This window comes from Pseudomonas sp. MF09150 (genome assembly GCF_059862355.1).
This window is the reverse complement of record NZ_JCBCUS010000012.1, coordinates 1-56,636: the sequence shown is the minus strand read 5'-3', so window position 1 is coordinate 56,636 and position 56,636 is coordinate 1. Positions and strand designations below refer to the sequence as shown.

The 56,636-nt window shown below is 57.8% G+C and carries 61 protein-coding genes, 4 tRNA genes and 1 rRNA gene (1 of these 66 running past the window's edge); 13 read left to right on the top strand and 53 right to left on the bottom strand.

Features of this window, described 5'->3' with window-relative positions; all coding sequences use genetic code 11:
* From AC19YX_RS30685 to AC19YX_RS30630, 12 genes are all read left to right on the top strand, one after another.
* On the top strand, positions 1-680 hold the end of the coding sequence (locus tag AC19YX_RS30685) for a 3-dehydroquinate synthase (RefSeq protein WP_500607730.1). Its footprint begins 1,192 nt before the window's first position; only the last 680 of its 1,872 coding nucleotides appear in the window; the start codon falls outside the window, past its left edge; the stop codon is at positions 678-680.
* On the top strand, positions 677-1,567 hold the full coding sequence (locus tag AC19YX_RS30680) for a UbiA family prenyltransferase (protein ID WP_078471578.1): 891 nt from the start codon (positions 677-679) through the stop codon (positions 1,565-1,567). Before AC19YX_RS30685 ends, AC19YX_RS30680 begins: the two co-directional genes overlap by 4 nt.
* Positions 1,564-2,331, top strand: coding sequence for an EboA domain-containing protein (locus tag AC19YX_RS30675; RefSeq protein ID WP_500607729.1), 768 nt, complete (start codon positions 1,564-1,566; stop codon positions 2,329-2,331). Before AC19YX_RS30680 ends, AC19YX_RS30675 begins: the two co-directional genes overlap by 4 nt.
* A gap of 42 nt (positions 2,332-2,373) precedes the next feature.
* A complete protein-coding gene (locus tag AC19YX_RS30670; protein ID WP_020297869.1) occupies positions 2,374-3,258 on the top strand; it encodes a TatD family hydrolase in 885 nt (294 codons plus the stop codon).
* Complete coding sequence (gene eboE, locus AC19YX_RS30665) at positions 3,255-4,490, top strand: metabolite traffic protein EboE (protein ID WP_500607728.1); 1,236 nt, start codon at positions 3,255-3,257, stop codon at positions 4,488-4,490. Before AC19YX_RS30670 ends, eboE begins: the two co-directional genes overlap by 4 nt.
* The gene (locus AC19YX_RS30660) at positions 4,480-5,925 is read left to right on the top strand and encodes an alkaline phosphatase family protein (protein ID WP_500607727.1); all 1,446 of its coding nucleotides are present in this window, start codon (positions 4,480-4,482) and stop codon (positions 5,923-5,925) included. The genes eboE and AC19YX_RS30660 overlap by 11 nt, the downstream gene beginning before the upstream one ends.
* Complete coding sequence (locus tag AC19YX_RS30655; protein WP_500607726.1) at positions 5,904-7,043, top strand: hypothetical protein; 1,140 nt, start codon at positions 5,904-5,906, stop codon at positions 7,041-7,043. The genes AC19YX_RS30660 and AC19YX_RS30655 overlap by 22 nt, the downstream gene beginning before the upstream one ends.
* 10 nt (positions 7,044-7,053) lie before the next feature.
* Entirely contained in the window at positions 7,054-9,447 is a 2,394-nt protein-coding gene (locus tag AC19YX_RS30650) for a hypothetical protein (RefSeq protein WP_500607725.1), read from the top strand.
* A gap of 64 nt (positions 9,448-9,511) precedes the next feature.
* Complete coding sequence (locus tag AC19YX_RS30645; RefSeq protein WP_500607724.1) at positions 9,512-10,432, top strand: hypothetical protein; 921 nt, start codon at positions 9,512-9,514, stop codon at positions 10,430-10,432.
* An 18-nt stretch (positions 10,433-10,450) separates the two neighbouring features.
* Positions 10,451-11,743 (top strand): hypothetical protein, encoded by a 1,293-nt coding sequence (locus AC19YX_RS30640; RefSeq protein ID WP_500607723.1) that lies wholly within the window; start codon positions 10,451-10,453, stop codon positions 11,741-11,743.
* A gap of 3 nt (positions 11,744-11,746) precedes the next feature.
* A complete protein-coding gene (locus tag AC19YX_RS30635; RefSeq protein ID WP_500607722.1) occupies positions 11,747-13,567 on the top strand; it encodes a hypothetical protein in 1,821 nt (606 codons plus the stop codon).
* A 34-nt stretch (positions 13,568-13,601) separates the two neighbouring features.
* The gene (locus tag AC19YX_RS30630; RefSeq protein WP_500607721.1) at positions 13,602-14,660 is read left to right on the top strand and encodes a hypothetical protein; all 1,059 of its coding nucleotides are present in this window, start codon (positions 13,602-13,604) and stop codon (positions 14,658-14,660) included.
* A gap of 81 nt (positions 14,661-14,741) precedes the next feature.
* On the opposite strand, the gene AC19YX_RS30625 is transcribed toward AC19YX_RS30630, so the two are convergent.
* Both AC19YX_RS30625 and AC19YX_RS30620 read right to left on the bottom strand, forming a co-directional pair.
* Entirely contained in the window at positions 14,742-15,254 is a 513-nt protein-coding gene (locus tag AC19YX_RS30625) for a single-stranded DNA-binding protein (protein ID WP_020297860.1), read from the bottom strand.
* A gap of 9 nt (positions 15,255-15,263) precedes the next feature.
* Positions 15,264-16,658 carry an MFS transporter gene (locus AC19YX_RS30620; protein WP_078471568.1) on the bottom strand — a complete coding sequence of 465 codons (1,395 nt, stop codon included), beginning with the start codon at positions 16,656-16,658 and terminating at the stop codon, positions 15,264-15,266.
* A gap of 205 nt (positions 16,659-16,863) precedes the next feature.
* Between AC19YX_RS30620 and uvrA the strand changes: the two genes are divergently transcribed.
* A complete protein-coding gene (uvrA, locus tag AC19YX_RS30615; protein ID WP_020297858.1) occupies positions 16,864-19,698 on the top strand; it encodes an excinuclease ABC subunit UvrA in 2,835 nt (944 codons plus the stop codon).
* A 97-nt stretch (positions 19,699-19,795) separates the two neighbouring features.
* Here the strand turns inward: uvrA and bfr are convergent, their stop codons facing one another.
* The 51 genes from bfr to rrf all read right to left on the bottom strand — a co-directional run.
* Positions 19,796-20,260, bottom strand: coding sequence for a bacterioferritin (bfr, locus tag AC19YX_RS30610; RefSeq protein ID WP_020297857.1), 465 nt, complete (start codon positions 20,258-20,260; stop codon positions 19,796-19,798).
* A gap of 155 nt (positions 20,261-20,415) precedes the next feature.
* Positions 20,416-21,864, bottom strand: a complete 1,449-nt coding sequence (locus AC19YX_RS30605; protein ID WP_500607720.1) for a catalase — start codon at positions 21,862-21,864, stop codon at positions 20,416-20,418.
* A gap of 238 nt (positions 21,865-22,102) precedes the next feature.
* A complete protein-coding gene (gene rplQ, locus AC19YX_RS30600) occupies positions 22,103-22,489 on the bottom strand; it encodes a 50S ribosomal protein L17 (protein WP_020297855.1) in 387 nt (128 codons plus the stop codon).
* 42 nt (positions 22,490-22,531) lie between these two features.
* Positions 22,532-23,533, bottom strand: coding sequence for a DNA-directed RNA polymerase subunit alpha (locus tag AC19YX_RS30595; RefSeq protein ID WP_003176403.1), 1,002 nt, complete (start codon positions 23,531-23,533; stop codon positions 22,532-22,534).
* 22 nt (positions 23,534-23,555) lie between these two features.
* Positions 23,556-24,176 carry a 30S ribosomal protein S4 gene (rpsD, locus tag AC19YX_RS30590; protein ID WP_003210056.1) on the bottom strand — a complete coding sequence of 207 codons (621 nt, stop codon included), beginning with the start codon at positions 24,174-24,176 and terminating at the stop codon, positions 23,556-23,558.
* Between the two features lie 18 nt (positions 24,177-24,194).
* Positions 24,195-24,584: a 30S ribosomal protein S11 gene (gene rpsK / locus AC19YX_RS30585; protein ID WP_007924177.1), complete on the bottom strand. Its 390-nt coding sequence runs from the start codon at positions 24,582-24,584 to the stop codon at positions 24,195-24,197.
* Between the two features lie 30 nt (positions 24,585-24,614).
* Positions 24,615-24,971 carry a 30S ribosomal protein S13 gene (rpsM, locus tag AC19YX_RS30580; protein WP_020297854.1) on the bottom strand — a complete coding sequence of 119 codons (357 nt, stop codon included), beginning with the start codon at positions 24,969-24,971 and terminating at the stop codon, positions 24,615-24,617.
* A 130-nt stretch (positions 24,972-25,101) separates the two neighbouring features.
* Entirely contained in the window at positions 25,102-25,218 is a 117-nt protein-coding gene (gene rpmJ, locus AC19YX_RS30575) for a 50S ribosomal protein L36 (RefSeq protein ID WP_002555468.1), read from the bottom strand.
* 24 nt (positions 25,219-25,242) lie between these two features.
* A complete protein-coding gene (gene secY, locus AC19YX_RS30570) occupies positions 25,243-26,571 on the bottom strand; it encodes a preprotein translocase subunit SecY (RefSeq protein ID WP_007924182.1) in 1,329 nt (442 codons plus the stop codon).
* Positions 26,572-27,009, bottom strand: a complete 438-nt coding sequence (gene rplO / locus AC19YX_RS30565) for a 50S ribosomal protein L15 (protein ID WP_020297853.1) — start codon at positions 27,007-27,009, stop codon at positions 26,572-26,574. It abuts the gene before it with no gap.
* Between the two features lie 3 nt (positions 27,010-27,012).
* Positions 27,013-27,189, bottom strand: coding sequence for a 50S ribosomal protein L30 (gene rpmD, locus AC19YX_RS30560; protein WP_003176408.1), 177 nt, complete (start codon positions 27,187-27,189; stop codon positions 27,013-27,015).
* A 2-nt stretch (positions 27,190-27,191) separates the two neighbouring features.
* Complete coding sequence (gene rpsE / locus AC19YX_RS30555; RefSeq protein ID WP_003186035.1) at positions 27,192-27,692, bottom strand: 30S ribosomal protein S5; 501 nt, start codon at positions 27,690-27,692, stop codon at positions 27,192-27,194.
* Positions 27,693-27,695: 3 nt separating this feature from the next.
* Complete coding sequence (gene rplR / locus AC19YX_RS30550; RefSeq protein ID WP_003186037.1) at positions 27,696-28,046, bottom strand: 50S ribosomal protein L18; 351 nt, start codon at positions 28,044-28,046, stop codon at positions 27,696-27,698.
* 10 nt (positions 28,047-28,056) lie between these two features.
* Entirely contained in the window at positions 28,057-28,590 is a 534-nt protein-coding gene (gene rplF / locus AC19YX_RS30545) for a 50S ribosomal protein L6 (protein ID WP_007896774.1), read from the bottom strand.
* A gap of 12 nt (positions 28,591-28,602) precedes the next feature.
* Positions 28,603-28,995, bottom strand: coding sequence for a 30S ribosomal protein S8 (rpsH, locus tag AC19YX_RS30540; RefSeq protein WP_017848802.1), 393 nt, complete (start codon positions 28,993-28,995; stop codon positions 28,603-28,605).
* Positions 28,996-29,204: 209 nt separating this feature from the next.
* Complete coding sequence (gene rpsN, locus AC19YX_RS30535) at positions 29,205-29,510, bottom strand: 30S ribosomal protein S14 (protein ID WP_020297852.1); 306 nt, start codon at positions 29,508-29,510, stop codon at positions 29,205-29,207.
* Between the two features lie 13 nt (positions 29,511-29,523).
* A complete protein-coding gene (gene rplE, locus AC19YX_RS30530) occupies positions 29,524-30,063 on the bottom strand; it encodes a 50S ribosomal protein L5 (protein WP_003210069.1) in 540 nt (179 codons plus the stop codon).
* Positions 30,064-30,083: 20 nt separating this feature from the next.
* Positions 30,084-30,398: a 50S ribosomal protein L24 gene (gene rplX, locus AC19YX_RS30525; protein ID WP_007896770.1), complete on the bottom strand. Its 315-nt coding sequence runs from the start codon at positions 30,396-30,398 to the stop codon at positions 30,084-30,086.
* Between the two features lie 11 nt (positions 30,399-30,409).
* Positions 30,410-30,778, bottom strand: coding sequence for a 50S ribosomal protein L14 (rplN, locus tag AC19YX_RS30520; protein WP_002555479.1), 369 nt, complete (start codon positions 30,776-30,778; stop codon positions 30,410-30,412).
* Between the two features lie 23 nt (positions 30,779-30,801).
* Positions 30,802-31,068 (bottom strand): 30S ribosomal protein S17, encoded by a 267-nt coding sequence (rpsQ, locus tag AC19YX_RS30515; RefSeq protein WP_003176419.1) that lies wholly within the window; start codon positions 31,066-31,068, stop codon positions 30,802-30,804.
* A 2-nt stretch (positions 31,069-31,070) separates the two neighbouring features.
* Entirely contained in the window at positions 31,071-31,262 is a 192-nt protein-coding gene (rpmC, locus tag AC19YX_RS30510) for a 50S ribosomal protein L29 (protein WP_002555481.1), read from the bottom strand.
* Positions 31,262-31,675, bottom strand: coding sequence for a 50S ribosomal protein L16 (gene rplP / locus AC19YX_RS30505; protein WP_019409905.1), 414 nt, complete (start codon positions 31,673-31,675; stop codon positions 31,262-31,264). Before rplP ends, rpmC begins: the two co-directional genes overlap by 1 nt.
* A 12-nt stretch (positions 31,676-31,687) precedes the next feature.
* Positions 31,688-32,374 carry a 30S ribosomal protein S3 gene (gene rpsC, locus AC19YX_RS30500; protein ID WP_003176422.1) on the bottom strand — a complete coding sequence of 229 codons (687 nt, stop codon included), beginning with the start codon at positions 32,372-32,374 and terminating at the stop codon, positions 31,688-31,690.
* Positions 32,375-32,387: 13 nt separating this feature from the next.
* Positions 32,388-32,720 carry a 50S ribosomal protein L22 gene (gene rplV / locus AC19YX_RS30495; protein ID WP_003103908.1) on the bottom strand — a complete coding sequence of 111 codons (333 nt, stop codon included), beginning with the start codon at positions 32,718-32,720 and terminating at the stop codon, positions 32,388-32,390.
* Positions 32,721-32,733: 13 nt separating this feature from the next.
* Positions 32,734-33,009 carry a 30S ribosomal protein S19 gene (rpsS, locus tag AC19YX_RS30490; protein WP_002555486.1) on the bottom strand — a complete coding sequence of 92 codons (276 nt, stop codon included), beginning with the start codon at positions 33,007-33,009 and terminating at the stop codon, positions 32,734-32,736.
* Positions 33,010-33,025: 16 nt separating this feature from the next.
* Positions 33,026-33,850, bottom strand: a complete 825-nt coding sequence (rplB, locus tag AC19YX_RS30485) for a 50S ribosomal protein L2 (RefSeq protein WP_003176423.1) — start codon at positions 33,848-33,850, stop codon at positions 33,026-33,028.
* Between the two features lie 14 nt (positions 33,851-33,864).
* Positions 33,865-34,164 carry a 50S ribosomal protein L23 gene (gene rplW / locus AC19YX_RS30480; protein ID WP_002555488.1) on the bottom strand — a complete coding sequence of 100 codons (300 nt, stop codon included), beginning with the start codon at positions 34,162-34,164 and terminating at the stop codon, positions 33,865-33,867.
* A complete protein-coding gene (gene rplD / locus AC19YX_RS30475) occupies positions 34,161-34,763 on the bottom strand; it encodes a 50S ribosomal protein L4 (RefSeq protein WP_020297850.1) in 603 nt (200 codons plus the stop codon). The genes rplW and rplD overlap by 4 nt, the downstream gene beginning before the upstream one ends.
* Before the next feature lie 12 nt (positions 34,764-34,775).
* Positions 34,776-35,411, bottom strand: a complete 636-nt coding sequence (gene rplC / locus AC19YX_RS30470) for a 50S ribosomal protein L3 (RefSeq protein WP_007253310.1) — start codon at positions 35,409-35,411, stop codon at positions 34,776-34,778.
* Between the two features lie 80 nt (positions 35,412-35,491).
* Positions 35,492-35,803: a 30S ribosomal protein S10 gene (gene rpsJ / locus AC19YX_RS30465; RefSeq protein ID WP_003186070.1), complete on the bottom strand. Its 312-nt coding sequence runs from the start codon at positions 35,801-35,803 to the stop codon at positions 35,492-35,494.
* Positions 35,804-35,954: 151 nt separating this feature from the next.
* The gene (tuf, locus tag AC19YX_RS30460; RefSeq protein WP_008145495.1) at positions 35,955-37,148 is read right to left on the bottom strand and encodes an elongation factor Tu; all 1,194 of its coding nucleotides are present in this window, start codon (positions 37,146-37,148) and stop codon (positions 35,955-35,957) included.
* A gap of 30 nt (positions 37,149-37,178) precedes the next feature.
* Positions 37,179-39,281 (bottom strand): elongation factor G, encoded by a 2,103-nt coding sequence (gene fusA, locus AC19YX_RS30455; RefSeq protein ID WP_020297849.1) that lies wholly within the window; start codon positions 39,279-39,281, stop codon positions 37,179-37,181.
* Between the two features lie 30 nt (positions 39,282-39,311).
* Positions 39,312-39,782: a 30S ribosomal protein S7 gene (rpsG, locus tag AC19YX_RS30450; protein ID WP_002555493.1), complete on the bottom strand. Its 471-nt coding sequence runs from the start codon at positions 39,780-39,782 to the stop codon at positions 39,312-39,314.
* Positions 39,783-39,901: 119 nt separating this feature from the next.
* Complete coding sequence (gene rpsL, locus AC19YX_RS30445; RefSeq protein ID WP_002555494.1) at positions 39,902-40,273, bottom strand: 30S ribosomal protein S12; 372 nt, start codon at positions 40,271-40,273, stop codon at positions 39,902-39,904.
* 202 nt (positions 40,274-40,475) lie between these two features.
* Complete coding sequence (rpoC, locus tag AC19YX_RS30440) at positions 40,476-44,675, bottom strand: DNA-directed RNA polymerase subunit beta' (protein WP_020297848.1); 4,200 nt, start codon at positions 44,673-44,675, stop codon at positions 40,476-40,478.
* A 64-nt stretch (positions 44,676-44,739) separates the two neighbouring features.
* On the bottom strand, positions 44,740-48,813 hold the full coding sequence (gene rpoB, locus AC19YX_RS30435; protein WP_020297847.1) for a DNA-directed RNA polymerase subunit beta: 4,074 nt from the start codon (positions 48,811-48,813) through the stop codon (positions 44,740-44,742).
* 220 nt (positions 48,814-49,033) lie between these two features.
* Positions 49,034-49,399, bottom strand: a complete 366-nt coding sequence (gene rplL / locus AC19YX_RS30430; RefSeq protein ID WP_020297846.1) for a 50S ribosomal protein L7/L12 — start codon at positions 49,397-49,399, stop codon at positions 49,034-49,036.
* A 79-nt stretch (positions 49,400-49,478) separates the two neighbouring features.
* Positions 49,479-49,979, bottom strand: coding sequence for a 50S ribosomal protein L10 (gene rplJ, locus AC19YX_RS30425; protein ID WP_020297845.1), 501 nt, complete (start codon positions 49,977-49,979; stop codon positions 49,479-49,481).
* A 199-nt stretch (positions 49,980-50,178) separates the two neighbouring features.
* A complete protein-coding gene (rplA, locus tag AC19YX_RS30420) occupies positions 50,179-50,874 on the bottom strand; it encodes a 50S ribosomal protein L1 (RefSeq protein ID WP_003176434.1) in 696 nt (231 codons plus the stop codon).
* A complete protein-coding gene (gene rplK / locus AC19YX_RS30415) occupies positions 50,874-51,305 on the bottom strand; it encodes a 50S ribosomal protein L11 (protein WP_003210097.1) in 432 nt (143 codons plus the stop codon). Before rplK ends, rplA begins: the two co-directional genes overlap by 1 nt.
* Positions 51,306-51,423: 118 nt before the next feature.
* Entirely contained in the window at positions 51,424-51,957 is a 534-nt protein-coding gene (nusG, locus tag AC19YX_RS30410; protein ID WP_003317113.1) for a transcription termination/antitermination protein NusG, read from the bottom strand.
* A 9-nt stretch (positions 51,958-51,966) separates the two neighbouring features.
* Positions 51,967-52,335: a preprotein translocase subunit SecE gene (gene secE / locus AC19YX_RS30405; RefSeq protein ID WP_500607719.1), complete on the bottom strand. Its 369-nt coding sequence runs from the start codon at positions 52,333-52,335 to the stop codon at positions 51,967-51,969.
* Between the two features lie 45 nt (positions 52,336-52,380).
* Positions 52,381-52,456, bottom strand: a tRNA-Trp gene (locus AC19YX_RS30400).
* A 54-nt stretch (positions 52,457-52,510) separates the two neighbouring features.
* Positions 52,511-53,704, bottom strand: coding sequence for an elongation factor Tu (gene tuf / locus AC19YX_RS30395; RefSeq protein WP_010467251.1), 1,194 nt, complete (start codon positions 53,702-53,704; stop codon positions 52,511-52,513).
* Positions 53,705-53,789: 85 nt separating this feature from the next.
* Positions 53,790-53,865: transfer RNA gene (locus tag AC19YX_RS30390), tRNA-Thr, on the bottom strand.
* Positions 53,866-53,891: 26 nt separating this feature from the next.
* Positions 53,892-53,965 (bottom strand) — tRNA-Gly (locus AC19YX_RS30385).
* A gap of 25 nt (positions 53,966-53,990) precedes the next feature.
* Positions 53,991-54,075: transfer RNA gene (locus tag AC19YX_RS30380), tRNA-Tyr, on the bottom strand.
* A 142-nt stretch (positions 54,076-54,217) separates the two neighbouring features.
* On the bottom strand, positions 54,218-54,664 hold the full coding sequence (locus tag AC19YX_RS30375) for a hypothetical protein (RefSeq protein WP_500607718.1): 447 nt from the start codon (positions 54,662-54,664) through the stop codon (positions 54,218-54,220).
* Between the two features lie 7 nt (positions 54,665-54,671).
* The gene (locus tag AC19YX_RS30370) at positions 54,672-55,421 is read right to left on the bottom strand and encodes a pantothenate kinase (protein ID WP_500607717.1); all 750 of its coding nucleotides are present in this window, start codon (positions 55,419-55,421) and stop codon (positions 54,672-54,674) included.
* Positions 55,411-56,370 (bottom strand): bifunctional biotin--[acetyl-CoA-carboxylase] ligase/biotin operon repressor BirA, encoded by a 960-nt coding sequence (gene birA / locus AC19YX_RS30365; protein WP_201128255.1) that lies wholly within the window; start codon positions 56,368-56,370, stop codon positions 55,411-55,413. Before birA ends, AC19YX_RS30370 begins: the two co-directional genes overlap by 11 nt.
* A 186-nt stretch (positions 56,371-56,556) precedes the next feature.
* Positions 56,557-56,636: ribosomal RNA gene (gene rrf, locus AC19YX_RS30360) — 5S ribosomal RNA — on the bottom strand; the annotation flags it as partial.

Genomic DNA, 56,636 nt, shown 5'->3' with positions numbered 1-56,636 from the left:
CCTTCTACCCCGCCACGGCGGTGATCAACGACTTCCAGCTGCTCACTAGCCTGACCCGCCGCGACCAGATCGCCGGCCTGGCCGAAGCGGTCAAGGTGGCGCTGATCAAGGACCAGGCGTTTTTCCAGTGGATGGAACAACACGCCGAAGCCCTGGCCACCTTCGAACACAGCGCTAGCCGCTACGCCATCCGCCGCTGCGCCGAGCTGCACCTGGGGCACATCACCGGCGCCGGCGATCCGTTCGAGCGCGGCAATGGCCGACCGCTGGATTACGGGCACTGGGCCGCGCACAAACTGGAAAACCTCAGCCACCACCGGCTGCGCCATGGCGAGGCCGTGGCGGTGGGCATGGCCCTCGACGGTCTGTACGCCAATGCCCTGGGCCTGTTGAGCGATGCCGACAGCGAACGGGTGCTGCGGCTGCTGGTCCAGCTCGGCTTCAACCTGTGCCCGGCGGAGCTGCTGCTCAAGGATGCCCAGGGCCGCGCCCAGGTGCTGATCGGCCTGGAGGAGTTCCGCCAGCACCTGGGCGGGCAACTGTCGATCCCCATGCTCAACCGCATCGGGGGGTCGGTGGACCTGCATGAAATCGACGCGCCGCTGATGGAACAGGCGCTGCTACGGCTGGCTACCGGCAGCGGCCCATTGTTGAGCTTGAGCGAGGGCTGCGCGCAATGAACCTGGCGCCGCACAACCTCAAGACCTGGATGACCCTGGGCCGGGTGTCCAACCTGCCGACGGTGTGGACCAACACCTTGGCCGCCGCCCTGCTGGCCAGCAGCACCAGCGCCCTCGCCCCGCCCTCGTCGCTGGTGTGGATTCTGCTGTTGGCGGCCCTATCCCTGCTGTACCTGGCCGGCATGCTGCTCAACGACCTGCTGGACGCCAACTGGGACCAGCAGCACCACAACCCGCGCCCGATCACCCTGGGGCTGGTGAGCCGCCAGCAAGTGGGCCTGGCCACTGCGTTGCTGCTGGCCCTGGCTGCGGCATCGGTGCTGGGCCTGAGCCAGTTGATCGACGAGCCGCACTGGCTGCTGGGCAGCGCCACCCTGCTGGTGGGCTGCATCCTGGGCTACAACCTGCTGCACAAAAAATACGCCCACAGCGTGTGGCTGATGGGCGCATGCCGCTCGGCCCTGTACCTCACCGCTGCGGCCAGCCTCGCGGTGCCGCCGGAGCCGATCTGGCTGTGTGCGGTGTTGCTTGGCGTGTACATCAGCGGCCTGACCTACCTGGCCCGCCAGGAGCATCGCAACCAACTGATCAGCCGCCTGCCGCTGCTGTTGATGCTGAGCCCCCTGGCACTGGCGATATACGCGGTCAACGCCTGGTTCTGGGCGGTGCTGCTGCTCTGGCTCGGCTGGTTGGGCTGGCATTACTGGCGCCACCTGGCCAACCCCCGGCAACGCCAGGTCCGGGCTTTTATCGGGGCTGGCCTCGCCGCTCTGCCCCTGTTCGATGCGCTGGTGCTGGCGGTGGCCAACCAGCCCATGGGCAGCCTGTTATGCGTCCTGGTGTTTTTCCTGCTCCCACACTTCCAGCGCTGGATCAAACCCACATGAACACCGACCTGAAACCACAGCCATCGGCGGCCCTGGACATGCGCCAGGACTGCCTCGACACCCAGCGCCAACTACTCACCCAGCAGCTTGATGACAACGAGCGGCACTGGTGGCGCCAGGCCCTGGAGCAACTGGCGCAAGGTGCCGATGCCAGCACGGCGGCGCTGTTGAGCAGCCAGTGCAAGCGCCACCTCAAGGAGCGGGCCCTGCCCGGCAGCGGCTGGAGCCTGGTCCAGCTGGCGCGCGCGCTGCTGCTGGCCCAGGCCCTGGAGCAGCAGCCGGCCAGCGAGCAACTGTCCGTTCTGCGCCAGCTGTTTCTGTGGGGGGACGATCAGGAAAAAATCGCCACCCTCAAAGCCCTGGACTGGCTCGACCGCCAGGGGCTCGGCCTGGAGCTGGCGTTGCAGGCCGGGCGCACCAGCAACAGCCAGGTCTTCGCTGCCCTGGCCCTGGACACCCCCTACCCGGCCCGCCACTACAGCGAACGGGCCTTCCACCAATTGCTCTTGAAGGCCCTGGGCATGGGGCTCGACGTGCGCCGCCTGCAAGGCCTCGCGCAACGCCACAGCGTCAGCCTCAACCAGTTGGCCCTGGACCTGCTGGACGAGCAGCTCGCCGCCGGACGCCCGGTGTCTCCCGGGCTGCCCCTGGCGATCGCCTTCGAGCTGCTGAGCCCGGCGCAACGCCAACGCCTGCTGGGCCTGAGCCAGCAGCAACGCTTGCCGGACGAATGGCGCGAGCACCTGCCGCCGCCGGTTTCCTGATCGAACCCACGCCTACCGACTCCCCCTCGACGAGGATTCACCATGCTCAAGTACTTCGACCCGCACATCCATATGGTCAGCCGCACCACCGACGACTATCAGAACATGGCCGCCGCCGGCATCACCGGGGTCATCGAGCCGGCCTTCTGGCAGGGCCAGGCCCGGACCAGCGTCGGCAGCTTCATCGATTATTTCGACACCCTGCTGGGTTGGGAGCGCTTTCGCGCCAGCATGTTCGGCATCCATCACTTCTGCACCATCGGCCTCAACCCCAAGGAGGCCAATGACCTCTCAGTGGCCAACGAGGTGCTGGAGATCCTGCCGCGCTACCTGCTCAAGGACGGCGTGGTGGCCGTCGGCGAGATCGGCTACGACGACATCACCCCCGAGGAAGACCGCTTTCTCGCCGCCCAGCTGCAACTGGCCAAGGAGTTCAACCTGCCTGTGCTGGTGCACACCCCGCACCGCGACAAGATCGGCGGCACCAAGCGCACCCTGGCGGTGATCCGCGAGGTGGGCATCGCCGAGAACCTGGTGATCATCGACCACCTCAACGAACTGACCCTGCCCCTGGTGCTCGACAGCGATTGCTGGCGCGGCCATTCGATCTACCCCAACACCAAGATGTCGGAGCAGCGCATGGTCGCCCTGCTGCAGGAGTACGGCACCGAGAAAATGGTGGTCAACAGCGCCGCCGACTGGGGCATCAGCGACCCGCTGAAAGTGCCGAAAACCGGCCAGGCCATGCTCGCCGCCGGCTTCAGCGAAGCCCAGGTGGAACAGGTGCTGTTTCACAACCCGGTGGATTTCTTCGCCCAGAGCGGGCAGCTGGACAAGGCACTGGTCAGCACCCCGCTGCCCATCGACCAGCGCAAGCAGTGGCAGGAAAACTCGGCCCTGCGCGGCCAGGAGCCGGTGATCAAATGAGCCAGCCCAGGGAATGGACGCCCACCCAGATCGGCTATTGCGGCAACGTGCACCCCACCCCGGAACTGGCCGGGCTGCGGGCCTCGATCGAGTCCGACTTCCAGGGAGTGCGCCGCCTGCGCGGGCTGAGCCAGCAGGACAGCGGTCTGTGGATCAGCGCGCGGGCAGTCGCCGAGCTGCAACAGCCGACGGCACGCCGGCAATTTTTCGAACTGTTGCAACGCAGCGGCCTGTGCCTGACCTCGCTCAATGGCTTCCCCTATGGCCGGTTCCATGAGGGGGCGGTAAAGGCCGAGGTCTACCGCCCGCACTGGGCCGATCCGCAGCGCCTCGACTACAGCCTGCAACTGGCACGGCTGCTGGCCGATGCCCTGCCGCCAGATTGCACCCAGGGGGTGATTTCCAGCGTACCCCTGGGGTATGCCGCGCACTGGAATCAGGCCTTGCAGCACAGTGCCGAACAGCAACTGCGCCAGCTCACGGCGGGCCTGGCCAGGCTGTATCAGGAGAGCGGCAAGAAGATCCGCCTGTGCCTGGAAATGGAGCCCGATTGCGTGCTGGAAAACACCGGCCAGGCCATTGCCTTTTTCCAGCATTGGCAGGCCACCGATCCGCATCAGGAGTACCTGGCGCTGTGCTTCGACGTCTGCCATCAGGCGGTGCTGTTCGAGGATTGCTACCAGTCCCTGCACCGCCTGCAACAGGCCGGCGTCCCGGTGGGCAAGATCCAGCTGTCCAGCGCCATGGTCTGCCAGTTGCCCGCGGCGGAGCATCCACGTCGGGCGGCGGTGGTCCAGGCCCTCGGCGACTTTGCCGAAGTGGTGTACCTGCATCAGGTCAAGGCGCGCGACGTGCAGGGGCGGCTGCGGTCCTGGCCCGACCTGCCCGCCGTATTGCAGGACATCGCCCAGGGCCGGGTCCTGGAAGCCGAACTGCGTATCCACTTCCACGTGCCGCTGTTCAGTGAGCAATTGCTGTTGCCGGAGCTCAGCGGCAGCCAGGACGCGCTGGCCCAGACCTTCGATTACCTGGCCGAGCATCCAGCGCTGCGCCCAGTGCTTGAGGTCGAGACCTACAGCTGGGGCGTGCTGCCGCAGCCGCTGCGCCCGGACAGCGCCGCGGCGCAGTTGCAGGGCATCGCCCGCGAGCTGCAATGGGTCGAGGAGCAACTGCGGGCCAGGCAACTGCTGCAAACCCACCCACGCCCGCTGGAGGTGGCCCATGGCCGCTGAAGCTCCGCGCCAACCGCTGCTGCTGATCAACGTGGTCGGGCTGACCCCGGGGTTGCTCGGGGCTGCCACGCCACGCATCAATCAACTGCTGCAGCGCGGGCAGATGACCCGTTTGCAGCCGGTGTTCCCGGCCGTGACCTCGACGGTGCAAGCCTCGATCCTCACCGGGACAACGCCATCGGAGCACGGGATTGTCGGCAACGGCTGGTACTTTCGCGACCAGGCCGAGGTGCGTTTCTGGCTGCAGCCCAACGGGCTGATCCAGGGGGAAAAAGTCTGGCAGGTGCTGCAACGGGAGATCCCCGGGTTTCGCTGCAGCCAGCTGTTCTGGTGGTTCAATATGTACGCCGAGGTTTCGGCCGCCATCACCCCGCGCCCGCACTACCCGGCCGACGGGCGCAAGGTGTTCGGCCTGTACTCCGATCCGCCCGGGCTGCACGAGGCCATCGAACAGCAGATCGGCGAGTTCCCGTTCCATGGCTTCTGGGGGCCGGCGGCGGGCATTGCCTCCAGCCGCTGGATCGTCGACTGCGCCATGGCCGAGTTCCAGATCAACCGTCCGGACCTGCAACTGGTCTACCTGCCCCACCTGGATTACGGCCTGCAACGCCTGGGGCCGGAGCACCCGGCCATGGCCGATGAATTGTGCGCCATCGACCACGAAGTCGGGCGCCTGCTGGACTTTGCCGAGCAACAGGGCGCGTCGGTGATGCTGTTGTCCGAGTACGGCATCGAGCCGGTGCAGCAATCGGTCTCGCTGAACCGGCTGCTGCGCTCGGAAGGCTTGCTCCAGGTCCGCCAGTCGCTGTCCTGGGAACTGCTCGACCCCGGCGCCAGCGCGGCCTTTGCCGTGGCCGACCATCAGGTCGCGCATATCTACATCCGCCGCGCCCAGGACGTGGCCCGGGTCAAGGCCCTGTTGCAGCGCCAGCCCGGCGTCGAGCAGGTGCTGGATAAAACCGAACAAAGGGCCTGGCACCTGGACCACCCGCGCAGCGGCGAGCTGGTGGTGGTGGCCGCTGCCGGCTACTGGTTCGATTACTACTACTGGCTGGACGACCGTAAGGCGCCGGACTTCGCCCGTACCGTGGACATCCACCGCAAGCCCGGCTACGACCCGCTGGAGATGTTCATCGACCCGGCCATCCGCTGGCCCAAGCTGAAAATCGCCCGCCGCCTGCTGCAGAAGAAACTCGGCTTTCGCTACTACATGGACCTGATCCCACTGGACACGCGGATGGTCCGCGGCAGCCATGGCCGCCTGCCCGACAGCCCACAGAGCAGCCCGCTGCTCATCACCGATTGCGACCTGGCGCTACCGGAGCAACTTCCGGTCACGGCAGTCAAGCAACTGCTCCTGCAGTACTTCCTGGGGCGCCCATACCACGACAAGGCCAATGCCAAGGAGCTTCCATGCGGCGAGCCATCTCCATAACCGTTCTCAGTGCACTCGCCGGGTTGGCGCAGGCACAGAACGCCACTCCCTATGACTGCGGTAATTTCCTCACGTACGGAGCCAACCCCAGCCAGACCAAGGCCAACTTTTTGCAAAGTCCGGAAACCCAGGCCTGGAACTGGTTTGTCTGCCTCAACCAGCCTTCGGCCCAGGGCAGCCCGAACCGGGTCTGGGAAGGGTTCAAGCCGTCGGACCAGGTGTACCTGGCCAACGGCGCCCAGCCCAAACCCTATCTGCCGCAGCAGCCGACGCCCATGGCGATCCAGGCCCAGGCGCAAAAACTGGGGATGAACCCCAACCGGGTGTTCCAGAACCTGGACAGCACACAACAGGTGGACGGCCTGATCCTGCAAATGGGCAACCAGGTGCCGGCAGCACAACGCGGCCAGCCGGTGCGCTTTCACATCCTCATGGGCCAGGACACGTTCAACTACATCCTCAATAAAAAGATCTACAACGTGAACGGCCAGGCCGCCCTGACCGGCAACCTGGACTTCCCGAGCACCGCCTGGGAGCTGAAAACCTCGTGGATCTGGATCGGCACCGATGCCGCCTTCAAGCAGAAGCTGGAGAACGATGGCTACTACATCATCCAGGCCTACTACCCGGACAAGAACCAGTACCAGGTCGGGTACGCCGCCCTCAGCGGCATGCACGTCATCAACAAGCTGAGCGCCAACTGGGTGTGGACCACCTTCGAAAACGTCAACAACAGCAAGTACACCGTGACCAATGCCGTACCGGCCACGCCGATGACCAACACCACCGGCCCGACCCCGGCGGCCAAGCCGGTGAACCTGAGTTTCCAGGCCACCTACCCCGGGCTGTCGAAGTACGAACTGATCGGCGTCGAGTTCCAGCCGGTGACCCAGGTGCTGGCCAACTCGCAGTTGGAGTCGGCGTTCCAGAGCACCTCGTCGTGCCTGGCCTGCCACAGCACCGCCGCCTACTCGAACCAGAAGGGTTACTTCAATTTCGCCCTGAAAGAACAGGGTGGCATCGTTTACCCGACCACTCCGCTGCCGGACTCGGCGTATGCCGGTTACAAAAAACTGGATTTTGTCTGGTCGCTCAAACGCGCCCAGTGGCAACGCTAAGGAGCATGACATGAGCGTATTGAACTTCCCCCGCATCTACCTCAACGGCCACATGTTCTGGAACCCGCCAACGGCCAACAACAACGACGTGTTCCCGCTGTACGACGCGGTGAAGATGGACATGAACTGGCCGTTCCTGAAGTACTACGACGTCACCCCGCAAAACGCCCCGACCGCGCTGATGCCGTGGTCGATCCGGCCGCTGGCGTACAACCAGGTCCCGGATTACGTGCTGCAGGTGCCGACCAACGCCAACCCGAAAACCTACCCCTTCATGCCCGCCGAATGGGACCTGTTCGGCGACAACGCCTGCGGCACCGTGACCCACAAGGACACGCGCTCGGTGGTGGTGGGCGGCGAGTTGCAGGCCAACAATTACATCCTCCAGGACGCCCTGGTCAGCAAGAACTACCAGTTGCAGGGCAACCCCTTTGGCGGCAGCGAGCCCAGTGCCGCGCGTTTTGTCGATGTCAGCCCCTGGCAAAACACCTTCACCGCGCTGTATTTCGACAAGCTGGTGCTGGGCGACGCCCAATGCGGCCTGACGCTCAACCGCCAGTACCGGATGCTCGATCGCTTCCTCAACTTCAACTGGGGCGCGTTCGGTGGCTTGAGTACCGTGACCACCACCTGGCAGACCTGCTTTCCCAAGGAAAACCTGCAATGGGTCATCGGCAACTCGGTACTGCTGAAAAACCTCCAGCAGCAAATGACCCAGCAGGGCGCCAAGGGCCTGATGTTCCGCTTCTCGACCTACCTGACCTTCTACGACAAAAACGGCGTCTTCAACGACTTCCCGCCGATCAACACCCACTCCCATGCTCCTGCGGACATGGAAAAGGTGCGGGTGATGTATGAGAAAGGGCTGAACAACGTCGCCGATATTTTCTTCAACCCGGCCTACAGCCGCACCGCCGGCACCCTTGGGCTGTGGTTTGCCGACGAGTTCCCCACGGCCCCCGGCGGCCGGCGCCTGATGCCCGCCAGCGCAGTGCCGGTGTACAAGAAAACCCCAGGTGACACCCAGCCGTCGAGCACCCAGCTGGGGGTGATTTCAGCCCAGATCAACCCGGGAGTGTTGTCCCTGGACCTGTCCAACGGCTTCCCGTTCTACCCGGTCGACCCCAGCGCCCCGATCGCCAAGGCGGAACGCTTCAACGCCGGCAACTACACAGTGGGGGTGCAGTTGAACGGCAAGTACCAGCCCCTGGCCCAGTTCGGCTTCGAGCAGTACAACCAGGCCGCCTTCGATAAACGCTCGGGCCTGCTTGACCTGCCAATCAACAGCGGGCAACAGAGCGCCCTGGAGAACGGCTCGCTGCTGTTGCAACTGCAAGGCGCCACGCCCGTGGTCGCCGCCGCTCAGCGCAAGTGGACCGCCGAGGTCATCGAGAGCGGCAGTTTCATTGATGTGGGCGATCACAAAACCCTGCAGATCATGGTGCAGCAGGATGGCGTCCCGGCCCCGGCCGGCACCGTGTTGTGGGTCGCCGAGTACGGCAACGCCTACATGATCACCACCAGCAACTACTACCTGGCGTTCAGCAACCCGGCCAACTTCACCCTGTTCTATGACAACCCGAGCAATCGCAACCTGAACCAGCCCAACCTGCCACAGTTCACCGACACGCCACCGATTGCCAATCAGTTGGCCACCGGCAGCGGGCGACGCCTGACCGCACTGCTCAAGGCAGACGCCAGCAGCAACGCGGTGCCACCTGGCACCCCCATCAGCTATCAGCAGTACCTGAGCAAGCCGACCGCGATCAATCTGCGTCCGTGCCTGGCCTTCGATGAGCCGTTTGCCAGGAGTGGCAACCTGCGCGACACCCCCGGTGGCGGGCTGATCAACTACTCCATCACTAAAATCCGCACTGACGCCAGAGGCATCGCGCAACTGGGAATGCGCGCCGTGGCACCGGGGTTTCCGACCCTGCGTTTCTTCCTGCAAGAAGGCGCGAGCGCGCCACAGGTGCCCTTCAGCTTCGACTACACCGGGGGCTACGCCGACTTCCTCGCGCCCTTGCGCGTGCTGCCGATGGAGCCGCAATTGCAGCAAAACTTCATCAACTACTGGAACTCCATCTACAAGAGCGAAAACGCCAGCCAGCTGCTGTGGAACAACTTCATCTACGCGCAGATCCTGCAGCCCTTCTATTACCTGTACCCGATCATGAACAAGTTCATGCCGCTCAACTCCCAGACCCGGGTCGAAGGCGCCATCGACCAATTGATCGTGCTGATCAGCAAGCCGTATCAGGAAGAAAGCACGCTCTCGATGCCCATCACCCGCGACATGTCGCAAAGCCGGCGGGCGATTCTCGAGCTGTGGGCCCAGGCCCTGGTCAAGCGCAACTACCCGCCCATCCCCCTGAGCATGAGTGACTTCAACACCCTCAACTGACAGCCAACGCATCACGCAGGAACGCCGGGTGACACCCTCACCCGGCACTTCAAGGGAGTGTCTTATGAACGCCAGCTTCTTTACCCGGCTGCTGTTGCCGACCCTGCTTATCAGCTCGCCGCTGTTCGCCCAGGACGATAGCCCCGCCGTGTACTTCACCAACGGGGTGCACAACACCCTGGGGTGCAATGCCAAAAACGGCAACTGCGTCGCCCCCCGTGCGCCCACCGATCCCAGCGATCCGTTCTTCCCGGCCTATTGGATCAGCGACTGGACCATGTACCGGGTGATGACCAACTACCAGAACAACCCGCCGCCCTACAGCTCGCCGCCCAGCACCCTGAAACCTTCGGACTACACCGTGTCCAAGGGCACCAGCTACTACGACACCGGCTACCTGCCGCCCGATGGCGACGGTTACGGCGCGATGTTCGAGCACTACGAGAAGTACTGCCTGCCGATCTTCCCGATCAAGAACAACAACTACAGCTGCACCTTCGTCTCCCTGGGCAACAAGGCGTATTTCCTGACCTACGACGATCGCCCCAAGGACATGCCGGCCTGTTGCAGTTTTTCGCCGATGAACCACCCGCCGCGCCAGGACTTCGTGCAGCACCTGCCCTACAGCCCCAGCCGCAGCCAGAACCTCAAGGGCAGCGTGCAGGCCTACGCCCTGGACCTGGATTCGCCCCAGGGACCGATCCTGTTCGGCTATGCCTTCAACAAGGCGCAGACCGGCACGCCGCCCTACCGCAAGCCGCAGTCGTTCTTTTTCTCCGGGGACGCCAGCGTCGCCAACGCCCCCATCGTCAGCCAGAACTACGTCAACTTTCGCATAGAGAAACCCAACCCGGCCAAGACCTGGGACCAGGTCGCAGCCATGTGCCCAAGCAACCCGCCACCCTGCCAATTGTTCGAGCCGCCTACCGGCCAGAGCAACGGCAAATCGGCGCAGTGGAACAAGTTGATGCAACGCCAACCCTGACAATGACGAAGGATCGCCATGAACACTTTTCCGCGCTTTAGCCTGATCTTGCTCGGCCTGCTCAGCCTGCCCGCCGTTGCCCGGGAGCAGCCGGCCCAGACCACCTCGGGCATCGACCTCTCATGCCAGCCACCCAGCGTCGTGCCCATCGCCGACGCCAGCCAGGATGCGTTCGATCGCTACAGCTGGCAGATGTTTGTCGCCCTGAGCTGGCCCGCCAAGGCCGGAGCCCGGGGCCAGCCCGATTGCTCGGCGGCCCTGGGCGCCCCTGGCCCGACCGTGTGGCAAACCTACAAAAACGTCGATGAAATCTTCCTCCCCGGCGCCAAGCCGCCCGGACCGTGGAACTCGGCGTTGCAGGCCAAGCGCCTGCGGCTGATCAACATTGCCGCGCTGAAGAACAACACCGTCGTGCACTCTGACAATCAAGCGGTCGGCGGCTGGCTGATCGACCAGAACGGCAAACCCACCTATTACGAACTGGCCGCCAACGAGGCCTCCTACAACTACATCGTCGCCAACGACTTCTACAACGCCGACATCGTGTCCAAGGCCAGCAACATCAAGTTTCCCAGTGCGACCAGCGAGATCAAATCCAGCTGGCGCATCCTGACCGCCCAGGACGATGCCAGCCGCTACCTGCAAATGCCCGCCATGGTCACCCAGTTCAACGACCAGGGCGTCCCGGACGGTACCACCCAGGTCAACCTGGGACTGGTCGGCCTGCACATCATCACCAAGGCGCCGGGTTATCCGCAGTGGATCTGGTCGACCTTCGAGCAGGTCGACAACGTTCCCCCCAAGGTCCTGGTCGAGGGCAAATGGGTCAATCAGCCGGCGCCGGGGGTCAAGTACTCCTATTTCAACGCCGGCGCCCCCGCCGACAGCCTCAACCAGTCGCCTTGCAACTGGACCCTGCAGGATGGCCACCAGGTGTGCCAGCCCAAACCCGGAACCAGCTTCACCACGCCCAATCCGCTGGACCGGTTCACGCCCCTGACCCCGGCTACCGTAACCCTCAACAGTCAGTTCCAGGCCGCTGCGCAAGTGCAATCGACGGTGTTCAAGTATTACCAGCTGGTGACCACCCAATGGCCCAGCGACCCGAGCAACCCCAGCAATCCCCAGGGTTCGCCGACGCCGGCCCTGGCCGCCAACGTGACCATGGAAAGCTATATCCAGCCCAACAGCAGCTGCACCGATTGCCACTCCAAGGCCACCCCGATCAACAGCCGCTTCAAGGCGGACTTCTCCTACCTGTTCAAATTCGCCAAGGCACCCGCAGGCACTTCCATCAAGGATGAGGAATAGACCATGAGTATTCTGAATGGCCCACGGCTGAATTTCTGGGGCGGCATCCGCACCAACGTCAGCGTGCCGAACAACGCCGCCACCCTCCCCATCGACAACGGCCAGACCCTGGCCCTGTTCGACCTGACCACCTCGACCGTGTCGCCCCCGGCCCAGGCCTACAGCGATGATCAACTGAACCAATTCATCAACGCCCCCACCGGGGTCAAGTACACCGCCGGCGGCTGGAACCACTATGGCCAGCACTCCGTCGACATGCAGAACGTGCTGATCAGCTCCCAGGGCCAGCCGGGAGACATCAGCACCCATGGCGACCTGATCGGCCAGCCGTTGTACCTGATGGGTTCGGTGGACCCGGTCACCCAGAACCCGCCGGTCACCGGGCCGATGATGGTCGACCTTGACCCGACCGGGACCATCAGCACGCAGATTTTCGTCGGTGGCCTGCAGATCGGCAGCAGTGACAGCCCTCAATTGCTGATCCGCGGCAATACGGTGTGCAGCAGCTTCGACGTGGCCCTGCGGATCCTCGAAGGTGAGCCCGATGCGCCCGGGTCGAACCGGATCAGCGGCACCTTCCAGCTGACCTTCCCGCTCAAGGACATCGTCAGTTACAACCAGGACAGCGCGATTCTGAAGTCCATCATCGAAGCGCCGGGTGCCAGCGGGATTGTGGTGCGCTTCGTCATGTTCGAAATGTGTCCGAGCATGACCACCGCCGAGCTCGACGCCGACTACGCCGCCAAGCTCTTCACCGCCAACCCGAGCATCGGGCGCATGGTCGGCACCCTGGCCCCGGCGTTCCCCGGGGAGCCGCTGATCGTTCCGGCTGGCCGCCAGTTGATCAACCAGACCAGCGGCGGCACCGGTTACGCCACCTTGACCAGCGATGAACTGCTGAGCATCGACATGCTCAACATCATTCCCAAGCAGGCCTTTCGCAGTGTGCGCACCGATATCACCAGCCCCATCGGGCCCAATGCGGACTACGGCCCGGTGTCCATCACCGCTGGATCGACCAGGCTGACCACCCTCAGCCCCTTCGGCAAAGACCTGCAGTACTACTACCTCTACGGCGGCATCGTCGATTTGCCCCTGAGCGCCGAGCAGCAACAGTTGGTCGCCAGCCAGCCACTGGGCATCAAGGCCCCACTGACCCTCGCCAAGACCATGGTGAACGCCCCCGAGCAGGCTTATCGCCTGAGCGCCGACCAGCGCAATATCTACCTGGACGACCACCCGGACGGGGTCCAGATCACCCTGAACGTGACCCAACTGGGCGGGCCCGTAACGCAAGACACACTGATCAAGATCACCCCCGGTCCTTCCAACGACGACGAGCACGCCCCGTACCTGGCCCCTGAATATTGGGACTTCCTGGTATTCGAACCGCAACTGACCGTGAGCCAAGGCAGTACCAGCGTCAGCTTCAAGGTCACCCTCAAGCCAGGTTCAGAACCCCAGGCCGGGTTTGCCACCTTGAATTTCAGCGTCGTCGGCAGCGACGACGGGGCGTACTTCATCAACTTTCGCAAGTTCGCCCAGACCAGTTTCGGCATCGCCCCGGGCACCAGCATTACCTGGGATCAGGTCTACGAACACGTGCTGCGTTTTCACTACCTGGCGTTCCCGGCCATGTCGCGCTACATCCCGCTCAACCAGCAGGATGCGGTGTGGAACGCGCGGCAGATGATTCTGGCGCGTACCTCCCAGGTCTATAACGGCACCACGCTGTACATGCCGGTGGTGCACTCGATGTCACCGAGCCAGCGGGCGCTGCTCAAGGCCTGGCTCACCAGCGAGCCCTGGCAGCCCCAGTTGTGATGACGCCCTGCCCCCTTTGCCCTGGAGAGCCGCCATGCCGATGCCGATCCTGATTCCCGCCCACCCGGCGCCAAACCTGCGCCCCAGCAGCATCGTCGCCCAAGGGCTGCTGAACCCGCGAGGCCTGTGCCTGCAAAGCGACGGCAGCCTGCTGATGGCCGAAGCCGGTTCAGGCCTGCCCGACCAAAGCTTCAGCGGGCGCATCAGCCGCCTGCGCCCCGATCCCGATGTGCCGGGGGCGTACCTGCCGCCGGAAATCGTGGCCGAGGGCTTTCGCTCCATGAACCTGCAGGCGCGCATGTTGCGCGATGAAATCATGGGGCTGTCGGATATCGCCTGTGGCGACGGACGCTGCCTGGTCAGCCAGACCAACTATGTCGAAGGCTCGAAAATCCTCGACCTGCAATACCGGCCGCCCGAGCCGGTATTCAACAGCCGCGGCAACCTGAACTCGCTGTGCTATCACCCGGTGCGCCGCAGCTGGCTGGCGGTCAAGCCCGATACCAATCAACTGGTCGAGTTCAAGGGCGACAAGGAAGAGCGCGTGCTGTTCGACTTGCCGGACCTGGGCCAGGGTCAGGAAGCGGTGCCGGTGACCCTGGTCTATGAACCGGCGACCGCCGCCGTGCTGATCAGCCTGTTCTCGGGTGAGCTGCACAGCGATCCGGCGCGGCGTGGCATCGATTTCGCCGAGCGTGCCGGCCAGGTGATCCGGGTCTGGCTGCACAGTGGGCGCATCGAAGTCCTGATCGATGGCCTGCAACTGCCCACCGGCCTGGCCTTGAGCCAGGACGGCCAGGTGTTGGTCCTGGAGCTGTGCGACCGCCTGCTGCAACCCCTGCTTCCAAGTTGGGCCGGCGAGTGCCTGCATGGCGGTTTTGCCCGCTTCAGTGGCCGGCTGCTCAGCTGCAGCCTGAACACCGGGCAGGTCACGCTGCTGGCCCAGCATCTGGATACCCCTTCCAACCTGTGCCTGGTGCCGGGGGCAGTATTGATCAGCGAAGGCATGGGCCTCACCGGTCGCCCCCTGCCTACGCCGGACAACGGCGTCGCCGCGCTGGCCGGCCAGGTTCGCAGGGTGCAACTGCCCTAGCGCGCTGAACGCCAGGCAAAGAAAAAGGCCCTTGGCGATAATCGCCAAGGGCCTTTGCTCAGTGCTTTTGACGGCGCTGGATCAGAACGGAATATCGTCATCGAAGCTGTCGAAATCCGGAGCCGGCTGCGGTGCCGCCTGCTGAGGCGCTGGACGCGACTCACGCTGTGGCTGCTGGCTTGGCTGCGGACGGGACTGCTGAGGACGTGGCGCCGAGTTGGACATGCCACCGCCTTGCTGGTCGCCCTGTGGACGGCCGCCCAACAGTTGCATGGTGCCTTGCATGTCGACCACGATTTCAGTGGTGTAACGCTTGATGCCGTCTTTTTCCCACTCGCGGGTTTGCAGTTTGCCTTCGATGTAGACCTGCGAACCTTTACGCAGGTACTCGCCAGCGATCTCCGCGACTTTGCCGAACATCGAGACGCGGTGCCATTCAGTCTTTTCGACTTTCTGGCCGGTCTGTTTGTCGGTCCACTGTTCGCTGGTTGCCAGACTCAGGTTGGTCACGGCGTTACCGTTAGGCAGGTAGCGAACTTCGGGATCCTGGCCGCAAGTGCCGACCAATATGACTTTGTTAACCCCACGGGCCATAACGTTCTCCTAGGCTTCGCTCGCCGCCGGCGCTGGATTGACCAGCTGCTCGAGGGTCGCGCGATCCAATAATTCGGTGTCCAATTTGATGTAAATGGCGGCCTCCTCGGCCACCACCACTGCATCTGTTACCCCAACAACGGCCTTCAGGCGCTCGACCAGACCGGCTTCGCGGATCGCTTCGGGCGATAACGGCAAGCGCAGGCTCGTCACATATGGGGGCTCGCGCATGGTAACAGCAAAGACCAGCCAGAGTGCAGCCAGACCTGCGCATCCCAGGAACACAACCGACAAACCGCCATGTTGGAACAACCAGCCGCCAAGGATACCGCCCAAGGCCGAACCGAGAAACTGACTGGTGGAGTAAACCCCCATGGCCGTGCCTTTGCCGCCGGCCGGTGAAACCTTGCTGATCAGCGATGGCAAGGAGGCTTCCAGCAGATTGAACGCGGTGAAGAACACCACCGTACCTATCACCAGCGCCCGCAAGCTGTCGCCGAACTGCCAGAAGAATAGCTCAGTGAGCATCAGGGTACTGACGGCACCGAGCAGAACTCGTTTCATTTTGCGTTTCTTCTCGCCGTAGATGATGAACGGGATCATGGCGAAGAACGAGATCAACAACGCGGTGAGGTAGACCCACCAGTGCTGTTCCTTGGGCAGGCCGGCTTTTTCCACCAGCGCCAGAGGCAGGGCAACGAAGCTCGACATCAGCATCGCATGCAACACGAAGATACCAAGATCCAGGCGCAGCAGGTCCGGATGCTTGAGGGTCGGCAACAGTGCCTGGCGGGCCACGCCGGATTCACGATGCTGCAACGGGCCGGTGGAGCGCGGCACCATAAAGGCAATGATCAGAATCCCCACCAGGGCCATGCCGCCGGTCGCCAGGAACAACCCCGACAGGCCAAAGCTGCGGGTCAGCAACGGACCGACCACCATGGCCACGGCAAACGACAGACCGATGGTCATACCGATCATCGCCATGGCTTTGGTCCGGTGTTGCTCGCGGGTCAGGTCTGACAACAGCGCCATGACCGCCGCGGAAATCGCCCCCGCCCCCTGCAGAACCCGTCCGGCAATCACCCCCCAGATCGAATCGGCGTTGGCCGCCAGCACACTGCCCAGGGCAAAGACGATTAACCCGAGGTAGATCACCGGGCGCCGGCCAATGCGGTCGGAGATGATGCCGAACGGGATCTGGAACAATGCCTGGGTCAAGCCGTAGGCGCCAATCGCCAGGCCGATCAGGGCCGGGGTTGCGCCAGCCAGGTCCATGCCATAGGTCGCCAGGACCGGCAACACCATAAACATGCCAAGCATACGGAAGGCGAACACCAGGGCCAGACCGCTCGCTGCGCGGGTCTCGCTGCCACTCATGCGTTCGCTGTGGGGATCGTGCATGGATAAACCTCATGTGAACCGGCGGCGATTCTACCAGTCCCATCGATAGACGGGGTACATGGCGACTCTTTGTCACGTACCCGTGCCGCGACCTGGAGTCACACCCCCTGGCCCGCTGCTGAAATCTGCTAGCCGATAGTGTGCATCCATCCAGTATTTGGCTTTATACTCCTTCGTTTTCGATGCCCGCCAAGCGAGGCCGCTTTTGGACAAGATCCTGATTCGTGGGGCCCGAACCCACAACCTGAAGAACATCGACCTGACCCTGCCGCGGGACAAGCTGATCGTCATCACCGGCCTGTCCGGATCCGGCAAGTCGTCCCTGGCCTTCGATACGCTGTACGCCGAAGGCCAGCGCCGTTATGTCGAGTCGCTGTCGGCCTACGCCCGACAGTTCCTGTCGATGATGGAAAAGCCTGACGTCGACACCATTGAAGGTCTGTCGCCAGCCATCTCCATCGAACAGAAATCGACCTCGCACAACCCGCGCTCCACCGTGGGCACCATCACTGAAATCTACGATTACCTGCGCCTGCTGTATGCCCGCGTCGGTATTCCGCGCTGCCCCGATCACGATATCCCGCTGGAAGCCCAGACCGTCAGCCAGATGGTCGACCTGGTACTGGCACAACCGGAAGGCAGCAAGCTGATGCTGCTGGCCCCGGTGATTCGCGAGCGCAAGGGCGAGCACCTCTCGGTCTTCGAAGAGCTGCGGGCCCAGGGTTTTGTCCGGGCACGGGTCAACGGCAGGCTGTGCGAGCTCGACGAACTGCCGAAGCTGGATAAACAGAAGAAGCATTCGATCGACGTGGTGGTGGACCGTTTCAAGGTCCGGGCCGACCTGCAGCAGCGCCTGGCCGAATCCTTCGAGACCGCCCTGAAACTGGCGGACGGCATCGCCCTGGTGGCGCCGATGGATGATGAGCCCGGTGAAGAAATCATCTTCTCCGCACGCTTTGCCTGCCCGATCTGCGGACACGCCATCAGTGAGCTGGAACCCAAGCTGTTCTCCTTCAACAACCCGGCTGGCGCCTGCCCGACCTGTGACGGGTTGGGGGTCAAGCAGTTCTTCGATATCAAGCGCCTGGTCAACGGCGACCTGACCCTGGCCGAAGGTGCGATTCGCGGCTGGGACCGGCGCAACGTCTACTACTTCCAGATGCTCGGTTCCCTGGCGTCGCACTACGGTTTCAGCCTCGAAGTGCCATTCAACCAACTGCCCGCCGACCAGCAGAAGGTCATCCTCAACGGCAGCGGTTCGCAGAACGTCGACTTCAAGTACCTCAACGACCGTGGCGATATCGTCAAGCGCTCGCACCCGTTCGAAGGCATCGTGCCGAACCTCGAGCGTCGCTACCGCGAAACCGAGTCGGCCACCGTGCGCGAAGAGCTGGCGAAGTTCCTCAGCACCCAGCCCTGCCCGGATTGCCGTGGCACCCGCCTGCGTCGTGAAGCGCGGCATGTGTGGGTCGGCGAGAAAACCCTGCCGGCGGTGACCAACCTGCCGATCGGCGACGCCTGTGAATACTTCGGCGTGCTCAAGCTGACCGGACGTCGCGGCGAAATTGCCGACAAGATCCTCAAGGAGATTCGCGAGCGCCTGCAGTTCCTGGTCAATGTCGGTCTCGATTACCTGTCGCTGGACCGCAGCGCGGACACCTTGTCCGGTGGCGAGGCACAGCGGATTCGCCTGGCCAGCCAGATCGGCGCAGGCCTGGTCGGGGTGCTGTACATCCTCGACGAACCGTCAATCGGCCTGCATCAGCGGGACAACGATCGCCTGCTGGGCACCCTCAAGCACCTTCGCGACATCGGCAACACGGTGATCGTGGTTGAGCATGACGAAGACGCCATTCGCCTGGCCGACTACGTGGTGGATATCGGCCCAGGCGCCGGGGTGCACGGTGGACACATCGTTGCCGAAGGCACGCCAGCCGAAGTCATGGCCCACCCTGATTCGCTGACCGGCAAGTACCTGTCGGGGCGGGTGAAGATCGCGGTGCCAGCCAAGCGCACGCCGCGTAATAAGAAGCTCACCTTGTCGCTCAAGGGCGCCCGTGGCAACAACTTGCGCAACGTCGACCTGGAGATTCCAATCGGCCTGCTGACCTGCGTGACCGGGGTCTCCGGCTCGGGCAAGTCGACCCTGATCAACAACACCCTGTTCCCTCTCAGCGCCACGGCACTGAACGGTGCAACCACCCTGGAAGCCGCTGCCCACGACAGCATCAACGGCCTGCAGCATCTGGATAAAGTGGTCGATATCGACCAGAGTCCGATTGGACGGACACCGCGTTCCAACCCGGCGACCTACACCGGTCTGTTCACACCGATTCGCGAGCTGTTCGCCGGCGTACCCGAGTCGCGCTCGCGCGGTTACGGGCCGGGGCGCTTCTCGTTCAACGTCAAGGGTGGACGCTGCGAGGCTTGCCAGGGTGATGGCCTGATCAAGGTCGAGATGCACTTCCTGCCGGACATCTACGTGCCCTGCGACGTGTGCAAGAGCAAGCGCTACAACCGCGAAACCCTTGAGGTCAAATACAAGGGCAAGAGCATCCACGAAGTGCTGGAGATGACGATCGAGGAAGCACGGGTATTCTTCGATGCGGTACCGGCGCTGGCGCGCAAGCTGCAGACCCTGATGGATGTCGGGCTGTCCTACATCAAGCTCGGGCAGTCGGCGACTACGCTTTCCGGTGGCGAGGCCCAACGGGTCAAGCTGTCGCGTGAGTTGTCCAAGCGCGATACCGGCAAGACCTTGTACATCCTCGACGAGCCGACTACCGGCCTGCATTTCGCCGATATTCAGCAACTGCTCGACGTTCTGCATCGCCTGCGCGACCACGGCAACACCGTGGTGGTGATCGAGCACAACCTGGACGTGATCAAGACCGCTGACTGGCTGGTGGACCTGGGTCCTGAAGGCGGCTCCAAGGGCGGGCAGATCATCGCGGTCGGCACACCGGAGCAAGTGGCCGAGATGGCGCAGTCCCACACCGGGTACTACCTCAAGCCACTGCTGGCTCGCGACAGGGATTGAGCCCCAAGAAAAAGCCCCTGGCATTGTGAGATGCCAGGGGCTTTTTTATGTCACTGAAATCGCCTTGCGAACGATCCAGTATGGCGCTGACGGAAAATCAGAACTGCGATTGCAGGTAGTTTTCCAGTCCGATGACCTTGATCAGGCCCAACTGCTTCTCCAGCCAGTAGGTGTGATCTTCTTCGGTATCGGCCAATTGAATGCGCAGGATGTCACGGCTGACATAGTCCTTGTGCAACTCGCAAAGCTCGATGCCTTTGCACAGCGCGGCGCGCACTTTGTATTCCAGGCGCAGATCGCTGGCGAGCATCTCAGGCACCGTGGTGCCGGTGTCCAGATCATCTGGACGCATGCGCGGCGTGCCTTCGAGCATCAAGATGCGACGCATCAGGGCGTCAGCATGTTGTGCCTCTTCTTCCATCTCGTGATTGATACGTTCGAAGAGCTTGCTGAAGCCCCAGTCTTCGTACATCCGCGAATGAATGAAATATTGATCACGTGCTGCCAGCTCGCCCGTCAGCAACGTGTTGAGGTAATCGATTACGTCCGGGTGACCTTGCATCGCCCTACATCTCCCTGCTTGAAAGTGGATAGTTTGAACCAAGCTGACTTGCAGGTCACTGGAAAAACGCTAACAAAGTGAAGATATTCTGAGAAAAGTAGCTTAAATAACGCAAAAACCGCCCAAATGAGGGCGGTTCTGCTTCTCGTTTAGACTTAGTTAAGCTGTACGCCCAACGCCTTTGCGACTCCTTCTCCATAAGCCGGGTCGGCCTTGAAGAAATGCTGCAGTTGACGCTGGACCACGTCCGCCGAAACACCGGCCATGGCACCGGCAATGTTGCTGATCAACAACGCCTTCTGATCTTCGTTCATCAGGCGAAAAAGCGCGCCAGCATGACTGTAGTAGTCGGTGTCTTCACGGTGATCATAACGATCTGCCGCGCCGCTGAGCGCCAATGCGGGCTCGGCATACCGAGGCGCCTGTTTGGGCGCATCCGCGTAGCTGTTCGGCTCATAGTTAGGCGCCGCGCCACCGTTGCTGCCGAAGGCCATGGAGCCGTCGCGCTGGTAGCTGTTCACCGGGCTGCGCGGCGCGTTGACCGGCAGTTGCTGGTGGTTGGTACCCACGCGATAGCGATGAGCGTCGGCATACGCAAAGACTCGTCCTTGCAGCATGCGGTCCGGCGACAGGCCTACCCCCGGCACCATATTGCTTGGACCAAACGCCGCCTGTTCGACTTCAGCGAAGTAATTCTGCGGGTTGCGGTTAAGCTCCAGCTCGCCCACTTCAATCAGCGGGAACTCCTTCTGCGACCAGGTCTTGGTCACGTCAAACGGGTTCTCGTAATGAGCTGCGGCCTGGGCCTCGCTCATGATCTGAATGCACACGCGCCATTTTGGGAAGTCACCACGCTCAATCGCGCCAAACAGGTCGCGCTGGGCGTAATCCGGATCAGTACCCGCCAGTCTTGCCGCTTCCGCCGGAGCGAGGTTCTTGATCCCTTGCAGGGTCTTGTAGTGCCACTTCACCCAGTGCCGCTCGCCTGTGGCGCTGATCAGGCTGTAAGTGTGACTGCCGAACCCGTGCATGTGGCGGTAGCCATCAGGAATACCCCGATCCGAGAACAGGATGGTGACCTGGTGCAGCGCCTCAGGCGAATGCGACCAGAAGTCCCACATCATCTGGCCGCTCTTCAGATTGCTCTGCGGCAGACGCTTTTGGGTGTGGATAAAATCGGGAAACTTCAGCGGGTCACGGATGAAAAACACCGGCGTGTTGTTGCCAACGATGTCCCAATTACCTTCCTCGGTATAGAACTTCAAGGCGAAACCACGGGGATCGCGTTCGGTATCAGCCGAGCCACGCTCACCGCCTACCGTGGAGAAGCGCAAAAAGGTCGGTGTTTGCTTGCCCACGGACTCGAACAGCTTGGCGCTGGTGTACTGAGTGATGTCGCGGGTGACGGTGAACGTCCCGTAGGCACCTGAACCCTTGGCATGCACGCGACGCTCAGGGATGTTTTCACGGTTGAAGTGCGCAAGCTTCTCGATCAAATGAAAGTCGTCGAGCAGCAATGGGCCACGAGGACCGGCGGAACGGGAATTCTGGTTATCGGCGACCGGAGCGCCACTGGCGGTGGTAAGCGTTTTATTCTGGCTCATGCTCAATCTTCCTCTGTCAGTCTTGAAACTGCCGGCTAATCGGCTGACATCGAGTATTGACCATCCCGATGACACCATCAAATTCATTAATTCATGATGTTCGATAGATAATTACTAATTAGCCAGGAAGACAAATAGCCAAATCGAGCTCTGCTGAAAGGTTTGATTGGTTGCCGGCTTTTACTGCAGACACAAAAAACCGGGCACTAGGCCCGGTTCTTCGTTTCAGACTGACGTCTTACTCAGCGGATACAGCTTCGCCGCTGACAGCACGATCAACCAACTCGACGTACGCCATAGGAGCGTTGTCGCCAGCGCGGAAACCGCACTTGAGGATGCGCAGGTAGCCACCCTCACGGGTAGCGTAACGCTTGCCCAGGTCGTTGAAGAGCTTACCAACGATAGCTTTCGAACGAGTACGGTCGAAAGCAAGACGGCGGTTAGCCAGGCTGTCTGTCTTGGCCAAAGTGATCAGCGGCTCAGCAACGCGACGCAGTTCTTTAGCTTTCGGCAGTGTAGTTTTGATCAGCTCGTGCTCGAACAGCGACACCGCCATGTTTTGAAACATGGCCTTGCGGTGCGAGCTGGTGCGGCTCAGGTGACGACCACTTTTACGATGACGCATGGTTCATTCCTTACCAAACACAACGTTCGGTGATTACGACGATCAGGCAGTCGCCTTGTCGTCCTTCTTAAGACTTGCAGGCGGCCAGTTGTCGAGGCGCATGCCGAGGGACAGACCGCGGGAGGCCAGAACGTCCTTGATTTCGGTCAAGGATTTCTTGCCAAGGTTCGGAGTCTTCAACAGTTCTACTTCGGTACGCTGAATCAGGTCGCCGATGTAGTAAATGTTTTCCGCCTTAAGGCAGTTAGCCGAACGTACAGTCAGTTCCAGATCGTCAACCGGGCGAAGCAGGATCGGATCGATCTCGTCTTCTTGCTCGATTACCACTGGCTCACTGTCACCTTTGAGGTCGACGAACGCAGCCAACTGCTGTTGCAGAATGGTTGCAGCACGACGGATAGCCTCTTCAGGATCCAGGGTACCGTTGGTTTCCAGATCAATAACCAGCTTGTCCAGGTTAGTACGCTGCTCGACACGGGCGTTTTCCACCACGTATGCGATACGGCGAACCGGGCTGAACGAAGAGTCAAGCTGCAAGCGACCGATGCTGCGGCTTTCGTCTTCATCGCTCTGACGCGAGTCTGCCGGTTCATAACCACGACCACGAGCTACGGTGAGCTTCATGTTCAGGGCGCCGTTAGACGCCAGGTTAGCGATTACGTGATCGGGGTTAACGATCTCGACATCATGATCCAGCTGAATATCGGCAGCGGTAACCACCCCCGAACCCTTCTTCGACAAGGTCAGCGTAACTTCGTCACGGCCGTGCAGCTTGATAGCCAGACCTTTAAGGTTCAACAGGATTTCAATTACGTCTTCCTGTACACCTTCGATGGCGCTGTACTCGTGGAGCACACCGTCAATCTCGGCCTCGACTACTGCACAGCCGGGCATTGAGGACAACAGGATGCGGCGCAGCGCGTTGCCCAGGGTGTGGCCAAAACCACGCTCGAGAGGCTCGAGAGTGATCTTGGCGCGGGTTGGACTGACAACCTGCACATCAATATGGCGGGGTGTCAGGAACTCATTTACCGAAATCTGCATGGATGCACCTATTTTCTAGCCCTTACTTGGAGTAGAGCTCGACAATCAGGCTTTCGTTGATGTCGGCGGACAGATCACTGCGAGCTGGAACGTTCTTGAAAACGCCCGACTTCTTCTCAGTGTCTACTTCTACCCATTCTACGCGGCCACGTTGGGCACACAGATCGAGAGCTTGGACAATGCGAAGTTGGTTCTTTGCTTTCTCGCGAATCGCGACCACGTCACCAGCACGAACCTGGTACGACGGGACGTTAACGGTCTGGCCGTTTACGCTAACGGATTTGTGCGATACCAGCTGACGGGATTCGGCACGAGTAGAGCCAAAACCCATACGGTATACAACGTTGTCCAGACGGCATTCGAGCAGTTGCAGCAGGTTTTCACCGGTTGCACCTTTCTTGCCAGCAGCTTCTTTGTAGTAGCCGCTGAACTGACGCTCGAGAACGCCGTAGATACGACGGACCTTCTGCTTTTCACGCAGTTGGGTGCCGTAGTCGGACTGGCGACCGCGGCGTTGGCCGTGGATACCAGGTGCTGCTTCGATGTTGCACTTAGATTCGATAGCGCGCACGCCGCTCTTCAGGAAGAGATCGGTGCCTTCGCGACGAGCCAGTTTGCATTTTGGACCAATGTAACGAGCCATTCTTTACAATCTCCTGGATTACACGCGGCGCTTCTTCGGCGGACGGCACCCGTTGTGCGGGATTGGCGTCACGTCGGTGATGCTGGCGATCTTGTAGCCACAGCCGTTCAAAGCGCGGACTGCAGATTCACGACCTGGACCTGGACCCTTGACGTTAACGTCGAGGTTTTTCAGGCCGTATTCCAGCGCAGCTTGACCAGCACGTTCAGCAGCTACTTGAGCAGCGAACGGGGTGGACTTGCGAGAACCGCGGAAACCCGAACCACCGGAGGTTGCCCAGGAAAGAGCGTTACCTTGACGGTCGGTGATGGTCACGATGGTGTTGTTGAAAGACGCGTGGATGTGGGCGATGCCATCAACCACTGTCTTTTTAATCTTTTTACGAGGACGAGCAGCAGGTTTTGCCATGACTAAATTCCTGTCGATTCGCTGGTGCGATTACTTGCGGATCGGCTTACGCGGACCTTTGCGAGTACGCGCGTTGGTCTTGGTACGCTGACCGCGCACTGGAAGACCACGACGATGGCGCAGACCGCGGTAGCAGCCCAGATCCATCAAGCGTTTGATTTTCATGTTGATTTCGCGACGCAGGTCACCTTCAGTGGTGAACTTCGACACTTCGCCACGCAGCTGTTCAATTTGCTCGTCGCTCAGATCTTTGATCTTTGCCGCTGGGTTTACCCCAGTCACTGCACAGATTTTCTGCGCAGTAGTGCGACCAACACCATAGATGTAGGTCAGCGAGATAACAGTATGCTTGTTATCTGGAATGTTAACGCCTGCAATACGGGCCATTCAGTGGGACTCCAATTGACAGCTACCTACGCCCCGGAAGCCAAGAAATAGGGCGCGAGATAATATCGCTGTAATAACAAATAATCAACCCAGCAGCGCACTAGCTGCTGGGCTTGAAGCACAATCACACTCAGCCTTGGCGCTGTTTGTGACGCGGTTCCGCGCTGCAAATTACTCGAACAACACCTTCGCGGCGAATAATCTTGCAGTTACGGCACAGCTTTTTCACCGATGCACGAACTTTCATCACCAACTCCTCGAACCTTATGGGTCAGCGCAGCATGCCGCTGCCGTAACCCTTCAGGTTGGCTTTCTTCATCAGGGATTCGTACTGGTGCGAAACGAGGTGCGATTGTACTTGGGACATGAAGTCCATAACAACCACGACCACGATCAGCAACGAGGTCCCGCCAAGGTAGAACGGAACGTTTGCTGCAACCACCAGGAACTGGGGCAACAGGCAGACGGCCGTCATATATAGAGCACCGAACATGGTCAAGCGAGTCAAAACGCCATCAATATAGCGCGCAGACTGCTCACCTGGACGGATACCCGGAATAAAGGCACCGGACTTCTTCAGGTTTTCCGCTACGTCTTTCGGATTGAACATCAACGCCGTATAGAAGAAGCAGAAGAAAATAATCCCTGCACTAAACAGCAGAATATTCAACGGCTGACCAGGAGCGATCGACTGCGAGATGTCCTGCAACCAGCCCATACCTTCAGACTGACCGAACCAGGCACCCAACGAAGCCGGGAACAGCAAAATGCTGCTCGCGAAGATAGCAGGAATAACACCGGCCATATTCACTTTCAGCGGCAAGTGGCTAGTCTGCGCAGCAAAAACCTTGCGACCCTGCTGACGCTTGGCGTAGTGAACAGCAATACGACGCTGACCACGCTCAATGAACACCACAAAACCGATAATCGCTACTGCCAGCAAACCGATAGCAACCAGGGCGAAGATGTTGATATCACCCTGACGTGCAGACTCGAAAGACTGCCCAATTGCCCTCGGAAGACCGGCAACGATACCTGCGAAAATCAACATCGAGATACCGTTACCAACACCACGCTCAGTAATCTGCTCACCCAGCCACATCATGAACATCGCACCAGCCACAAAAGTGGATACCGCGACGAAATGGAAGCCAAAGTCACCAGTGAACGCAACGCCCTGCCCGGCCAGACCAACGGACATGCCGATAGCCTGAACCAGAGCGAGGACGACGGTGCCGTAGCGGGTGTACTGGCTAATCTTGCGACGGCCAGCTTCACCTTCCTTCTTCAACTGCTCCAGCTGCGGGCTGACGGCGGTCATCAGCTGCATGATGATCGATGCCGAAATGTACGGCATGATCCCCAGTGCAAAGATGCTCATCCGCTCCAGCGCGCCGCCGGAAAACATGTTGAACAAGCTAAGAATGGTCCCCTCATTCTGTCGAAACAGGTCCGCGAGTCGGTCCGGGTTGATACCTGGAACCGGGATGTGTGCGCCTATTCGGTAGACGATAATCGCCAGGAACAGAAAACGCAGACGAGCCCAGAGTTCAGACATACCGCCTTTGCCGAGCGCAGAGAGAGCACCTTGCTTAGCCATTTATTCCTCGAACTTGCCGCCAGCTGCTTCGATAGCCGCACGCGCACCTTTGGTGGCGCCGATTCCCTTTCCGATGGTGACAGCGCGAGTAACTTCGCCGGACAGCATGATTTTCACACGCTGAACGTTGACGTTGATCACGTTGGCATCTTTCAGGGACTGCACGGTGACGATGTCGCCATCCACTTTAGCCAGTTCGGACAGACGCACTTCTGCGCGATCCATGGCTTTCAGGGAAACGAAACCGAATTTCGGCAGGCGACGATGCAGCGGCTGTTGGCCGCCTTCAAAGCCTGGAGCGATAGTGCCACCGGAGCGGGAGCTTTGACCTTTGTGGCCACGGCCACCGGTCTTACCCAAACCACTACCGATACCACGGCCCGGACGATGCTTTTCGCGACGGGAACCCGGCGCTGGACTCAGATCATTGAGTTTCATCGATTAACCCTCTACACGCAGCATGTAGTAAGCCTTGTTGATCATCCCGCGATTCTCGGGAGTATCCTGGACTTCTACAGTGTGACCGATGCGACGCAGACCCAAACCCTTAACGCACAATTTGTGGTTAGGGATGCGGCCGGTCATGCTTTTGATCAGCGTTACTTTTACGGTAGCCATGATCAGAAGATCTCCTTGACACTTTTGCCGCGCTTGGCAGCAATGGATTCAGGAGACTGCATTGCTTTCAAACCTTTGAAAGTGGCGTGAACCACGTTTACCGGGTTAGTCGAGCCGTAGCACTTGGCCAGAACGTTCTGAACGCCAGCAACTTCGAGGACAGCACGCATAGCGCCGCCAGCGATGATACCGGTACCTTCAGAAGCAGGCTGCATGTACACCTTCGAAGCGCCGTGAGCGGACTTCATTGCGTACTGCAGAGTGGTGCCGTTCAGATCAACTTGGATCATGTTGCGGCGAGCAGCTTCCATTGCCTTCTGGATCGCAGCAGGCACTTCACGCGACTTGCCACGGCCGAAGCCAACACGGCCCTTACCATCACCAACCACGGTCAACGCGGTGAAAGTGAAGATACGGCCGCCTTTAACGGTTTTGGCTACGCGGTTAACTTGAACCAGCTTCTCAATGTAGCCTTCGTCGCGCTTTTGGTCGTTATTTGACATAACTTAGAACTCCAGCCCAGCTTCACGAGCAGCATCAGCCAGCGCCTTGACGCGGCCGTGGTACTTGAAGCCAGAGCGGTCGAAAGCCACCTGCGAGACGCCAGCGGCTTTTGCACGCGTAGCGACCAGCTGGCCAACCTTAGTGGCCGCGTCGATGTTGCCAGTGGCCCCATCACGCAGTTCTTTATCCAAAGTCGAGGCGCTTGCCAGGACTTTGTTGCCGTCGGCCGAGATGACCTGGGCGTAGATGTGCTGCGACGAGCGGAACACGCAGAGACGCACGACTTCGAGTTCGTGCATTTTCAGGCGTGCTTTGCGAGCGCGACGCAGTCGAGTAACTTTTTTGTCGGTCATTTGCTATGCCCTACTTCTTCTTGGCTTCTTTACGACGGACGACTTCGTCCGCGTAGCGCACACCTTTGCCTTTGTACGGCTCTGGTGGACGGAAGTCGCGGATCTCAGCGGCCACTTGACCTACCAGCTGCTTATCGATGCCCCGGATCAGGATATCGGTCTGGCTAGGAGTCTCAGCGGTGATGCCTTCCGGCAGCTCGTAATCCACTGGGTGCGAGAAGCCAAGGGCCAGGTTCAGCACCGTGCCTTTTGCTTGCGCTTTGTAACCAACACCGACCAGCTGGAGCTTACGCTCGAAGCCTTGGCTTACGCCTTGGACCATGTTGTTTACCAACGCACGAGTGGTACCGGCCATTGCGCGAGTTTGTTGATCGCCATTGCGAGCAGCGAAACGCAGCTCACCAGCTTCTTCAACAATCTCAACGGACGAATGGATGTTCAGTTCGAGAGTACCCTTGGCACCCTTCACCGAAAGCTGTTGGCCTGCGAATTTGACTTCGACACCGGCTGGCAGCTTAACGGGGTTCTTAGCGACGCGTGACATGCTTATCCCCCCTTAGAACACAGTGCAAAGAACTTCGCCGCCGACACCGGCAGCGCGCGCAGCACGATCCGTCATCACACCTTTGTTGGTGGAGACGATAGACACGCCGAGACCGCCACGAACTTTCGGCAGATCTTCAACGGACTTGTACTGACGCAGGCCTGGACGGCTAACGCGCTTCACTTCCTCGATGACCGGACGGCCCTCGAAGTACTTCAGCTCGATGGACAGCAGTGGTTTGATTTCGCTGCTGATCTGATAACCCGCAATGTAGCCTTCGTCTTTCAGGACTTTGGCAACAGCTACCTTCAACGTGGAAGATGGCATGCTTACGACGGACTTTTCAGCCATCTGGGCATTACGGATTCGAGTTAGCATGTCCGCTAACGGGTCCTGCATACTCATGGGCTAGACGCTCCTAATACAAAAAAATTAGCCTTGCGGCTACTACGTGTCGCCGAGAATCTCCGGGCATAAAAAACACGGGCTCAGGCGAGCCGCGTATCTTAGACATATTCCAGAAATGAAACAAGCCCCAATAGGGGCTTGATCCAGATTCAAGGCCACCGGCGGTCAGGATCTTGCGAGCCTGAGCACCGAGACTTTGACAGTACTTACCAGCTGGCTTTAACCAGACCTGGTACGTCACCACGCATTGCCGCTTCACGCAGTTTGTTACGGCCGAGGCCGAACTTGCGGTAAACGCCGTGTGGACGACCGGTCAGGCGGCAGCGGTTACGCATGCGCGCAGCGCTTGCGTCACGTGGCTGCTTCTGCAGGGCAACTGTAGCTTCCCAACGCGCTTCTGGACTTGCGTTCAGATCAACGATGATAGCTTTCAGTGCTGCACGCTTTTTGGCGTACTTGGCAACCGTGAGCTGACGCTTCAGCTCGCGGTTTTTCATGCTCTTCTTGGCCATTTTCCTACTCCAATCAGTTGCGGAACGGGAATTTGAATGCACGCAGCAGAGCGCGGCCTTCATCATCGTTCTTAGCAGTGGTGGTCAGGGTGATGTCCAGACCGCGGAGAGCATCGATCTTGTCGTAGTCGATTTCCGGGAAAATGATCTGCTCTTTAACGCCCATGCTGTAGTTGCCACGACCATCGAAGGACTTGGCATTCAGGCCGCGGAAGTCGCGAACCCGAGGCAGGGAGATCGACAGCAGACGATCCAGGAACTCGTACATACGCTCACGGCGCAGGGTCACTTTGACGCCGATCGGCCAACCTTCACGGACTTTAAAGCCAGCGATGGATTTCCGAGCGTAGGTCACAACGACTTTCTGGCCGGTGATCTTTTCCAGGTCAGCAACAGCGTGCTCGATGACTTTTTTGTCGCCGATCGCTTCGCCCAGACCCATGTTCAGGGTGATTTTGGTAACGCGCGGAACTTCCATCACGTTCGAAAGCTTAAGTTCTTCCTTAAGTTTCGGTGCGATTTCCTTCCGGTAAATCTCTTTTAGTCGTGCCATGGTCTTCTACCTAGCAGTGTTCAAGCATCAACCGCTTTTTGGGTCGACTTGAAGACACGAATTTTCTTACCGTCTTCTACTTTGAAACCAACGCGGTCAGCCTTGTTGGTTTCGCCGTTGAAGATGGCGACGTTAGAAGCGTGCAGTGGCGCTTCTTTCTCGACGATACCGCCTTGTACGCCCGACATCGGGTTAGGCTTGGTATGACGCTTGACCAGGTTCAGACCACCAACGACCAGACGGTCATCAGCAAGAACCTTCAGCACCTTACCGCGCTTACCTTTGTCTTTGCCGGCGATCACGATGATCTCGTCGTCACGACGAATCTTTTGCATGTCGGATCTCCTTACAGCACTTCTGGGGCGAGCGAGACGATCTTCATGAACTTCTCAGTACGAAGTTCACGGGTCACTGGCCCAAAGATACGGGTGCCGATCGGCTCTTGCTTGTTGTTCAGAAGAACAGCAGCGTTGCCATCAAAGCGGATAATGGAGCCATCTGCACGGCGAACGCCGTGACGAGTGCGGACTACAACAGCAGTCATCACTTGGCCTTTTTTCACTTTACCGCGAGGAATTGCTTCCTTCACGGTAACTTTGATGATGTCACCGATACCAGCGTAACGACGATGGGAGCCACCCAGCACCTTGATGCACATAACGCGGCGAGCGCCGCTGTTATCGGCCACATCGAGCATGGATTGAGTCTGAATCATATAATTTCTCCGACCCCTAGTCCTTAGACTTCCACAGCGCGTTCAAGAACATCAACCAGTGCCCAAGACTTGGTCTTGGCCAGCGGACGAGTTTCACGAATAGTGACTTTGTCGCCGATGTGGCACTGATTGGTTTCGTCGTGCGCGTGCAGCTTAGTCGAACGCTTAACGTATTTACCGTAGATCGGATGCTTAACGCGACGCTCGATCAAAACGGTGATGGTTTTGTCCATCTTGTCGCTGACAACACGGCCAGTCAGCGTACGGACAGTCTTTTCGGCTTCAGCCATGATCACTTACCTGCCTGCTGGTTGAGCACAGTCTTCACGCGAGCGATGTCACGCTTAACTTGCGAGAGCAGATGAGACTGCCCCAACTGGCCAGTTGCTTTCTGCATACGCAGATTGAACTGGTCGCGCAGCAGGCCGAGCAGTTGCTCGTTCAGCTGCTGTGCGGATTTTTCACGAAGTTCATTCGCTTTCATCACATCACCGTCCGTTTAACAAAGGAGGTGGCGAGCGGCAGCTTTGCAGCAGCCAGGGCGAAAGCCTCACGCGCCAGCTCTTCAGAAACACCCTCGATTTCATACAGGACTTTGCCTGGCTGAATCTGGGCAACCCAGTATTCGACGTTACCCTTACCTTTACCCATCCGAACTTCGAGTGGCTTCTTGGAAATAGGCTTGTCCGGGAATACACGGATCCAGATCTTGCCGCCACGTTTAACGTGACGGGTCAGTGCACGACGCGCTGACTCGATCTGACGAGCGGTGAGACGACCACGAGCTACAGACTTCAGCGCATATTCGCCGAAGCTGACTTTGCTACCGCGCAATGCCAAGCCACGGTTGTGGCCGGTCATCTGCTTGCGGAACTTCGTACGCTTAGGTTGCAACATTTGGCGTACCCCTTACTTAGCAGCTTTTTTACGAGGCGCTGGTGCTTGTGGCTTCAGCTCTTCTTGGCGACCACCAATTACTTCGCCTTTGAAGATCCAAACCTTTACACCGATCACACCATAAGTGGTGTGAGCTTCGTAGTTGGCATAGTCGATGTCGGCACGCAGGGTGTGCAGTGGCACACGACCTTCGCGATACCATTCAGTACGTGCGATTTCAGCACCGCCGAGACGACCGCTCACTTGGATTTTGATGCCTTTGGCACCAATGCGCATGGCGTTCTGTACAGCGCGCTTCATAGCGCGACGGAACATTACACGGCGCTCCAGCTGCTGAGCTACGCTCTGCGCAACCAGCATACCGTCGAGTTCCGGCTTACGGATCTCTTCGATATTGATGTGCACAGGCACACCCATTTGCTTGGTCAGGTCCTGACGCAGTTTCTCAACATCTTCACCTTTCTTCCCGATAACGATACCTGGACGAGCGGTGTGGATGGTGATACGTGCAGTTTGAGCCGGACGATGGATATCGATACGGCTTACGGACGCGCTTTTTAGTTTGTCTTGGAGATACTCACGCACCTTCAGATCAGCGAACAAATAGTCCGCATAAGTCCGACCGTCTGCGTACCAGACGGAGGTGTGCTCCTTGACGATTCCCAGGCGAATGCCAATGGGATGTACTTTCTGACCCATCTCTTCGACTCCGTTACTTGTCAGCAACCTTGACAGTGATATGGCAAGACCGCTTGACGATGCGATCAGCACGGCCTTTGGCACGTGGCATGATGCGCTTCAGCGAACGCCCTTCGTTGACGAAAACGGTGCTGACTTTCAGGTCATCAACGTCTGCGCCTTCGTTATGCTCGGCGTTGGCTACGGCCGACTCCAGCACTTTCTTCATGATCTCGGCGGCTTTCTTACTGCTGAAAGCCAACAGGTTGAGCGCTTCGCCCACCTTCTTCCCGCGGATCTGGTCGGCGACCAAGCGGGCTTTCTGGGCGGAGATTCGAGCGCCCGACAACTTAGCGGCTACTTCCATCGTTCCTTACCCCTTAACGCTTGGCTTTCTTGTCTGCCACGTGCCCACGATAAGTGCGGGTACCGGCAAACTCGCCCAGTTTGTGGCCGACCATGTCTTCGTTCACGAGAACTGGAACATGTTGACGACCGTTGTGTACTGCGATGGTCAGACCGACCATTTGTGGCAGGATCATGGAACGGCGCGACCAGGTCTTAACTGGTTTGCGATCGTTCTTTTCCGCCGCCACTTCGATCTTCTTCAGTAGGTGAAGATCAATAAAAGGACCTTTTTTCAGAGAACGTGGCACTGTCGTATCCCTCTATTTACTTGCGACGACGGACGATCATTTTGTCGGTACGCTTATTACCACGAGTCTTCGCGCCCTTAGTCGGGAAGCCCCATGGCGATACCGGATGACGACCACCAGAGGTACGACCTTCACCACCACCGTGTGGGTGGTCAACCGGGTTCATGGCAACACCACGAACGGTTGGGCGAACGCCACGCCAGCGTTTGGCACCAGCTTTACCCAGCGAACGCAGGCTGTGCTCGGAGTTCGAGACTTCACCCAGGGTCGCACGGCATTCAGCCAGGACTTTACGCATTTCACCAGAGCGCAGACGCAGGGTCACGTAGACACCTTCACGAGCGATCAGCTGGGCCGAAGCACCTGCCGAACGAGCGATTTGCGCGCCTTTACCTGGCTTCAGTTCGATGCCGTGTACGGTGCTACCAACTGGAATGTTACGCAGTTGCAGAGCGTTGCCCGGCTTGATCGGCGCCAAGGCACCTGCGATCAGCTGGTCGCCAGCACTCACGCCTTTAGGGGCGATGATGTAGCGGCGCTCGCCGTCTGCGTACAGCAGCAAAGCGATGTGAGCAGTACGGTTTGGATCGTATTCGATACGCTCGACAGTGGCAGAGATGCCATCTTTGTCGTTGCGACGGAAATCGACCAGACGATAATGCTGCTTATGGCCACCACCAATGTGACGAGTGGTAATACGACCATTGTTGTTACGACCACCAGTCTTCGATTTTTTCTCGAGCAGCGGTGCGTGAGGAGCGCCTTTATGCAGCTCCTGGTTGACCACCTTGACCACAAAACGGCGGCCAGGGGAAGTCGGTTTGCATTTAACGATTGCCATGATGCACCCCTTCCTTACTCAGCACTGCTGCTGAAATCGAGATCTTGGCCTGGCTGAAGGGAGATAACTGCCTTCTTCCAGTCATTACGCTTGCCCAGACCGCGAGCAGTGCGCTTGCTCTTACCCAGAACATTCAGGGTAGTAACACGCTCTACTTTCACGCTGAACAGGCTTTCGACGGCCTTCTTGATTTCCAGCTTGGTTGCGTCAGTTGCAACCTTGAAAACGAACTGACCTTTCTTGTCAGCCAGAACCGTAGCCTTCTCGGAAACGTGCGGGCCAAGCAGAACTTTAAATACGCGTTCCTGGTTCATCCCAGCAGCTCCTCGAATTTCTTCACGGCCGACACGGTGATCAACACCTTGTCGTATGCGATCAGACTAACTGGATCGGAACCTTGCACGTCACGTACATCAACGTGTGGCAGGTTACGAGCAGCCAGGTACAGGTTCTGATCAACTACTTCAGACACGATCAAGACGTCAGTCAGGCCCATGCCGGTCAGTTTGTTCAGCAGATCTTTGGTCTTCGGTGCATCAACAGCGAAGTCCTGAACCACAACCAGACGATCAGTACGCACGAGTTCAGCAAGGATGGAGCGCAATGCTGCGCGATACATCTTCTTGTTGAGCTTCTGAGTGTGATCCTGTGGACGAGCTGCGAAAGTGGTACCGCCGCCACGCCAGATTGGGCTACGGATAGTACCGGCACGAGCACGGCCAGTACCTTTCTGACGCCATGGGCGCTTACCGCCACCACGAACGTCGGAACGGGTCTTTTGCTGCTTGCTACCTTGACGGCCGCCGGCCATGTAGGCCACGACTGCTTGGTGAACCAGCGTCTCGTTGAATTCGCCGCCAAATGTCAGTTCGGAAACTTCGATCGCTTGAGCGTCATTTACATTTAATTGCATGTCAGCTTCCCCTTAACCGCGAGCCTTGGCTGCTGGACGTACAACCAAGTTGCCGCCAGTAGCGCCAGGAACAGCGCCCTTGACCAACAACAGATTGCGTTCAGCGTCCACGCGCACTACTTCAAGGGACTGCACGGTCACGCGCTCAGCGCCCATATGACCGGACATTTTCTTGCCCTTGAATACACGACCAGGAGTCTGGCACTGGCCGATAGAGCCTGGAACGCGGTGGGACACGGAGTTACCGTGGGTATTATCTTGCCCGCGGAAGTTCCAACGCTTGATCGTACCCTGGAAGCCTTTACCTTTGGACTGACCGGTTACATCAACCAGTTGACCAGCAGCGAAGATTTCAGCGTTGATCAGATCGCCGGCCTGGTAGTCGCCTTCTTCAAGACGGAATTCCATTACGGTACGACCAGCGGCAACGTTCGCCTTGGCGAAGTGGCCAGCTTGAGCAGCTGTAACACGCGAAGCACGACGCTCGCCTACAGTGACTTGCACTGCACGATAGCCATCGGTCTCTTCAGTTTTGAACTGGGTGACGCGATTCGGCTCGATCTCAATGACCGTGACCGGAATGGAGACACCTTCTTCGGTGAAAATACGGGTCATACCGCATTTACGACCGACTACACCAATAGTCATGTTGTAAACCTCATGAGTGTACGGGGCTTTCACCCGCTATGGCCGCCCATTTCAGAGCGTTACACGACTAAGACCGAGTCTTAGCCGAGGCTGATCTGCACTTCCACACCGGCCGCAAGATCAAGCTTCATAAGAGCATCAACGGTTTTATCCGTTGGCTGGACGATGTCCAGAACGCGCTTATGAGTACGGATCTCGTACTGGTCACGCGCGTCTTTGTTGACGTGCGGGGAGACCAGAACGGTGAACCGCTCTTTACGGGTAGGCAGTGGAATTGGACCACGCACTTGAGCACCAGTACGTTTCGCGGTTTCCACGATTTCCTGGGTGGATTGGTCGATCAGGCGATGGTCAAAAGCCTTCAACCTGATACGGATTTGCTGATTTTGCATTGGATTTCAGACTCCGGCTGCTATTCCCACCGAGCGCAATACGCCCGTTAAAAGGAGGCGCAATTCTATAGACGGGCCAACAGAGTGTCAACCCAATAAAAAACCCCCGCCAGCGGAGACCGCTAGCGGGGGCTTTTTAATCAATCAACGCTTAGGCGATGATTTTGGCTACGACGCCAGCGCCGACGGTACGACCGCCTTCACGAATAGCGAAACGCAGACCATCTTCCATTGCGATGGTTTTGATCAGGGTGACAACCATTTTGATGTTGTCGCCTGGCATTACCATTTCAACGCCTTCCGGCAGTTCGCAGTTACCGGTCACGTCAGTGGTCCGGAAGTAGAACTGTGGACGGTAGCCTTTGAAGAACGGAGTGTGACGACCGCCTTCTTCTTTGCTCAGCACGTACACTTCAGCTTCGAAGGTAGTGTGCGGCTTAACCGAACCTGGCTTGACCAGAACCTGGCCACGCTCTACGTCGTCACGCTTGGTGCCGCGCAGCAGCACGCCGCAGTTCTCGCCAGCACGACCTTCGTCGAGCAGCTTACGGAACATTTCAACACCGGTGCAGGTGGTGACAGTAGTGTCACGCAGACCAACGATTTCCAGTGGATCCTGAACCTTGACGATACCGCGCTCGATACGGCCAGTTACAACAGTACCACGCCCGGAGATCGAGAATACGTCTTCGATTGGCATCAGGAACGGCTTGTCGATAACACGAACTGGATCTGGAATGTAGCTGTCCAGAGTCTCAACCAGTTTACGAACGGCAGTGGTGCCCATTTCGTTGTCGTCTTGGCCGTTCAGAGCCATCAGAGCGGAACCGATGATGATCGGAGTGTCGTCACCTGGGAAGTCGTAAGTGCTCAGCAGATCGCGCACTTCCATCTCAACCAGTTCCAGCAGCTCAGCGTCGTCAACCATGTCAGCCTTGTTCAGGAAGACAACGATGTACGGAACGCCAACCTGACGGGACAGCAGGATGTGCTCACGGGTTTGTGGCATCGGACCATCAGCGGCCGAACAAACCAGAATAGCGCCGTCCATCTGAGCAGCACCGGTGATCATGTTCTTCACATAGTCAGCGTGACCTGGGCAGTCAACGTGAGCGTAGTGACGGATCAGCGAGTTGTATTCAACGTGCGCGGTGTTGATGGTGATACCACGAGCCTTCTCTTCTGGAGCGCTGTCGATCTTGTCGAAAGCAACAACAGCCGAGCCGAAAACTTCGGAGCAGACGCGAGTCAGAGCAGCGGTCAGCGTGGTTTTACCGTGGTCAACGTGACCAATGGTGCCAACGTTGACGTGCGGGAGGGTACGGTCAAATTTTTCTTTAGCCACGACAATTAACTCCTTGCCTAAAGGACTGAATCAGCCTTGTTTTTTGGTGACAGTTTCGACGATGTGCGCCGGAGCTGTATCGTATTTTTTGAATTCCATAGAGTAGCTTGCGCGACCCTGGGACATGGAACGGACGTCGGTCGCATAACCGAACATCTCACCCAGCGGAACCTCGGCGCGAATAACCTTGCCGGATACCGTGTCTTCCATACCCTGGATCATGCCACGACGACGGTTAAGGTCGCCCATCACATCACCCATATAGTCTTCAGGCGTAACAACCTCTACCGCCATGATCGGCTCAAGCAGCTCACCACCACCTTTGGTAGCCAATTGCTTGGTAGCCATGGAAGCAGCAACCTTAAACGCCATCTCGTTGGAGTCGACGTCATGGTAAGAACCATCGAACACGGTAGCCTTCAGGCCGATCAGCGGATAGCCGGCAACAACGCCGTTCTTCATCTGCTCTTCGATACCCTTCTGGATTGCCGGGATGTATTCCTTAGGAACCACACCACCAACAACTTCGTTCAGGAATTGCAGACCTTCCTGACCTTCGTCAGCAGGAGCAAAACGAATCCAGCAATGGCCGAACTGGCCACGACCGCCGGACTGACGAACGAACTTACCTTCGATCTCACAGCTCTTCGTGATGCGCTCACGATAGGAAACCTGAGGCTTACCGATGTTGGCTTCGACGTTGAACTCACGGCGCATCCGGTCAACCAGGATGTCCAGGTGCAACTCGCCCATGCCGGAGATGATCGTCTGACCAGTCTCTTCATCAGTTTTGACGCGGAAAGATGGATCTTCCTGAGCAAGCTTGCCCAGAGCGATACCCATTTTTTCCTGGTCATCCTTGGTCTTAGGCTCAACGGCAACCGAAATAACCGGCTCCGGGAAGTCCATGCGAACCAGGATGATTGGCTTGTCAGCGGTGCACAAGGTTTCACCAGTGGTGACGTCCTTCATGCCGATCAAGGCCGCGATGTCACCAGCGCGTACTTCCTTGATTTCTTCACGGGCGTTTGCGTGCATTTGCACCATACGACCCACGCGCTCTTTCTTGCCTTTAACCGAGTTGATAACGCCGTCGCCGGAGCTCAACACGCCCGAGTAAACTCGAACGAAGGTCAAAGTACCCACGAATGGGTCAGTAGCGATCTTGAACGCCAGAGCCGAGAACGGCTCGCTGTCGTCTGCATGACGCTCCAGTTCGATAGTCTCGTCATCCGGGTCAGTACCCTTGATGGCAGGAATGTCGACCGGTGCAGGCAGGTAGTCGATAACGGCGTCGAGAACCAGGGGAACACCCTTGTTCTTGAAGGAAGAACCACAAACAGCCAAGACGATTTCACCAGCGATAGTACGCTGACGCAGAGCAGCCTTGATTTCTTCGACGGTGAGTTCTTCACCCTCGAGGTACTTGTTCATCAGATCTTCGTTGGCTTCGGCAGCAGCCTCAACCATGTTGCTGCGCCACTCTTCAGCCAGTTCCAGCATATCTGCAGGAATAGCTTCGCGACGTGGCACCATGCCTTTATCAGCATCGTCCCAGTAAACCGCTTCCATGCTCATCAGATCGATCTGACCACGGAAGTTGTCTTCGGAACCGATAGCCAACTGGATAGGCACCGGAGTGTGACCCAGACGCTGTTTGATCTGAGCAACTACACGCAGGAAGTTAGCACCCGCGCGGTCCATCTTGTTTACGTAAACAAGACGTGGAACGCCGTACTTGTTGGCTTGACGCCATACGGTTTCCGACTGAGGCTCAACACCCGAGGTACCGCAGAACACAACTACCGCGCCGTCGAGTACGCGCAGGGAACGCTCAACTTCAATAGTGAAGTCTACGTGGCCCGGGGTATCGATTACGTTGAAACGGTATTTGTCGAACTGCTTGGCAGAACCCTGCCAGAAGGTGGTGATTGCAGCAGAAGTAATGGTAATACCACGCTCCTGCTCCTGCACCATCCAGTCGGTGGTCGCGGCGCCGTCATGCACCTCGCCCATCTTGTGGTTTACGCCGGTGTAAAAAAGGACGCGCTCGGTAGTGGTGGTTTTACCAGCATCCACGTGAGCAACGATACCAATGTTACGGTAGCGGTTAATCGGAGTAGTACGAGCCATAAAGCCCTCGCAAAATTAGTGACGCTGAAATTAGAAGCGGTAGTGCGAGAAAGCTTTGTTAGCTTCGGCCATACGGTGCACGTCTTCACGCTTCTTAACAGCAGCACCTTTACCTTCAGCAGCATCCAACAGTTCGCCAGCCAAACGCAGAGCCATAGACTTCTCGCCGCGCTTACGGGCGAAGTCTACCAACCAGCGCATTGCCAGGGCGTTACGACGGGACGGACGAACTTCGACCGGAACCTGGTAAGTAGCACCGCCTACACGGCGCGACTTCACTTCGACCAGCGGAGCGATGGCGTCGAGAGCTTTCTCGAAGATTTCCAGGGGGTCGCTGTTCTTGCGTTCTTTAACCTTTTCCAGCGCGCCATAAACGATACGCTCGGCAACGGCTTTCTTGCCGCTTTCCATTACGTGGTTCATGAACTTGGCCAGAATTTGGCTTCCGTATTTTGGATCGTCAAGCACTTCGCGCTTGGCTGCTACGCGTCTTCTTGGCATGGATAAGCCCTCAAACGGTCTTCAGGTTCGCTCGGAATCATTGCCCTTTCGGGACGCCTCCGACCTTACTCTTATCGACTCAGAAAATAAGATGATTCAGTTTTTACAAAAAGCCGCTACTACTTAGGCTTCTTGGTACCGTACTTCGAACGACCTTGGTTACGACCTTTAACGCCGGAGGTATCCAGGGAGCCGCGAACGGTGTGGTAACGAACACCTGGCAAGTCTTTTACACGACCGCCGCGGATCAGTACCACGCTGTGCTCTTGCAGGTTGTGGCCTTCACCGCCGATGTACGAGGAAACCTCGAAACCGTTGGTCAGACGCACACGGCATACTTTACGCAGTGCCGAGTTAGGTTTTTTCGGCGTAGTGGTATACACGCGAGTGCACACGCCACGACGTTGCGGGCAGTTCTGCAGCGCAGGCACGTCGGATTTCTCGACGATACGCTTACGCGGCTGACGTACCAGCTGGTTGATAGTTGCCATCTACTAGCTCCACTGTTGTCTTTCGACATAAACAAAATGGCAGAGCACAAGCTCCACCAAATTTAGGGGTACAAGAGTCTAAAGAGGATCTTGTCCCCAGTCAAGGCAAGGCCCCGACCTCATCGCTCAACTCGCCAGGGTAAAAACACCTTGGCGGGTTGCTCGATGAAGGCCAGGGCCCTATCTCAATCTACTGCAGACCTCAGTTGCCGCTGGAGTTCAGCGCTTCGGTCAGTGCAGCTTCAACTTCACTTGCGCTTACGCGCAGCGGCTTGTCTGCTTCACGACGACGCTTACGCTCGCTGTGATACGCCAGGCCGGTACCGGCTGGGATCAGACGACCCACAACCACGTTCTCTTTCAGGCCGCGCAGGTAATCGCGCTTGCCGGTTACCGCCGCTTCGGTCAGTACGCGAGTGGTCTCTTGGAAAGAGGCCGCCGAGATGAACGATTCGGTGGACAACGACGCCTTGGTGATACCCAGCAGCACACGAGTAAATTTGGAAACAAATTTATCGTCGCCAGCCAGACGCTCGTTTTCTACCAGTACGTGAGTCAACTCCATCTGGTCGCCCTTGATGAAGGTGGAATCGCCAGATTCAGCGATCTCAACCTTACGCAGCATCTGACGCAGAATGGTCTCGATGTGCTTATCGTTGATCTTCACGCCTTGCAGACGGTAAACGTCCTGGATCTCGTTAACGATGTACTTGGCCAGTGCACTCACACCCAGCAGACGCAAGATGTCGTGTGGATCGCTTGGACCGTCGGAGATAACTTCGCCGCGGTTCACTTGCTCGCCTTCGAAGACGTTCAGGTGACGCCACTTTGGAATCAGCTCTTCGTACGGATCGGTACCGTCGTTCGGGGTGATAACCAGACGGCGCTTGCCTTTGGTCTCTTTACCGAACGCGATGGTGCCGCTGACTTCAGCCAGAATCGACGCTTCTTTCGGACGACGAGCTTCGAACAAGTCGGCAACACGCGGCAGACCACCGGTGATGTCACGGGTCTTCGAAGTTTCTTGCGGGATACGAGCGATAACATCACCGATCGCGATCTTCGCACCATCCGCTACACCGACCAGGGCGTTGGCTGGCAGGAAGTACTGAGCGATAACGTCAGTACCTGGCAGCAACAGATCCTTGCCGTTGTCATCGACCATCTTCACAGCAGGACGAATGTCCTTGCCGGCAGCTGGACGATCTTTCGCGTCGAGTACTTCAATGTTGGTCATACCGGTCAATTCGTCAGTCTGACGCTTGATCGTGATGCCTTCTTCCATGCCCACGTAGGTCACGGTACCTTTCATTTCGGTAACGATTGGGTGAGTGTGCGGATCCCACTTGGCCACGATTGCGCCAGCGTCGACCTTGTCACCTTCTTTAACCGAAATCACAGCACCGTACGGCAGCTTGTAACGCTCGCGCTCACGACCGAAGTCATCAGCGATTGCCAGCTCACCGGAACGGGACACAGCAACCAAGTGACCATCCACTCGCTCAACGTGCTTCAGGTTATGCAGACGGACGGTACCGCCATTCTTCACCTGAACGCTGTCAGCTGCGGAGGTCCGGCTTGCCGCACCACCGATGTGGAACGTACGCATTGTCAGCTGGGTACCCGGCTCACCGATCGACTGAGCAGCGATAACGCCGACAGCTTCACCGATGTTCACCTGGTGACCACGAGCCAAGTCACGGCCGTAGCACTTGGCGCAAATGCCGTAGCGGGTTTCGCAGCTGATCGGCGAACGCACGATCACTTCGTCGATGCTGTTCAGCTCGATGAACTCGACCCACTTCTCATCTACCAGGGTGCCGGCAGGAACGATAACTTCCTCGGTACCCGGCTTGAATACGTCACGGGCAATAACACGACCCAATACGCGCTCACCCAGCGGCTCTACAACGTCACCGCCTTCAATGTGCGGAGTCATCAACAGGCCGTGCTCGGTGCCGCAATCGATCTCGGTTACAACCAGATCCTGCGCCACGTCTACCAGACGACGAGTCAGGTAACCGGAGTTCGCAGTTTTCAACGCGGTATCCGCCAAACCTTTACGAGCACCGTGAGTCGAGATGAAGTACTGAAGTACGCTCAAACCTTCACGGAAGTTCGCAGTAATCGGCGTTTCAATGATGGAGCCGTCCGGCTTGGCCATCAGGCCACGCATACCGGCGAGCTGACGGATCTGCGCAGCAGAACCCCGTGCGCCCGAGTCGGCCATCATGTACATCGAGTTGAACGATTCTTGCTCGACTTCGACACCATTGCGGTCGATGACTTTCTCTTTCGAGAGGTTGGCCATCATCGCCTTGGAAACTTCGTCGTTCGCTTTCGACCAAAGGTCGATCACTTTGTTGTACTTCTCGCCCTGGGTTACCAGGCCGGAGGCGTACTGGCTTTCGATCTCTTTCACTTCGTCGGTAGCAGCACCGATGATGCGGGCTTTTTCATCCGGGATAACGAAGTCGTTAACACCGATGGAAACGCCGGAAATGGTTGAATAAGCAAAACCGGTGTACATCAACTGGTCAGCGAAGATCACGGTCTCTTTCAGACCAACCACGCGGTAGCACTGGTTGATCAGCTTGGAGATCGCCTTTTTCTTCATCGGCAGGTTGACGACGTCGAAGGACAGACCTTTAGGCACAACCTGGAACAGCAGCGCACGGCCGACAGTGGTGTCGACAATACGGGTGCCGCTCACGCTGCCGCCATCACGATCGTTAACGGTTTCGTTGATACGAACCTTGATCTTGGCGTGCAGCGCAGCTTCGCCGGCGCGGAATACGCGGTCGACTTCCTGCAGGTCAGCGAAGATACGACCTTCGCCCTTGGCATTGATCGCTTCACGGGTCATGTAATACAGACCCAATACAACGTCCTGCGACGGAACGATGATTGGCTCACCGTTGGCTGGCGACAGAATGTTGTTGGTCGACATCATCAACGCACGCGCTTCCAACTGGGCTTCCAGCGTCAGCGGTACGTGCACGGCCATTTGGTCGCCGTCGAAGTCGGCGTTGTACGCAGCACAGACCAACGGGTGCAGCTGGATAGCCTTACCTTCGATCAGTACCGGTTCAAACGCCTGGATACCCAGACGGTGAAGGGTCGGTGCACGGTTGAGAAGCACTGGGTGTTCGCGGATTACTTCAGCGAGTACGTCCCAAACCTCTGGCAGCTCACGCTCGACCATCTTCTTGGCAGCTTTGATGGTGGTAGCGAGACCACGCATTTCCAGCTTGCCGAAAATGAACGGCTTGAACAGCTCGAGAGCCATCTTCTTCGGCAGACCGCACTGGTGCAGACGCAGGGTCGGACCTACGGTAATTACCGAACGACCCGAGTAGTCAACACGCTTACCGAGCAAGTTCTGACGGAAACGACCTTGCTTACCCTTGATCATGTCAGCCAAGGATTTCAGAGGACGCTTGTTGGAACCCGTGATAGCGCGGCCACGACGACCGTTGTCGAGCAACGCGTCGACGGCTTCCTGCAACATACGTTTTTCGTTGCGCACGATGATGTCCGGAGCGGACAGATCAAGCAGGCGCTTCAAACGGTTGTTACGGTTGATCACTCGACGATACAGATCGTTGAGGTCGGAAGTCGCGAAGCGACCGCCATCCAGCGGGACCAGTGGACGCAGATCTGGCGGCAGAACCGGCAGAACGGTCAGCACCATCCACTCTGGCAGGTTGCCGGAACCCTGGAAGGCTTCCATCAACTTCAGACGCTTGGACAGCTTCTTGATTTTGGTTTCGGAGTTGGTTTGCGGAATCTCTTCACGCAGACGACCAATCTCGTGCTCCAGATCGATAGCGTGCAACAGCTCACGAACAGCTTCGGCACCCATGCGGGCATCGAAATCGTCACCGAACTCTTCCAGCGCTTCGAAGTACTGCTCGTCGTTCAGCAGCTGACCCTTTTCAAGGGTGGTCATGCCTGGATCGATAACGACATAGCTCTCAAAGTAGAGAACGCGTTCGATATCACGCAGGGTCATGTCCATCAGCAAGCCGATACGGGACGGCAGCGATTTCAGGAACCAGATGTGGGCAACCGGAGAAGCCAGTTCGATGTGCGCCATGCGCTCACGACGAACCTTGGCCAGTGCAACTTCAACGCCGCACTTCTCGCAGATCACACCGCGGTGTTTCAGGCGCTTGTACTTACCGCACAGGCACTCGTAATCCTTAACCGGGCCAAAGATCTTGGCGCAGAACAGGCCGTCACGCTCGGGTTTGAACGTACGGTAGTTGATGGTTTCCGGCTTTTTAACTTCACCGAACGACCACGAACGGATCATCTCAGGCGATGCCAATCCGATACGGATGGCGTCGAACTCTTCGACTTGACCCTGGTTTTTCAGCAAATTCAGTAGGTCTTTCAAGGCCTTTCCTCCTGGCGGAGCAGAGAGCGGGCAATCCAGCCCCGCTCTCGATTCGCGTCACGTGTTATTCGGTTTCCAGATCGATATCGATGCCGAGGGAACGAATTTCTTTGATCAACACGTTGAAGGACTCGGGCATGCCCGGCTCCATACGGTGATCGCCGTCCACGATGTTTTTGTACATCTTGGTCCGACCGTTCACATCGTCCGACTTCACTGTGAGCATTTCTTGCAGAGTGTATGCAGCACCGTATGCTTCCAGTGCCCAGACCTCCATCTCCCCGAAACGCTGACCACCGAACTGCGCCTTACCACCCAGCGGCTGCTGGGTAACCAGGCTGTACGAACCGGTAGAACGAGCGTGCATCTTGTCGTCTACCAAGTGGTTCAGCTTCAGCATGTACATGTAGCCAACAGTAACCGGGCGCTCGAACTTGTTGCCGGTACGGCCGTCGGTCAACTGCATCTGGCCGCTTTCTGGCAGGTCAGCCAGTTTCAGCATGGCCTTGATTTCGATTTCCTTGGCACCGTCGAACACCGGAGTGGCCATCGGTACGCCGCCGCGCAGGTTTTTCGCCAGATCCAGGATTTCCTGATCGGAGAAGCTATCCAGATCTTCGTTACGACCGCCGATCTGGTTGTAGATCTCGTCCAGGAACTTGCGCAGTTCAGCAACTTTACGCTGCTCTTCGATCATGCGATTGATCTTCTCGCCCAAGCCTTTAGCCGCGAGGCCCAGGTGGGTTTCGAGAATCTGACCAACGTTCATACGCGAAGGTACGCCCAACGGGTTGAGAACGACGTCGACCGGGGTGCCATTGGCATCGTGCGGCATGTCTTCAACTGGCATGATCACGGAGACCACACCTTTGTTACCGTGACGACCGGCCATCTTGTCGCCCGGTTGGATGCGACGACGGATTGCCAGGTAAACCTTGACGATTTTCAGCACGCCTGGAGCCAGGTCATCGCCCTGCTGCAGTTTGCGCTTCTTGTCTTCGAACTTGTCGTCCAGCAGACGGCGACGATCAACGATATAGGCCTGAGCCTTCTCGAGCTGCTCGTTAAGAGCGTCTTCAACCATGCGCAGTTTGAACCACTGACCATGCTCAAGACCGTCGAGTACTTCGTCGGTGATGTCCTGACCTTTCTTCAGACCGGCGCCGCCTTCGGCTTTATGGCCGACCAGAGCGGAACGCAGACGTTCGAAAGTAGCGCCTTCAACGATGCGGAACTCTTCGTTCAGATCCTTGCGGATCTCGTCGAGCTGGCTCTTCTCGATCGACAGTGCACGAGCATCACGCTCAACGCCGTCACGAGTGAAGACCTGTACGTCGATGACAGTACCTTTGGTACCGGTAGGTACGCGCAGGGAGGTGTCTTTAACGTCGCTGGCTTTTTCACCGAAGATTGCACGCAGCAGTTTCTCTTCCGGAGTCAGCTGGGTCTCGCCTTTCGGAGTGACCTTGCCCACCAGGATGTCGCCCGCGCCAACTTCAGCACCTACGTAAACGATACCGGCTTCGTCCAGCTTGTTCAGTGCAGCTTCACCCACGTTAGGGATGTCTGCAGTGATTTCCTCTGGCCCAAGCTTGGTGTCACGTGCCACACAGGTCAGTTCCTGAATGTGGATCGTGGTAAAGCGGTCTTCCTGAACAACTCGTTCCGACAAGCAGATGGAGTCTTCGAAGTTGTAACCGTTCCAGGCCATGAACGCGATGCGCATGTTCTGACCCAAGGCCAGCTCACCCATATCGGTGGACGGGCCGTCAGCCATGATGTCGCTACGCTGAACACGATCACCTTTACGCACCAGCGGACGCTGGTTGATGCAGGTGTTCTGGTTGGAGCGGGTGTATTTGGTCAGGTTGTAGATGTCGACACCGGCTTCACCGGTTTCAACTTCGTCATCAGCAACACGAACCACGATACGGCTTGCATCAACGGAATCGATAACACCGCCACGACGAGCCACGACGCAAACGCCGGAGTCACGAGCTACGTTACGCTCCATGCCGGTACCGACCAGCGGCTTGTCAGCACGCAGGGTGGGTACAGCTTGACGCTGCATGTTGGAACCCATCAACGCACGGTTGGCATCATCGTGCTCGAGGAACGGGATCAGCGACGCTGCAACCGAAACTACCTGCTTCGGCGATACGTCCATCAAGGTGACGTCTTCCGGCGCCTTGACGGTGAACTCGTTCAAGTGACGAACAGCTACCAGCTCGTCGATCAGCATCTTCTTGTCGTTCATCGTGGCCGAAGCCTGAGCGATCACGTGATCAGCTTCTTCGATGGCGGACAGGAACACGATCTCGTCGGTAACCAGAGCGTCTTTCACCACACGGTACGGGCTCTCGAGGAAGCCGTACTGGTTGGTGCGCGCATAGGCCGCCAAGGAGTTGATCAGACCGATGTTCGGACCTTCCGGCGTTTCGATCGGGCATACACGACCGTAGTGAGTCGGGTGTACGTCACGAACTTCAAAGCCAGCACGCTCACGCGTCAGACCGCCCGGGCCCAGTGCAGAAACACGGCGCTTGTGGGTGATCTCGGACAGCGGGTTGTTCTGGTCCATGAACTGGGAAAGCTGGCTGGAACCGAAGAACTCTTTCACCGCCGCAGCCACTGGCTTGGCGTTGATCAAGTCTTGCGGCATCAGGCCTTCGCTTTCAGCCATCGACAGACGCTCTTTGACCGCACGCTCAACACGTACCAGGCCAACGCGGAACTGGTTCTCGGCCATTTCGCCTACGCAGCGAACACGACGGTTACCCAGGTGATCGATGTCATCGACGATGCCCTTGCCGTTACGGATGTCGACCAGAGTCTTCAGGACCGCAACGATGTCTTCCTTGCACAGCACGCCCGAACCTTCGATCTCGGTACGACCGATACGACGGTTGAACTTCATCCGGCCGACCGCAGACAGGTCATAACGCTCAGGGCTGAAGAACAGGTTGTTGAACAGGGTTTCGGCAGCGTCTTTGGTTGGCGGCTCGCCAGGACGCATCATGCGATAGATCTCGACCAGCGCTTCCAGTTGGTTGCTGGTGGAGTCGATCTTCAACGTGTCGGAGACGAACGGACCGCAGTCGATATCGTTGGTGTACAGAGTTTCGATACGAACGACCTGAGACTTGGCGATTTTTGCCAGGATCTCGGTATTCAGCTCGGTATTGCACTCTGCCAGGATTTCGCCGGTGGCCGGATGCACGATGACCTTGGCGGTAGTGCGACCCAGGACGTAGTCCAGAGGCACTTCCAGCTCTTTGATCCCGGCTTTTTCCAGCTGGTTGATGTGACGAGCGGTGATACGACGACCTTGCTCGACAATAACCTTGCCCTTGTCATCCAGAATATCGAGAACGGCAATTTCACCACGCAGGCGCTGAGGCACCAGCTCCAGGCTAAGGTTTTCACCCTTCACATGGAATACGTTGGTGGTATAGAAAGCGTCCAGCACTTCTTCTGTGGTGTAGCCCAGCGCGCGCAGCAGTACCGATGCAGGTAGCTTGCGACGACGGTCGATACGTACGAATACGCAATCTTTCGGGTCGAACTCGAAGTCCAACCACGAACCACGGTAAGGAATGATCCGCGCCGAGTACAGCAGCTTACCGGAGCTGTGCGTCTTGCCACGGTCGTGGTCGAAGAAAACGCCAGGGGAACGGTGCAGCTGGGAAACGATTACACGCTCGGTACCGTTAATTACGAAGGTACCGTTCTCAGTCATCAGGGGGATTTCACCCATGTAGACTTCTTGCTCTTTGATGTCCTTGATCGCTTTGTTCGACGATTCTTTGTCGAAAATGATCAGGCGCACTTTTACCCGCAAAGGTACGGCGTAAGTTACACCGCGCAACACGCATTCTTTGACATCAAACGCCGGTTCGCCCAGACGATAACCGACATACTCCAACGCAGCATTGCCGGAGTAGCTGATGATCGGGAAAACGGATTTGAAGGCCGCATGCAGGCCCACGTCGCGGAACTGATCTTTAGTCGCTCCCGCTTGCAAGAATTCACGATACGAATCCAGCTGGATGGCCAGGAGGTACGGCACATCCATGACGTCCGGCAACTTGCTAAAGTCCTTGCGGATACGTTTTTTCTCAGTATATGAGTAAGCCATCAGCGTTCCCCAGCTTGGTCACCTGCTTGTTTGGCCCCTCCCGACGGGAGCAGCCAGAAAATCGTGCAAACCCCATGGTTTGCGCCACCGCACAGGGTGGTTACAGCTCGTTAGAGACACCGACCCAGTCGGCTGCCAATAACGGAAAAAGGCCGGTGGCAAGAGCCACCAGCCATCAGCCTGTCGCTTAACGCTCGGGCTGGAAACGCAAAGTCGATGCTTACTTCAGCTCGACTTTAGCGCCTGCTTCTTCCAGAGTTGCTTTGGCTTTGTCAGCTGCTTCTTTAGCTACAGCTTCCAGAACCAGGGCAGGAGCGCCGTCAACTACAGCCTTGGCTTCTTTCAGGCCCAGACCGGTCAGTTCACGTACAGCCTTGATCACGTTAACTTTCTTCTCGCCAGCTTCGAGCAGCATGACGTTGAATTCAGTTTGTTCTTCAACAACGGCAGCAACAGCAGCTGGACCAGCGGAAGCAGCGGCAGCGGAAACGCCGAACTTCTCTTCCATGGCCTTGATCAGCTCAACGATTTCCAGAACGGATTTTTCGCCGATTGCTTCGATGATTTGGTCGTTAGTCAGAGACATGACTATAAATTCCTGTATTGGGGTGACGGCCTAAGCGGCCATCGAAATAAACAATAAACGCAAAAGGAGATGCTCAGCCTTAGGCTGCGGCAGCTTCTTTCTGGTCGCGAAGAGCCGCCAGAGTACGAGCCAATTTGCTGGTTGCGCCTTGAATCACGCTCATCAGCTGAGAAATTGCTTCGTCACGGGTCGGCAGGCTTGCCAGTACGTCGATCTGATTAGCTGCGAGGAACTTGCCCTCGAACGCAGCTGCCTTGATCTCGAACTTGTCCTGACCTTTGGCAAACTCTTTGAAGATACGAGCAGCAGCGCCCGGATGTTCTTTGGAGAATGCGATCAAGGTCGGGCCAGTGAACACGTCGTTGAGCACGTCATATTGAGTGCCAGCAACAGCGCGCTTGAGCAGGGTGTTACGTACAACGCGTACGTAAACGCCAGCTTCACGGGCCTCTTTACGGAGTCCGGTCATAGCGCCTACTGTCACACCACGGGCATCAGCCACGACAGCGGACAGAGCAGCTTTGGCAGCCTCGTTGACTTCAGCGACGATGGCCTTCTTGTCTTCGAGTTTAATTGCCACGGGTTTAACTCCTGCTTGTTACCGTTTCATCCAACCGAGGCCGGATGTCGTTTTGGTGTCTGATTCGGTAAGGAACCGGGAGCACCATCTGCGTAGGCTTGAGGTTTAAGACTTGCGTCGCCTACGGTCTTGGATAGCCCCCGCCAGGCAGGGACCCCAATCTTTCAGTTGGCGCAATCGCTTGCACCAACTTGTGTTCTTATACGTCCAGCGAGCCTTGGTCGATGACCAGACCTGGGCCCATAGTGGTGCTCAGGGTAACGCGCTTGACGTAGATGCCTTTCGAAGAAGCTGGCTTGATACGCTTCAGATCAGCGATCAGCGCTTCAACGTTTTCCTTCAGCTTGACGGCGTCGAAACCGACCTTGCCAACGGAAGTGTGGATGATGCCGTTTTTGTCGGTGCGATAACGAACCTGACCAGCCTTGGCGTTTTTAACCGCGGTAGCTACGTCTGGAGTTACGGTGCCGACTTTAGGGTTAGGCATCAGGCCGCGTGGACCGAGGATCTGACCCAACTGACCTACAACGCGCATTGCATCCGGGGAAGCAATTACGACGTCATAGTTCAGGTCGCCGCCTTTCATTTCGGCAGCCAGGTCGTCCATGCCAACGCGATCTGCGCCGGCAGCCAGAGCTGCCTCAGCAGCTGGGCCTTGGGTGAACACAGCAACGCGAACGGTCTTGCCAGTGCCGTGTGGCAGCACAGTAGCGCTACGAACGACCTGGTCGGATTTACGCGGGTCAACACCCAAGTTTACAGCAACGTCAACGGACTCGCTGAACTTGACAGTCGACAGCTCAGTCAGCAGAGCAGCAGCGTCTACAAAGTTGTAGGACTTGCCCGCTTCAATTTTGCCGGCGATAGCCTTTTGGCGCTTGGTCAGCTTAGCCATTACACACCCTCCACGTTAAGGCCCATGCTACGAGCAGAACCGGCGATGGTACGCACGGCTGCATCCATATCAGCTGCAGTCAGATCCGCGTTTTTGGTTTTCGCGATTTCTTCCAGCTGAGCACGGGTCACAGTGCCAACCTTAACGGTGTTAGGACGAGCGGAACCGCTAGTCAGACCAGCAGCTTTCTTCAACAGAACCGAAGCCGGGGTCGACTTGGTTTCGAAGGTGAAGCTACGGTCGCTGTATACAGTGATGATCACTGGAGTCGGCAGACCTGGCTCAATACCCTGAGTACGGGCGTTGAAAGCCTTGCAGAACTCCATGATGTTCACGCCGTGCTGACCCAGAGCTGGACCGACGGGTGGGCTTGGGTTGGCCTGAGCGGCCTTCACTTGCAGCTTGATGTAAGCGGTAATCTTCTTGGCCATGAGGCACTCCAATTACGGGTTCAGACGCCTGAAAAGGCTCCCCGGTTACTTGCGCGTTTATCCCAGTGACGAAAAAACCCCACAGCCTGGGGCTGCGGGGTATGGGATTCTCGTTCAGTTATGCCTTTTCGACCTGACTGAACTCTAGCTCTACCGGGGTAGAGCGACCGAAAATGAGCACAGCCACTTGGATGCGACTCTTTTCGTAGTTAACCTCTTCGACCGTGCCATTAAAATCAGCGAACGGACCATCAGTGACGCGAACAACTTCACCTGGTTCGAACAGCGTTTTAGGCTTGGGCTTGTCGCTACCGTCAGCGACGCGACGCAGGATAGCTTCCGCTTCCTTGTCGGTGATAGGCGCAGGCTTGTCGGCAGTACCGCCAATAAAGCCCATCACGCGAGGAGTGTCCTTGACCAAGTGCCAAGTACCCTCGTTCATGTCCATCTGTACCAGCACGTAACCTGGGAAGAATTTACGCTCACTTTTGCGCTTCTGGCCATTACGCATTTCAACCACTTCTTCAGTGGGAACCAGAATTTCGCCGAAGCCATCTTCCATGCCAGCCAGCTTTACGCGCTCTACCAACGAGCGCATTACATGCTTCTCGTAACCCGAGTAAGCATGCACAACGTACCAACGCTTAGCCACGGGACACCCTTAGCCAACAATCAAGGAAACAAGCCAACCGAGCAGGGAATCAAGCCCCCACAACAGCAACGCCATAACCAGAACAACAGCCACAACAATCAATGTGGTCTGCGTGGTTTCTTGGCGGGTTGGCCACACGACTTTACGAATCTCGGTGCGAGCTTCCTTAACCAGTACAAAGAAAGACTTGCCCTTGGCAGTCTGCAGGCCTACAAAGGCAGCTACAGCAGCAATAGCAAGCAAAGCAAGTACACGGTACAGGATCGGCGAAGCAGAGTAGTACTGATTGCCAACAACGCCAACGATCACAAGAGCGACTACTATAAGCCACTTGAGCAGATCGAAGCGAGAGCCTTGAGCTTCAGCCTTAGGAGTCATCTATGAAGATCCTGTGAAAAGAAAGCCAGACACACTGAGTGAATCTGGCAGGTCAGGAGGGAATCGAACCCCCAACCTACGGTTTTGGAGACCGTCGCTCTGCCAATTGAGCTACTGACCTAAAAACAAAATCAGGCCGACCATTATGCCGGCCCGATGAAGATATATCAACAACTTACTCGATGACTTTAGCCACAACACCCGCACCGACGGTACGACCGCCCTCACGAATAGCGAACCGCAAACCATCTTCCATTGCGATGGTTTTGATCAAAGTGACAGTCATCTGAATGTTGTCACCCGGCATCACCATCTCAACACCTTCCGGCAGCTCGCAATTACCGGTCACATCAGTGGTCCGGAAATAGAACTGTGGACGGTAGCCCTTGAAGAACGGAGTGTGACGACCACCCTCCTCCTTGCTCAAGACATAAACCTCTGCAGTGAACTTAGTGTGCGGCTTGACAGTACCCGGCTTAACTAGGACCTGACCACGCTCAACATCATCACGCTTGGTACCACGCAGCAGAACGCCGCAGTTCTCACCAGCACGACCCTCATCGAGCAGCTTGCGGAACATTTCAACACCAGTGCAGGTTGTTTTGACCGTGTCACGAAGACCAACAATCTCAACCTCTTCCTGGATGCGAACAATGCCACGCTCAACACGACCAGTTACAACAGTACCGCGACCAGAGATCGAGAAGACGTCCTCGATCGGCATCAGGAACGGCTTATCAATAGCGCGCTCAGGCTGCGGAATGTAAGTATCCAGCGTCTCGACCAACTTCTTGACGGCAGTGGTGCCCATCTCGTTGTCGTCCTGGCCATTCAAAGCCATGAGAGCCGAACCAATGATTATAGGAGTATCATCACCCGGGAAATCATAAGTGCTCAGCAAGTCGCGCACTTCCATCTCAACCAGCTCGAGCAGCTCAGCATCATCGACCATGTCAGCCTTGTTTAGGAAGACAACGATGTACGGAACGCCAACCTGGCGAGACAACAAGATGTGCTCACGAGTTTGCGGCATCGGACCATCAGCAGCCGAGCAGACCAGGATAGCTCCATCCATCTGCGCAGCACCGGTGATCATGTTTTTTACGTAGTCAGCGTGACCCGGGCAATCAACATGCGCGTAATGGCGCACAGCCGAATCATACTCAACGTGAGCAGTATTAATGGTGATGCCGCGAGCTTTTTCTTCTGGGGCGCTATCGATTTTGTCGAAGTCAACCTTTGCCGAACCGAAAACCTCGGAGCAGACGCGAGTCAGAGCAGCAGTCAGGGTAGTCTTACCGTGGTCTACGTGACCGATAGTACCTACGTTGACGTGCGGCTTATTACGTTCGAACTTTTCCTTAGCCATCGAAATCACCCTCAGGAGAAGAATTAAACAAGTCACACCAGCCATTAAAACAAAGGCAGATATTTTCATATCTGCCTTGTTATTATGGAGCTCTTGAGCGGATTTGAACCGCTGACCTCACCCTTACCAAGGGTGTGCTCTACCAACTGAGCTACAAGAGCAAAACACTTTGCACAACCTGAAAACCTGGAGCGGGTAGCGGGAATCGAACCCGCATCATCAGCTTGGAAGGCTGAGGTTCTACCACTAAACTATACCCGCGTAAGCTTGCAGCTCACGCTAAAAATGGTGGAGGGGGAAGGATTCGAACCTTCGAAGTCGTAGACGTCAGATTTACAGTCTGATCCCTTTGGCCGCTCGGGAACCCCTCCTAAGCGAGGCAGCATTTTATACTAAGCTGCCCTTCTGTCAAGCATTTTCTCATTAAAAACCTGAGGTTAGCTGCGTTGACCTCGTTTCGCGATTCCAACCCCAAGAGGTCTTCACTGCGAAGCGGGCGCCATTCTATGCAAACTATTCGACAGTTGCAATGCCTTCGCACGGCATTATTTTATGTTTTAACTCATTGAATTCCTTGGCAAGGTTCGTCAACTGCAATTCGTCCAGCAAATGCCTGCTTTCGGGCGCAACACGCAGCCAATAACCGTTAGCGTTCGGCAAATTCACAAATTGCAATTGAGCCTCAACATTTAAGCCAATCAAGCTCCGCTCAAGCTGCTGAGCCTGGTCTCGACGAGCAAAGCCACCGACATAGAGACAACCCGCCTCCACCTCTCCAACCTTGCTCTTCTCGCGTCGCGCAACAACGTCGGCCGACTCGCTCAGCAAGCGGATATCCTGCTGCGAGCCCTTATACAAACTGAGCGATGTCACTTCTTTTGCGCGTAACGGTGCTTCCTGCTGATGCCAGACGTAATAAAACACATTGAGAACCAAGAGCAGCAGGAACAACCAACGCATAGAAACCTCAGGTCAATGGGCAGGCCATGGCCAACCCGACAAAAACAAGATCCGGCACAAGCCGACCTTGCGGCACCATCCCCGAGACCAGGTCGGCGTCACCCCCAGTGAGAAAGACGACGAAGTCATCCCCCCAATAACTGCGCGCCAGCTCTAACTGGGTCAGCACAAACCCCCTCAGCATCAACAAGCAGCCTCGCTCTACAGCCTCGACTGTGGTGCGCCCCGGAAGCAGATTGACCAGCGCACGCTCAGCGGACAGGTCATCGTAACGAATTCGCCGGGTATGAGTTCGCAACTGATTGCGCATCAAGGGCATCCCCGGACAAATAAAGCCCCCCAGGTGCTCACCGTCAGCGGCAATAAAATCCGCCGTTACAGCCGTTCCGAAATCGAGCACCAGACAAGCCCCTTTAGCCAGGCGAAAACCGCCCAACATGGCCAGCCAGCGATCCAGACCGAGCTTTTCGAAATCCTCATACCCATTGCGCACGCCGGCCATCTCCCGAGCCGAACTGGCACAGGATACCGATACAGAAAATGCGTCGACCAATAGCGCGACCAGCTTGGCGGTTTCTTCTGCACTACGCACACTAACCAATCGGCAATGCGTCAGCGCAAGACCGGACAGCCCATGCAGACTCTCTGAAAGCACATGATCAGAATCGACCACGCCTTCGGCAAAAACCAAGATCGCATCTGCATGCAGCACACGCCATTTGATGAAGCTATTTCCACAGTCGAGCTCAAGAATCATCGCGCAACCTCAGGCTGAGCTCACCACCGCTGTAAACCCTCTCGACACCATCCACCATCAAGCGCAAAGCACCTTGGCGATCAATACCTACAACAACCCCGTCGATCTTGTTGACACCCGCAATGAGCGAGACAGGTCTTCCCTGCCATAAGTGGTTTTGTTCCCACTCTTCCTGGATAGCCGAAAATCCAGACAGCTGATGCCGATCCAGGTAGGACTTGAGCACGAGACTCAGTCGGGCCGCCAGTTCATTACGGTCAACGGTCTTGCCGGTCTCAAGTCTCACCGAGGTCCATTCCTGATCAACCTCGTCAGCACTGCGCATGTTCGCATTTATTCCAACCCCCAGGACCACATGACAGACATCCGCGGGATCTCCGACCAGCTCCAATAGAATTCCAGCTATTTTTTTCTGCCCGACCAAGACGTCGTTTGGCCACTTCAAGCCAGCGGAGCTGACTCCCAGCTCACGCAAGGCCTGCATCACCGCCAGGCCAACGACCAAACTGAGCCCTTCCAGCTGACGCATCCCACCTTCAATACGCAGGACAAGGCTGTAATAGAGGTTCTCGGCAAAGGGGCTGACCCACTTGCGCCCTCTCCGCCCACGCCCGGCGGTCTGGCGTTCGGCCAGCACCAGGAACGGCGAAGGCTGCCCACGCTCAATCAAGCGTAGAGCTTGCGCATTAGTCGAGTCTATCGAGTCGTAGACCAGCACACTCCAGGGGCAAACAGCTGCCTGCCGGCCAATCTCAGCGGAACTGAGGGGCGTTATAGGCGCCGCCAACTGATAGCCGCGCCCCCTGACCTTATGGATAGAGAGGCCCAGCTCGGCTTCCATCTGCTGCAGCTGCTTCCATACGGCACTACGACTGATACCCAGCGCATCGCCCAGGGCCTGCCCCGAGTGAAATCGCCCATCCTTAAGAAGCTCTAACAACATCAACATGCAAGTCTCGCCTCACAAAGAGGCAGGCATGATAGCTATGCACACGGGAGTTGCATAGAAAACAGCGGCACACAAAGTCGCTGAAGCAATTAACTGAAGACAAGCTCCACTTATGAAGCCTTGGCTTTCCTGCGCGCAAAAACAAAACCCCTGATTGCGTTAGCAATCAGGGGTTTCGGAATTTAATCTTGACGATGACCTACTCTCACATGGGGAAACCCCACACTACCATCGGCGATGCATCGTTTCACTGCTGAGTTCGGGAT

Excerpts from the sequence above, each read along its gene's own strand:
- rplW (WP_002555488.1), bottom strand. The coding sequence starts at position 34,164 with ATGAACCAGGAACGCGTATTTAAAGTTCTGCTTGGCCCGCACGTTTCC.
- AC19YX_RS30630 (WP_500607721.1), top strand. The coding sequence starts at position 13,602 with ATGCCGATGCCGATCCTGATTCCCGCCCACCCGGCGCCAAACCTGCGC.
- rplQ (WP_020297855.1), bottom strand. The coding sequence starts at position 22,489 with ATGCGTCATCGTAAAAGTGGTCGTCACCTGAGCCGCACCAGCTCGCAC.
- rpsG (WP_002555493.1), bottom strand. The coding sequence starts at position 39,782 with ATGCCAAGAAGACGCGTAGCAGCCAAGCGCGAAGTGCTTGACGATCCA.
- rplN (WP_002555479.1), bottom strand. The coding sequence starts at position 30,778 with ATGATTCAGACTCAATCCATGCTCGATGTGGCCGATAACAGCGGCGCT.
- rpoB (WP_020297847.1), bottom strand. The coding sequence starts at position 48,813 with ATGGCTTACTCATATACTGAGAAAAAACGTATCCGCAAGGACTTTAGC.
- rpsN (WP_020297852.1), bottom strand. The coding sequence starts at position 29,510 with ATGGCCAAGAAGAGCATGAAAAACCGCGAGCTGAAGCGTCAGCTCACG.
- AC19YX_RS30645 (WP_500607724.1), top strand. The coding sequence starts at position 9,512 with ATGAACGCCAGCTTCTTTACCCGGCTGCTGTTGCCGACCCTGCTTATC.
- rplK (WP_003210097.1), bottom strand. The coding sequence starts at position 51,305 with ATGGCCAAGAAGATTACCGCTTACATCAAGCTGCAAGTGAAGGCCGCT.
- bfr (WP_020297857.1), bottom strand. The coding sequence starts at position 20,260 with ATGCAAGGTCACCCGGACGTAATCGATTACCTCAACACGTTGCTGACG.
- AC19YX_RS30675 (WP_500607729.1), top strand. The coding sequence starts at position 1,564 with ATGAACACCGACCTGAAACCACAGCCATCGGCGGCCCTGGACATGCGC.
- AC19YX_RS30655 (WP_500607726.1), top strand. The coding sequence starts at position 5,904 with ATGCGGCGAGCCATCTCCATAACCGTTCTCAGTGCACTCGCCGGGTTG.
- rplL (WP_020297846.1), bottom strand. The coding sequence starts at position 49,399 with ATGTCTCTGACTAACGACCAAATCATCGAAGCAATCGGCGAAAAATCC.
- rpsK (WP_007924177.1), bottom strand. The coding sequence starts at position 24,584 with ATGGCAAAACCTGCTGCTCGTCCTCGTAAAAAGATTAAAAAGACAGTG.
- AC19YX_RS30595 (WP_003176403.1), bottom strand. The coding sequence starts at position 23,533 with ATGCAGATTTCGGTAAATGAGTTCCTGACACCCCGCCATATTGATGTG.
- AC19YX_RS30670 (WP_020297869.1), top strand. The coding sequence starts at position 2,374 with ATGCTCAAGTACTTCGACCCGCACATCCATATGGTCAGCCGCACCACC.
- rplE (WP_003210069.1), bottom strand. The coding sequence starts at position 30,063 with ATGGCACGACTAAAAGAGATTTACCGGAAGGAAATCGCACCGAAACTT.
- birA (WP_201128255.1), bottom strand. The coding sequence starts at position 56,370 with ATGTTGATGTTGTTAGAGCTTCTTAAGGATGGGCGATTTCACTCGGGG.
- tuf (WP_010467251.1), bottom strand. The coding sequence starts at position 53,704 with ATGGCTAAGGAAAAGTTCGAACGTAATAAGCCGCACGTCAACGTAGGT.
- rplP (WP_019409905.1), bottom strand. The coding sequence starts at position 31,675 with ATGTTGCAACCTAAGCGTACGAAGTTCCGCAAGCAGATGACCGGCCAC.
- rpsJ (WP_003186070.1), bottom strand. The coding sequence starts at position 35,803 with ATGCAAAATCAGCAAATCCGTATCAGGTTGAAGGCTTTTGACCATCGC.
- rpsQ (WP_003176419.1), bottom strand. The coding sequence starts at position 31,068 with ATGGCTGAAGCCGAAAAGACTGTCCGTACGCTGACTGGCCGTGTTGTC.
- secE (WP_500607719.1), bottom strand. The coding sequence starts at position 52,335 with ATGACTCCTAAGGCTGAAGCTCAAGGCTCTCGCTTCGATCTGCTCAAG.
- secY (WP_007924182.1), bottom strand. The coding sequence starts at position 26,571 with ATGGCTAAGCAAGGTGCTCTCTCTGCGCTCGGCAAAGGCGGTATGTCT.
- rpmD (WP_003176408.1), bottom strand. The coding sequence starts at position 27,189 with ATGGCTACCGTAAAAGTAACGCTGATCAAAAGCATGACCGGCCGCATC.
- rplB (WP_003176423.1), bottom strand. The coding sequence starts at position 33,850 with ATGGCAATCGTTAAATGCAAACCGACTTCCCCTGGCCGCCGTTTTGTG.
- rplC (WP_007253310.1), bottom strand. The coding sequence starts at position 35,411 with ATGACTATTGGTGTAGTCGGTCGTAAATGCGGTATGACCCGTATTTTC.
- AC19YX_RS30680 (WP_078471578.1), top strand. The coding sequence starts at position 677 with ATGAACCTGGCGCCGCACAACCTCAAGACCTGGATGACCCTGGGCCGG.
- rpsM (WP_020297854.1), bottom strand. The coding sequence starts at position 24,971 with ATGGCCCGTATTGCAGGCGTTAACATTCCAGATAACAAGCATACTGTT.
- fusA (WP_020297849.1), bottom strand. The coding sequence starts at position 39,281 with ATGGCTCGTACTACTCCGATTAACCGCTACCGTAACATTGGTATCGTT.
- rpsD (WP_003210056.1), bottom strand. The coding sequence starts at position 24,176 with ATGGCTCGTTACATTGGTCCAAAATGCAAACTGGCTCGTCGCGAAGGC.
- AC19YX_RS30370 (WP_500607717.1), bottom strand. The coding sequence starts at position 55,421 with ATGATTCTTGAGCTCGACTGTGGAAATAGCTTCATCAAATGGCGTGTG.
- rplD (WP_020297850.1), bottom strand. The coding sequence starts at position 34,763 with ATGCAATTAAATGTAAATGACGCTCAAGCGATCGAAGTTTCCGAACTG.
- AC19YX_RS30620 (WP_078471568.1), bottom strand. The coding sequence starts at position 16,658 with ATGCACGATCCCCACAGCGAACGCATGAGTGGCAGCGAGACCCGCGCA.
- rpsL (WP_002555494.1), bottom strand. The coding sequence starts at position 40,273 with ATGGCAACTATCAACCAGCTGGTACGTCAGCCGCGTAAGCGTATCGTC.
- AC19YX_RS30375 (WP_500607718.1), bottom strand. The coding sequence starts at position 54,664 with ATGCGTTGGTTGTTCCTGCTGCTCTTGGTTCTCAATGTGTTTTATTAC.
- AC19YX_RS30650 (WP_500607725.1), top strand. The coding sequence starts at position 7,054 with ATGAGCGTATTGAACTTCCCCCGCATCTACCTCAACGGCCACATGTTC.
- rpmC (WP_002555481.1), bottom strand. The coding sequence starts at position 31,262 with ATGAAAGCGAATGAACTTCGTGAAAAATCCGCACAGCAGCTGAACGAG.
- AC19YX_RS30625 (WP_020297860.1), bottom strand. The coding sequence starts at position 15,254 with ATGGCCCGTGGGGTTAACAAAGTCATATTGGTCGGCACTTGCGGCCAG.
- rplV (WP_003103908.1), bottom strand. The coding sequence starts at position 32,720 with ATGGAAGTAGCCGCTAAGTTGTCGGGCGCTCGAATCTCCGCCCAGAAA.
- eboE (WP_500607728.1), top strand. The coding sequence starts at position 3,255 with ATGAGCCAGCCCAGGGAATGGACGCCCACCCAGATCGGCTATTGCGGC.
- AC19YX_RS30605 (WP_500607720.1), bottom strand. The coding sequence starts at position 21,864 with ATGAGCCAGAATAAAACGCTTACCACCGCCAGTGGCGCTCCGGTCGCC.
- rplX (WP_007896770.1), bottom strand. The coding sequence starts at position 30,398 with ATGCAAAAGATTCGTCGTGACGACGAGATCATCGTGATCGCCGGCAAA.
- rplO (WP_020297853.1), bottom strand. The coding sequence starts at position 27,009 with ATGAAACTCAATGATCTGAGTCCAGCGCCGGGTTCCCGTCGCGAAAAG.
- rpsC (WP_003176422.1), bottom strand. The coding sequence starts at position 32,374 with ATGGGTCAGAAAGTACATCCCATTGGCATTCGCCTGGGAATCGTCAAG.
- rpsH (WP_017848802.1), bottom strand. The coding sequence starts at position 28,995 with ATGAGTATGCAGGACCCGTTAGCGGACATGCTAACTCGAATCCGTAAT.
- AC19YX_RS30640 (WP_500607723.1), top strand. The coding sequence starts at position 10,451 with ATGAACACTTTTCCGCGCTTTAGCCTGATCTTGCTCGGCCTGCTCAGC.
- rpsE (WP_003186035.1), bottom strand. The coding sequence starts at position 27,692 with ATGTCAAATAACGACCAAAAGCGCGACGAAGGCTACATTGAGAAGCTG.
- AC19YX_RS30635 (WP_500607722.1), top strand. The coding sequence starts at position 11,747 with ATGAGTATTCTGAATGGCCCACGGCTGAATTTCTGGGGCGGCATCCGC.
- rplF (WP_007896774.1), bottom strand. The coding sequence starts at position 28,590 with ATGTCACGCGTCGCTAAGAACCCCGTTAAGCTGCCAGCCGGTGTCGAA.
- rpmJ (WP_002555468.1), bottom strand. The coding sequence starts at position 25,218 with ATGAAAGTTCGTGCATCGGTGAAAAAGCTGTGCCGTAACTGCAAGATT.
- rplR (WP_003186037.1), bottom strand. The coding sequence starts at position 28,046 with ATGACCGACAAAAAAGTTACTCGACTGCGTCGCGCTCGCAAAGCACGC.
- AC19YX_RS30660 (WP_500607727.1), top strand. The coding sequence starts at position 4,480 with ATGGCCGCTGAAGCTCCGCGCCAACCGCTGCTGCTGATCAACGTGGTC.
- rplA (WP_003176434.1), bottom strand. The coding sequence starts at position 50,874 with ATGGCTAAGCTGACCAAGCGCCAAAAGGCTATCGCCGGCAAAATTGAA.